Source organism: Stenotrophomonas sp. SMYL11, from assembly GCF_036320005.1.
GTDB classification, from domain to species: Bacteria; Pseudomonadota; Gammaproteobacteria; order Xanthomonadales; family Xanthomonadaceae; genus Stenotrophomonas; species Stenotrophomonas maltophilia_A.
The window spans coordinates 272153-328077 of sequence record NZ_JAWIRS010000003.1 but is presented as its reverse complement, the minus strand read 5'-3'; the positions used below and the strand labels follow the sequence as shown (position 1 = coordinate 328077).

The window sequence follows — 55925 nt, the reverse complement described above, 5'->3', positions numbered from 1 at the left end:
ACCTGCAGCGCACGCTCCAGCTCGTCGATGTCGTGCACTTCCACCAGTACGTCCATACCCAGCGACATCGCCAGTTCGGACAGCGTGGCCAACTGCGTGTCGTCCAGCGCAGCGACGATCAGCAGAATGCAGTCGGCGCCCAGCACGCGCGCCTCGTACACCTGGTAGGCGTCGATCACGAAGTCCTTGCGCAGCACCGGCAGCGTGCAGGCCTCGCGGGCCTGCTGCAGGTAGGCGTCGGCCCCCTGGAAGAAGTCCACATCGGTCAGCACCGACAGGCAGCTGGCGCCGCCGAACTCGTAGCTGACGGCGATGTCGGCCGGGCGGAAATCCGCACGGATCACACCCTTGGAGGGGCTGGCCTTCTTCACCTCGGCAATCACCGCCGGGTCGCCGTTGGCCACCGCCGCCTGCAGCGCGCTCACGAAGCCACGGACCGGCGGGGCACTGGCCAGGGCGGCCTGCAGCGCCTCCAGCGGGCGCTGGGCGCGGCGCTGGGCCACTTCTTCGGCCTTGCGGGCCAGGATCGTCTGCAGGATGTCGCTCATCGTCGTCGGTTCAATGCGGGGGCGGTGAGGACGGCCATTATCGGCCATCAAGAGGGTCAGGCTGAACCGCGCGCTCAGGCAACCAGCGCGCGGGTGGTTTCTACATACTGCTGCAGGCGCTGGCGGGCGCTGCCGTTGGCGATGGCGGCACGCGCGCGGGCCAGGCCATCGCCGATGTCGCTGGCCACGCCGGCCACGTACAGCGCGGCGCCTGCGTTCAGGGCCACGATGTCCAGCGCCGGGCCGGGCTCGTTGTCCAGCACCGCGCGCAGCATCGCGATGGACTGCTCCGGGCCGTCCACGCGCAGGTTGCGGCTGGCCGACATGGCGATGCCGAAGTCTTCCGGGTGGATTTCGTACTCGCGCACCTTGCCGTCGCGCAGCTCGCCCACCAGGGTACCGGCACCCAGCGAGATCTCGTCCATGTTGTCGCGGCCCCAGACCACCATGGCGCGTTCGGTGCCCAGCTCGCGCAGCACGCGCGCCTGGATACCCACCAGATCGGGATGGAACACGCCCATCAGCACCGACGGCGCGCTGGCCGGGTTGGTCAGCGGGCCGAGGATGTTGAAGATGGTGCGCACGCCCATCTCACGGCGTACCGGCGCGACGACCTTCATCGACGGATGATGGATCGGCGCGAACATGAAGCCGATGCCGGTCCGGTCGATCGCAGCGGCCACCTGGGCCGGCTGCAGCTCGATGGCCGCGCCCAATGCTTCCACCGCATCGGCGCTGCCGGACTTGGACGACACGCTGCGGTTGCCATGCTTGGCCACGCGCGCACCGGCCGCGGCGGCGACGAACATCGCGCAGGTGGAGATGTTGAAGGTGTGCGAGCCATCGCCACCGGTGCCGACGATGTCGACCAGGTGGGTGGTATCGGCCACCGGCACCGCCAGCGCGAATTCGCGCATGACCGTGGCGGCCGCAGCGATCTCGTCGATGGTTTCCTTCTTCACCCGCAGTCCGGTGAGGATGGCGGCGGTCATCATCGGCGACACATCGCCGCGCATGATCTGCCGCATCAGGTCGACCATTTCGTCGAAGAAGATTTCGCGGTGCTCGATGGTGCGTTGCAGGGCTTCCTGGGGGGAGAAGCTCATGGGAATGCTCCTAGGATCAGGCCGCCGGACGCTGCAGGAAATTGCGCAGCAGGGCGTGGCCGTGTTCGGTGAGGATGGATTCGGGGTGGAACTGCACGCCTTCCACCGGGAACTGGCGGTGGCGCAGGCCCATGATCTCTTCGATCGAGCCATCCTCGTTCTCGGTCCACGCGGTCACTTCCAGCGCGTCGGGCAGGCTGTTCTTGTCCACCACCAGCGAGTGGTAGCGGGTGGCCTGGTAACCGTCCGGCAGGCCGGCGAACACGCCCTTGCCTTGATGGCGGATCGGCGAAGTCTTGCCATGCATGATGTTGCCGGCACGGATGACCGTGCCGCCGTAGACCTGGCCGATGCCCTGGTGGCCCAGGCACACGCCGAGGATCGGCGTGGTCGGGCCCAGGCGCTGGATCAGCTCCAGCGACACGCCCGCCTCGTTCGGCGTGCACGGGCCGGGCGAGATGACGATGCGCTCGGGCTTCTGCGCGGCGATCTCGTCCACGCTCATCGCATCGTTGCGCACCACCTTCACCTCGGCGCCCAGCGTCTGCAGGTACTGCACGAGGTTGTAGGTGAAGCTGTCGTAGTTGTCGATCATCCACAACATGGTCAGGTTCCGTCGCTTATCAGGAAAATGGCGTACACGTTTTCGGTGTAGGTGATGGGGCCGGCTTCAATGGATTCGCGTTCAGCGGGTGCCGGCGCCGAGGCCGGTGCGTAGCTGCCGGTCACCGAGATCCTGTCCAGATACTCACCATCCTCGCCCAGCTGCGGCCATTGCCCGGCCTGGATGCCATAGGCGAAGTTCGGCGCCACGTCGGAGATGCTGTACAGGCCGCGCACCTTTGTTCCATAGGCCTTGGCCAGCCCCTCCGCGGACTCCCGGGTCTTGGCCGCCGCCTCGCCCTTGAGTTCGCGTCGCAGCGCCACTTCACCGGAGTACGTCGGTGCCATGCTGCTGACCTGTACGTTCTCGTTGGCCTTCAGTGCACCCAGCACGTCCTGCATCTGCTTCACGCTGGCGAAGCTGGCGCGCAGCTGGCGCGCCACGCGGGTGCCGACGAAGACCTGCCGGTTCTGCTCATAGCGCGTGGCGGGGCCGATGCGCAGGTTGTCCGCGCGCACGCTGCCGTCCACCGCCTTGTGCTGCCTGAACAGCGCCAGCGCGCGCGCCACGTTGTCCTGCACGCGGCGGCGCGCCGCATCGGCATCCATGTCGGTCTCTTCGATGTTCAACTGCAGGCCGAAGCGGTCGGGCATCACCGTGCGGGTACCCTGCCCTTTCACCAGCAGATGCGGCTGCGAGGGAATGGTATTGGCCTGCGCCCACGCAGACGGAGCCATCGTGGCCAGCAGCGACGACCACAGCAATGCGCTCAACAGCTTCATGCGGTACTCCTTGTCTTCAGTGGGAACAGCGGAAGGTGCCGCGGCGCGGGCCACGGCACGGGAAGGCTTACAGGCCCTTGGCAGCCTGGGCGACGGCACGGAACAACGCGCGGCCCTTGTTCATCGTCTCGTCCCATTCCTTGTCCGGGTCCGAGTCGTAGACGATGCCAGCGCCAGCCTGCACGTACAGGCGGCCATCCTTGATGACCGCAGTGCGGATCGCGATCGCGGTATCGGCATCACCATGCCAGCCGATGTAACCGATGCTGCCGGCGTAGACGTTGCGCTTGATCGGTTCCAGTTCGCGGATCACTTCCAGCGCGCGGATCTTCGGCGCGCCGCTGACCGTACCGGCCGGGAAGGTGGCGCGCAGCACGTCGGCATAGCTCAGGCCCGGCTGCAGCTGGCCGGTCACTTCGCTGACGATGTGCATGACGTGGCTGTAGCGCTCGATCACGAACTGCTCGCCCACTTCCACGGTGCCGGCCTTGGACACGCGGCCGGCATCGTTGCGGCCCAGGTCGATCAGCATCAGGTGCTCGGCGCGCTCTTTCGGATCGGCCAGCAGTTCGGCTTCCAGTGCCTGGTCCAGCTCGGGCGTGGCGCCGCGTGGGCGGGTGCCGGCGATCGGGCGCACGGTCACTTCTCCATCCTGCAGGCGCACCAGGATTTCCGGCGACGAACCGACCACCTGCAGGTCGCCGACATCCAGGAAATACATGTACGGCGAGGGATTCAGAGCGCGCAGCGCGCGGTACACATCCACCGGGCGCGCCTTGAACGGCACGCTCAGGCGCTGGCTGAGCACCACCTGGAAGATGTCGCCGGCACGGATGTACTCCTTGCTGCGCTGCACCGCATCGACGAAGCCTTCGCGGGTGAAACCGGAAACAAAATCGGACTCGTCCAGCACGTCGCTGTTGAGCGGTGCGGGATAACCAGCGCCCGGCGCGCGCAGCTTGGCGGTCAGTGCATCCAGGCGCGCCTGCGCCTGCTCGAAGGCGCCCTCGGCCCGCGGGTCGGCGTGCACGATCAGGTACAGGCGGCCCTTGAGATTGTCGAACACCGCCAGCTCGTTGGAATCCAGCAGCAGGATGTCCGGCGTACCCAGCTCATCGCGGCCGGCCGGCGGCGCCAGGCGCGGCTCGATGTAGCCGATGCACTCGAAACCGAACCAGCCGACCAGGCCACCGGTGAAGCCCGGCAGGCCTTCCAGCTTCGGCACCGAGTGGGCGCTGCGCAGCGCCTCGACCTCGGCGAACGGGTCGGCCACCTCGCGGGTTTCCACCACCTGGCCGTCTTCGCGCACGGTCAGCGTATGGCCGTGGAAGGCGTACACCCGGCGCGCCGGCAGGCCGATGATCGAGTAACGACCAAAGCGCTCGCCGCCTTCGACGGATTCAAACAGGTAGGTATTGGGGCCGTCGGCGAGCTTCAGATAGACCGAAAGCGGCGTGTCCAGGTCGGACAGCACTTCACGGACGACGGGAATATGGGTGTGGCCTTCAGCGGCCTGCAGCTGAAACTGAGCGTGCGAGTTCAAGACGACTTTCCTTCCGGGACACAGCGTTATGGGGGCGGACGACGGCAACGGGCCACCATCGCCACCAACGGCGTGCGGAAGAAAGGGTATGCGGGGTCGTCAGGCTGGACACCCCTTGACTGTATCGCAGGATTGGCGGGAGGGAAACCCTGTGAACCTGAACCACGGCAAGCACGGGGCCAGCGGCGGGACCAGTGATGGGGACCGCGGCGGCGATCGGCACGGGAACCGGTAGAGTCGACTGTTAGTCGACTGCTCTTCGTCCCGACGGCGTAAAAACCCCGCGCTTCGCGCGCAAGTCGACTAACAGTCGACTCTACCCAACGGCGCTAGCCCTGCCCGCCCAGCAACGGGCAGCCGGCCGGCAGGTGCATCCGCACCCTGCCCGGTACGCACGCGATGCGGAACTGGCGCGCCTGTACCGGTTCGCCGTCCAGGTTGAGCGTCAGCGGGCGCTCGGATTCCACCTGCAGCCATGGCAGCCGCGCGCGCGTGGCCAGCTGTTCGAGTGCAGCCTGGGTGCCGGACTTCAGCATCTGGCCAAGCGTGGCGGTGACTTCACCTTCCAGCTCCGGAAGTACGGTTACATCCAGCAGCCCATCGTCGATCAGTGCCTGCGGGCACAATTGCTGGCCACCACCGGCCTGGCGGCCATTGCCGATGCCGAGCGCGATGAAGTCGCCTTCCCACGCGAAATCCGGGCCCGACAGGCGCGCATGGATCGGCTCGATCCGCCCCAGCTTGGCGATGCCGGTAATCACGTAGGCCAGCCCGCCCAGCATCTTCTTCAAGCCGGCATCGGTCTCCACCGTCACCTGCGTGCCGAAACCACCGCTGGCAAGGTTGGCGCACCACCATTGGGTGCCATCGGCGTCCACGCGCAGCAGATCGATGGCATGCGGCGTGGCCTGCCCGATCAAGGCGAAGGCCGCCTTCGGCTCGGTCGGGATGCCGGCCGCAGTCGCGAAGTCGTTGGCGGTCCCCATCGGGATCAGCGCCAGCGAGGGCAACGCATCTGCCGGCTCCTCACGATGCGCCAGTGTCTCGGCCACCGCGCTGAGCGTGCCGTCGCCACCGGCGGCCACGATCACGTCCACGCCATGATCGATCGCCTCGGCCACGTAGCGTTCGGCGTCACCGTCTTCCCAGGTCACCCGCACTTCCAGCTGCACGCCCTGCCCGCGCCAGTGGCCGACGGCGTCGCGCAACTCATCGTTGCCAGCGGATTTGCCATTGAGGATCAGGCGCCAGCGCGGTGCGGCCATTTGGTGCTTCCAGGACGGGGGCGCACAGGCTAGCAATGCGCTGTTTGTCCGCGGTGAATGTCACGCAGATGTCATTCAGCAACCGGAGAATGGAAGGCCATAGCAGGGACGACGGATGGAGGCAGGATCAGCCTCCCACGCATGCAGCGAGGCCACGCCAGTGATTGGCGTGGCTTTTTTTTTTGCCGGCAGTAGATCCACGCCATGCGTGGATGCACTTCGCCTCAACCGTTGGCGAAATCGTGCAATGCCTGGCCCTGCAGCCGGTACACGGTCCACTCGTCCTGCGGCGTGGCGCCAGCGGCGGTGTAGAACTCGATGGCCGGGGTATTCCAGTCCAGCACCGACCATTCGAAACGGCCGCAGCCTTCGGCCACGGCCTGGCGTGCGATGTACTTCAGCAGCGCCTTGCCGGCGCCGACGCCACGCTTTTCCTGGCTGACGTACAGGTCTTCCAGGTAGATGCCCTTGCGGCCCAGCCAGGTGGAGTAGTTGTAGAAGTACACCGCATAGCCGATGGCCTCGCCGTCGGCTTCGCAGATCAGCGCACGCGCCGTAGCGTCGGCGCCGAACAGGCTTTCGGCAATGCCGATCTCATCGGTCTGCACCGAATGCTCGGCCTTCTCGTAGATGGCCAGTTCGCGGATGAACTGCAGGATCAGGCCGGCATCGGCCACAGTGGCCGGACGGATGTTCAACAGAGCCATGGGCGGAAAAGGGGGACGGAGGGAATCAGGCGAGCTTAATCCCCTCTGCCCCTTTTTTGTCAGCGTGCCGCAGCGACATTCGCGCGCATCTGCGCGATCACGTCCTGGTAGCTGGCCTTGGCGTTGAAGATGGCCGAGCCGGCGACGAAGGTGTCGGCACCGGCCGCAGCGATCTCGCCGATGTTGTCGGCCTTCACGCCGCCGTCGATCTCCAGGCGGATGTCCTTGCCGCTGGCATCGATCATCTTGCGCACCACGCGCAGCTTGTCCAGCGCCGAGGGAATGAAGGCCTGGCCGCCGAAGCCCGGGTTGACCGACATCAGCAGCACCAGATCCAGGTCGTCCAGCACCCAGTCGAGGATGTCCACCGGGGTGGCCGGATTGAGCACGATGCCCGGCTTGCAGCCCAGTGAGCGGATCAGCTGGATGGTGCGGTGCACGTGGCGGCTCGCTTCCGGATGGAAGCTGATGTAGGTGGCACCGGCTTCGGCAAAGTCCGGGATGATGCGGTCCACCGGCTCGACCATCAGGTGCACGTCGATCGGCGCGGTCACGCCGTGCTTGCGCAGCGCCTGGCAGACCATCGGGCCGATGGTCAGGTTCGGCACGTAGTGGTTGTCCATCACGTCGAAGTGGACCCAGTCCGCGCCGGCGGCGAGGACGTTGTCGACTTCCTCGCCGAGGCGGGCGAAGTTGGCGGACAGGATGGAGGGGGCGATGAGGCAGTTGGACATGGCCGGGCCTTGCAACGAGGGGAAAGTGGGTCAGCGCTTGCGCAGGGTCTTGATGCGGTCGTAGGCGGCGTTGATCCGCCGCGACTTCTGCTCGGCCTGCTGCTGCAGCTCGGGGGCGGCGCCGCCGAGCTTGTCGGGGTGGTACTGCGAGATAAGCCTGCGGTAGGCGCGCTCGACCTCGGCATCGGTGGCCTCGGAGGTCAGCCCCAGCTCCCGGTACGGGTTCTCCTTGTTCAGGCGGAACCAGTCCGAATCGAAGGCGTGGCCGATCAACAGGCCGACCACCGCGCCGAACAGCGGATTGGGCCGGAACAGCAGGGCGCCGGCGATGAATCCGAGCAGTTTTCCGTACCAGCGCATGGCGCTCCGGGGTCGACCGACGAAATGGACGCTCATTTTACGTCACAGCGGGCCCGGACGGCTTTACACTAGGCCGCCCGCTGGTCAGCGGGCCCGCCGGGTCCGCTGGGCAGCCGTATCGACAACGCCCCAGGAGTGCCCGTGCCAACCACGCTGTTGCAATCCGATCTCCCCGGCCTGCCCTTGCGCCACCGCGGCAAGGTGCGTGATGTGTTCGATATCCCGCGCGAGCGGCTTCCTGCAGGGACCCCGCCGGGCGACTACCTGCTGATGGTGGCCACCGATCGCCTGTCGGCGTTCGACGTGGTCCTGCCCGACCCGATCCCGGGCAAGGGCGAGATGCTCTGCCAGGTCTCCAACTTCTGGTTCGCCAAGACCGCGCACCTGATGCCCAACCACCTGACCGGCATCGACGTGGCCAGCGTGCTGCCCGAAGGCGTGGACCCGGTCCTGTACGCCAAGCGCGCGGTGGTCACCCGCAAGCTGAAGCCGGTGCCGGTGGAAGCGATCGCCCGCGGCTACCTGATCGGCAGCGGCTGGAAGGACTACCAGCGCACCGGCAAGGTCAGCGGCATCGACCTGCCCGACGGCCTGCGCCAGGCCGAGCAGCTGCCCGAGCCGATCTTCACCCCCTCGACCAAGGCCGCTGTTGGCGACCATGACGAGAACATCGATTTCGATGCGATGGTGAAGCAGGTCGGTGCGGACCTGGCCGAGCGCGTGCGCGACGCCACTCTGCGCATCTACAAGTTCGCCGCCGATTACGCCCGCGAGCGCGGCATCATCCTGGCCGATACCAAGTTCGAGTTCGGTACCGACGCCGATGGCCGCCTGTACATCATGGACGAGATGCTGACGCCGGATTCCTCGCGTTACTGGCCGGCCGACGAGTACGAAGTGGGTACCAGCCCGCCGAGCTACGACAAGCAGTTCGTGCGCGATTACCTGGAGACGCTGGACTGGGGCAAGACCGCCCCGGGCCCGACCATCCCGGCCGAGATCATCGAGCGCACCCGCGCCAAGTACGCCGAGGCGCTGCAGCGCCTGGCCGGGATCAGCGTCGACTGATCCCCTGTGCCCCCGGCCGGTCGCCGGGGGCGTTCTGAATGCGGTAGTGCCGGCCGCTGGCCGGCAACCTCGCGAACTCGGCTATGCTCTGGATTGCCGGCCCGGGGGCGCGCCCCGCGCGGCCCCCCCCCGCCCCCGCCCCCCCCCCGGGGGGGGGGCCCCCCCCCCCCCCCCCCACTACCGTTGTCCGAGGAAGCAACGCAGCATGCAGACCACCACCCAGCTTGCGCGGCCGATCGACCGCTATTTCGCCAGCTACTCCGACGACCACCGCAATGTCATCAACCAGCGCATCCACGTGGTGGCGGTCCCGGCGATCCTGTGGTCGGTGGTGGCCTTGCTGTGGTGCCTGCCGCCGCTGATCACCTGGTTCCAGTACGGCATCTGGTCGGCGTTCGCGATGTTCAGCGCCTGGTGCTTCTACAACAAGCTGTCGCGCCCGCTGGGCATCGGCATGCTCATCCAGTTCTTCGTGTTCGGCTGCCTGTGCCGCCTGCTGGAGGCCGAGATCGGCCTGCACAACCTGTTCTGGCTGGCGGTGGGCGTGTTCGTGGTGGCCTGGATCGCGCAGTTCATCGGTCACAAGTTCGAGGGTCGCAAACCCAGCTTCCTGACCGACCTGACCTACCTGCTGATCGGCCCGGCCTGGGTGATGGCCAAGTTCTACCGCAAGCTCGACTGGCGCTACTGACCTGCCCATGGCCGACGGCGCCCCTCGTTTCCTGAACGGGCGGATTCCGTCACCCACACTCCACGACGGCCCTGCCAGCCTGCGCCGGTGATCCATTCCCTACCTCCCGCCCGTCGACGGCAGCCCCTGTGCGACAGGGCCTGCGGTCTCCCTGCGTGGGCGTAGGGTGTCCCTCTAGGGCAACCGGGGAGTGACTGCAGGAACGCGATGCTGCACCGCAGAAAAAATGAATCAGCGAACGTTACATGCAATTGATCGCTGTTCGATGGGTTTCGGCGACATTTCGCAGCCTGTTATTCTCCCTGACCTGCTCGTGAATCATGGATTCCCTGCATGCTCCCCAGCCTGCCCCTGCTGCTGGCCCTGCCGTTCCTGATGGCAGCGGCTGTTGCGGCCTTCCCCCGTAGTTCGCGCTCGACTGCTGCCTGGCTGGCGGCGCTGGCGCCGTTGGGCGGGCTGGCCATCCTCGGCTGGCTGACCCCGTCGGTGCTCGACGGCCAGCTGGTGCGGACGATGGTCCCTTGGCTGCCGCAGATCGGCCTGGACTTCACCCTGCGTCTGGACGGGCTGGCCTGGATGTTCGCCGGGCTGGTGCTCGGCATCGGCGCGCTGGTGGTGCTGTATGCGCGCTACTACCTGAGCCAGCAGGACAACGCCCACCGCTTCTACTGCTACCTGCTGCTGTTCATGGGCGCCATGCTGGGCATGGTCCTGTCGGGCAACCTGCTGTTGCTGATGATCTTCTGGGAAATGACCAGCATCAGCTCGTTCCTGCTGATCGGCTTCTGGTCGCACCGCCAGGACGCCCGCGAGGGCGCGCGGATGGCGCTGGTGATCACCGGCGGCGGCGGTCTGGCCCTGCTCGGTGGCGTGCTGCTGATCGGCCGCATCGTCGGCAGCTTCGACCTGGACGTGGTGCTGGCCGCCGGCGAGCAGATCCGCGCCAGCGCGCTGTACCCGTACGCCCTGTTCCTGGTGCTGGCCGGCATCTTCACCAAGAGCGCGCAGTTCCCGTTCCACTTCTGGCTGCCGCACGCGATGGCGGCGCCGACCCCGGTCTCGGCCTACCTGCACTCGGCCACCATGGTGAAGGCCGGCGTGTTCCTGCTGGCGCGCCTGCACCCGGCGCTGGCCGGCAGTGACCTGTTCTTCTATACGGTCAGCGGCATCGGCGCGCTGACCCTGCTGATCGGCGCCTGGAACGCGATCTTCCAGCACGACCTGAAAGGCCTGCTGGCGTACTCGACCATTTCCCACCTGGGCCTGATCACCCTGCTGTTCGGCCTGTCCACGCCGATGGCAGTGGTGGCCGGCGTGTTCCACATCCTCAACCACGCCACCTTCAAGGCCTCGCTGTTCATGGCCGCTGGCATCATCGACCACGAGACCGGCACCCGTGACATGCGCAAGCTGGGTGGCCTGCGCAGGCTGATGCCGTTCACCAGCGCGCTGGCGATCATCGCCTCGCTGGCGATGGCCGGCATCCCGCTGCTCAACGGTTTCCTGTCCAAGGAAATGCTGTTCGCCGAAGCGATTACCGCGGGCGGGCCGGGCATCATGCGCGCGGCCGTGTCGATCGCCGCGCTGCTGGCCGGTGTGTTCGGCGTGGCCTACAGCCTGCGCTTCGTGCACGACACCTTCTTCGGCCCCGGCCCGCACGACCTCGACCGCGTGCCGCATGAGCCGCCGCGCTGGATGAAGGTGCCGGTGGAGTTGCTGGTGGTGATCTGCATCGCGGTGGGTGTGGCTCCGGCACTGACCGTGGCGCCGGTGCTGCATGCCGCCGCCGCGTCGATCCTCGGCCCGGCCATGCCCGAGTACAGCCTGGCGGTATGGCACGGCTTCAACCTGCCGCTGGCGATGAGCGCGATGGGCGTGGTCGGGGGCGTGGCGCTGTACTTCGGGCTGCGCAAGCTGATCAACCTGCACGGCGTAACCAACGTCAGCACCGGTCGCAACGTATTCCATGCGCAGCTGGATGCGGTTTCCGCGCTGGCCATGCGCCTGACCAACGGCATCGCCAATGGCAGCCTGCAGCGCATGCTGCTGGGCCTGGTGCTGGTGGCGATCGCGGTCGCCGCAGCGCCGTTCGTGGCTAACCCGGCCTCGCCGAACTGGACCGCGCCGCAGCCGATTCCGCTGCTGGGCTGGGCACTGTGGCTGGTGATGATGTCCTGCGCGGTGGCCACCCTGCGCGTCTACAAGCAGCGCCTGCTGGCGGTGCTGCTGGTCGGTGGCGTCGGCCTGATGGTGGCGCTGACCTTCGTGTTCCTGTCCGCGCCGGACCTGGCCCTGACCCAGCTGCTGGTGGAGATGGTGACCCTGGTGCTGATGCTGCTGGGCATGAACTACCTGCCCGCGCAGTCCGGGCCGGAGCGGCCGCGCTGGCGCAAGCGCCGCGATGCGGTGATCGCGATCATCGCCGGCGCCGGCCTGGGCGCGCTGGCTTATTCCGCCATGACCCTGCCGCCGAACACCATGGCCGGCGAGCTGCTCGCCCGTGCCCTGCCCGAGGCCTATGGCCAGAACGTGGTCAACGTGATCCTGGTCGACTTCCGCGGCTTCGATACCTTCGGCGAGATCACCGTGTTCGGCATCGCCGCACTGGTGGTGCATGCGCTACTGCGTCGCACGCGGATGGCGCCGGAGCAGATCATGCCCGGCCCGCCGATCAAGCTGCCGGTGCCGGCCGACCTGGCGCAGATCATGTTCCCGCTGACCCTGACCGTATCGATCTTCCTGTTCCTGCGCGGCCACAACGCGCCGGGCGGTGGCTTCATCGCCGGCCTGGTGCTGGCGGTGCCGCTGCTGATCCAGTACGTGATCCAGGGCACCGCGTCGGTGGAATCGCGCTTCGGCTTCGACTACATCCGCTGCATCGGCATGGGCCTGCTGATCGCCCTGCTCAGCGGCAGCGCGTCGATGCTGTTCGGCGTGCCGTTCCTGACCAGCGGCCACCTCGACCTGCACCTGCCGCTGATCGGCGACGTGCCGCTGGCGAGTGCGATCGGCTTCGACATCGGCGTCTATCTTGTGGTGTTCGGCGGTGCCATGCTGATGCTGTCGATGATGGGCACGATCAAGCCGTCGCGTACCCGCACTGCCCGCAAGGGTGAGATCGACCTGCAACGCCGCTCGGCACGCACCGGGGAGATGCACTGATGGAACTGGCCCTGGCTACCGCGATCGGCGTGCTGACCGCCATCGGCATCTACCTGCTGCTGCGTGCGCGCAGCTTCGATGTGATCCTCGGCATGACCTTCCTGTCCTACGCCACCAACCTGCTGATCTTCGCCGGTGGCCGCGTGGTGCTGGGCAAGGCGCCAGTGCTGCAGGAAGGCGTGGACAGCCACCTCGGCAACTACACCGATCCCCTGCCACAGGCGCTGGTGCTGACCGCGATCGTGATCGCCTTCGCGATGACCGCGGTCAGCATCGTGCTGGCCATGCGCAGCCGCAGCGATAACCACAGCGACCATGTGGACGCCCACGAGCCGGAGGACGACCTGCAGGATGAGAGCGTGCTGCCGCGCCAGGGCGAGGACCGCGCATGAACCACCTGGTGATCCTGCCCATCCTGATTCCGCTGCTGGGTGCTGCACTGTCGCTGTTCGTCGAACACCGCCGCTATGGCCCCAGGGTGCAGCGCGCGGTGGCCTGGACTGCGCTGTCGGCGCTGGCGCTGGCGGTGGGCCTGCTGTTTGCCGCCACCGCCACTGGTGAGATCAACGTCTACCTGCTCGGCGACTGGCCGTCGCGTCTGGGCATCGCGCTGGTGGCCGACCGGCTGTCGGCGTGGATGCTGCTGACCACCCTGCTACTGGCCATTCCCTGCCTGCTGCATGCCTGCTCGGGCTGGGACCGGCGCGCACCGCACTTCCATGCACTGTTCCAGTTCCAGCTGGCCGGCCTCAATGGCGCGTTCCTGACCGGCGATATCTTCAACCTGTTCGTGTTCTTCGAGGTGATGCTGATCGCCTCCTACGGCCTGCTGCTCAGTGGCGGCCGCGGCCTGCGCATGCGCATCGGCCTGCACTACGTGGTGTTCAACGTCACCGCCTCGACGTTGTTCCTGATCGCACTGGGCCTGCTGTACGCCTCGCTGGGCTCGCTGAACATGGCCGAGCTGTCGCAGCGCATTGCCGAGGTGCCGCCGGCGCAGCTGACCCTGGTGAAGGCCACGATGGGCCTGTTGCTGCTGGTGTTCTGCGCCAAGGCCGCCCTGATGCCGCTGCACCTGTGGTTGCCGGAAGCCTATTCGCGCGCGCCGGCCGCCGTGGCCGCCCTGTTCGCGATCATGACCAAGGTCGGCCTGTATTCGGTGCTGCGCATCCAGATGCTGTGGTTCGGCGACGACGCGGGCGCGATGGCCGGCTACGGCCGCGACTGGCTGCTGTGGGCCGGCGTGGCAACGCTGGTACTTGGCGGCCTCGGTGCGCTGGCCGCGACCCGCCTGCGCGTGCTGATCTCGTATCTGGTGATCGTCTCGGCAGCCACGCTGTTCATCGCCTTCTCGATAGGCACGCCGCAGGTGCTGTCCGCCGGCCTGTACTACCTGCCACACAGCAGCTTCGTCGCCGCCGCACTGTTCCTGATTGCCGACCTGATCCGCCGCCGCCGCGGTGGTGCCAGCGACCGCAAGGAAGTGGTCGCGCCGATGCCGGGCAAGGAAACGCCGGCGGTGCTGTTCCTGATCGGCGCGGTGTCCGTGGCCGGCCTGCCGCCGCTGTCCGGCTTCCTGGCCAAGGCCGCGCTGCTGGCCGGCATGCCGGCGCAGTACACCGCGCCGGTGTGGACGGCGGTGCTGGTGAGCAGCCTGCTGGTGATCATGGGCCTGACCCGTGGCGGCATTCGCCTGTTCTGGCGCGTGCCGCCGGTCGAGGCCGATGCACCGAAGCCGCGCAAGGCACGCCTGCGCCGGGTCGAGCTGTACGCGGCCTGCATCCTGCTGGCCTACGGCATCGGCATGACCCTGGCCGCTGCACCGCTGATGCGCTACACCGACGCCACCGCCGCACAGCTGCTGCACCCCAGCGAGTACGTGCAGCAGTTGCGCGCGACCACGCCGGAGATCCGCCAGCCATGACCGCCCAGCGCTCCCTGTTCCGCCGCGTCATTCCCTCGCCGATGCTCAGCATCATGGTGGTGGCGTTCTGGCTGCTGATGTCCGACAGCTTCACCCTCGGCCAGTTCTTGCTGGGGCTGGTGCTGGGCGTGGTGGTGCCACTGTTCGCCGCGCGCCTGGACCGCGAGTTCGCCCGCATCGGTACCTTGCGCCCGCTGCCCAAGCTGCTGTGCGTCACCCTGTGGGACATCCTGATGTCCAACATCCGCGTCGCCGTGCAGGTGCTGGGTCCGGAGAAGAACATCCACCCCGGTTTCATCTGGTTGCCGCTGGACATCGCCAACATCCACGGCATCGCCGCGCTGACCAGCATGATCACGCTGACCCCGGGCACGGTCTCGGCCGCGCTCAGTGACGACCGCAAGTTCCTGCTGGTGCACGTGCTGCACCTGGAGGACCCACAGGACCTGATCGATACGATCAAGCGCCGTTACGAGGCGCCGTTGATGGAGATCTTCCCATGACCGGTTTTGAAGTCATCCAGACCACCCTGGTGGTGTGCATGCACGTGGTCGGCCTGGCCATGCTGCTGGCCACCTGGCGCCTGCTGCGCGGGCCGACCGTGCCCGACCGCATCCTCGCGCTGGACACCCTGTCGGTGACCGCGATCGCCGAGCTGATGCTGTTCGGCATGTACCTCAACTCGCCGATCTACTTCGAGGCGGCGCTGATCATCGCCATGCTCGGCTTCGGCAGCACCGTGGTGCTGAGCAAGTTCGTGCTGCGCCGGGATATCGTCGAATGATCACCGCGATCCAGATCGGCCTGTCGATCCTGCTGCTGTTCGGTTGCTTCTTCATCCTGGTCGGCGCGCTGGGCCTGGTGAAGCTGTCCACGTTCTTCAAACGTCTGCACGCACCGACCAAGGCCAGCACGCTGGGCGTGGGCTGCGTGCTGGTGTGCTCGGTGTGCTACCACATCTTCCTCGGCCAGGACCCGCAGCCGCGCGAGCTGCTGATCACCGTGTTCCTGTTCATCACCGCACCGATCAGCGCGCACATGATGGCCAAGGCCGCGCTGTCGCTGCTGATGGAAACCCGCCCCAGCCTGCCCGGCAACGAGCCGGTTGCCGAAGAGCAGCTGCCGCCGCCGGAACCCGTGCGGGAAGAAGAAACCACGCAGAACCGGTGAATCCGGTAGAGGCCGACCTTGGTCGGCGCTTTGTTTCCCCGAGTGCCAACCGAGGTTGGCAGCTACCGCATCATCGGCGGGTTGACCGGTAGGTGCCGACCTTGGTCGGCACGGAACCAACCGCATCCACGCGGGGCGTGGATCTACCGACCGGAATGTCCGGTAGAGGCCGACCTTGGTCGGCGCTTTGTTTGCCCGAGTGCCAACCGAGGTTGGCAGCTACCGCATCATCGGCGGGTTGACCGGTGGGTGCCGACCGTTGGTCGGCACGAAGCCAACCGCATCCACGCATGGCGTGGATCTACAACGCCGGGGCACCCACCAGCAGCAGCTCCAGCACGAACCAGCCCGCGAACGCGACCAGCAGGATCGCGCCTTCGCCGCGGCTGATCTTCAGGTCTCCGCGCAGCATGGGGTACAGCACCAGTGCGAAGGCCAGCAGCACGGGCAGTTCCAGGCGCACGAACGACGCAGGCAGCGCCAACGGCTGCAGCACCGCCATCGCACCAATCACCAGCAACAGGTTGACCACGCTGGAACCCAGCACGTGGCCCAGCACCATGTCGCCATGACCACGGCGTGCGGCAGCAATCGCGGTTGCCACCTCCGGCAACGCGGTACCAATCGCGACCGGCAGCAGACCGACCAGCAGCGGCGTCCAACCCAGTGCAGTACCGAAGTCCGCTGCGGCCCCCACCACCAGGCGTGCGCCCCAGTACAGGGCCAGCGCGGCGATCAGCACCCGCAGTACATTCAACGGCAGGCTGGTGCGGCTCAGTGCGGACTCGGCGATGGCCGCCTGCACCTCCGCACTCTCGCTGCGACCACGGCGCAGCAGCAGCACCTGCACCACGATGAAGCCGGCCAGCAGCACGCCGCCCTCCCAGCGCGCCAGGCCACCATCAAGACCGAACAGGATCAGCAGCACCCCGGCCGCCAGCAGCGACCACCACAGCACCGTCTGCAGGCGCGCGCGCAGCAGCAGTGGCGCAGCCATGGCCGCCACGGCTAGGGTCAGGCCCAGGTTGACGATGCTGCTGCCCATCGCGTTTCCCAGCGCCAGCTCCGGCTGACCGACCGCCAGCGCGCGCGCGTTGACCGCCAGTTCCGGCAGCGAAGTGGTCACGCCGAGCAGCAACAGGCCAGCCGTGAACGGACTGGCCCCGAAGCGTTGCGCCAGGCCGGACACGGCCTTGACGATGGAGTCCCCGCCCAGCGCCAGCAGCAGCAGGCCGAGCAGGAACCAGGCAATTGCAATGGCGATCATCGAGCACTCCCCCAGCGGTCGTGGCGCGATTCTACGCTGGCCCAGCGCGCATGGCTGGGCCGTGGATCAAGGATCAGCCACAGCCTTCCACATAATCGACCTGCGGGGTCTGCCCGACCCGCCACGCGCCGACCCGGCCGTCGGCGCCGAGCGCGAAATCGATCACCGCGCCACCCTCCTGCGCCGGCCGCACGCGCAGGTGCTGGGCCTTCTCGTCGTACTTGTCGGGGACGACATCACCGCGCTCGGGATACAGCACCTGCAGCTCGCCCAGGGTCATGCCGACCTTGCCGCCGCCCGGCGCAATGATGGCGGCGCTGCGCACGTCGTAGCGCACCAGCTTGCGGCCTTCGATCATCAGGCGCGGGTCTTCGGCATTCTGCGGTCGCAGGAAATAGCAGCCGTCGTTGCTGTCGTCGGCCGGCAGCGGTTTGCCACTGGCATCGGTGCCCAGCCCCTGCAGGGGCTCCCCGAAACCGCTGCGGACTTCGGCGATGCCGGCGCCCAGCTTCGCGCCGCCGAAGCCGTCCAGGCGCGCGGGACTGTCTTCGCGGCGGTCATTGGCTGGACGGGCTGCCAGATCAGGATCCGTCGACTGCGCGGGCCCGGTCGCCGAGGCGGTTTCCGCCGGGGTATCGCTGCCGCTGCCGGCCGCCCCCTGCTTGTCGGAGCCAGCACTGCAGGCGGTGAGCGAAAGGAGCAACAGACCAGCAAGCGGAAGGTGCTTCATCGGTGCGGTTCCCTGGCACGAAGGTGGCTGCACGCTAGCCCATCCCGTGTGCAGGCGCTGCATTGTCATCGCGGTTTCATCGCCTTCGTTCAGGCTCGGCGAGCACCGACCTGGCCGTCCCTTCCATGCAACCGCGCAAGACCGATCTCGCCCGAACCGCGCTGCAGGCCCACCGCGCGCCGCTGGACATGCGCCAGCGCCGGCTGTTGATCCTGTGCGACGGCCAGCGCACCATTGCCGACCTGACCGGCCTGCTCGGCCAGGACGCACCGGCGATGGTCATCCAGCTTATGCAGGCGGGGTACCTGAGCACTGGCACCTCAACACCGTCACCCGCAGCCGCAGCAGCGCCGGTGCCCACACCACCGGCAGCCGCACCTGCAGCGCTTGCTGCACCCGCGGTCGAACGCCGCCGCTCGCTGGTGGCCGCGCGCATCTATGTGCTGGGCATCCTGGAGATGCAGCGCCACCCGCAGGCGGCAGCACTGTTCCGCGACCTGCAGCAGGCGCGTGCGGAAGACGAGGTGCTGCAGCGGCTGCAATCGGCGATGCAGATGCTGCCCGCGCTGACCTCGGATGGCTATTGCCAGCGCGTGCGGCAACGCCTGCTGGAGGCGCTGCCGCTGGAGCATTGCGACGCCTTCGCCGAAGTGGCCTGAAGAAAAAGGGGACGGAGGGGATTAAGTCGTTTCAAGCACAGAGGCGCGTGCCGACCAAGGTCGGCACCCACCACGCTATCGGGACGACCGGAAGTTGTTGCGCAGGCCGTTCCAGCACTGCTGGTAATCGCCCTGGCGATGGCCGGCGGCCAGCGCCTGTGCGGTCGGGCGGATCACCGCGCGGGTCTCGAACATGAAAGCCATCGTGTCCTTGATCACATCGGCCTTGGACAGATCTGCATTGGAGGCCTTGTCGAAGGTGGGCGCATCCGGGCCGTGCCCGCTCATGCAGTTATGCAGCGACGCGCCACCCGGCACGAAGCCTTCGGCCTTCGCGTCGTAGGCGCCATGGACCAGGCCCATGAACTCGCTGGCGATGTTGCGATGGAACCACGGCGGGCGGAACGTGTTCTGCGCCACCAGCCAGCGCGGCGGGAAGATGGCGAAATCCATGTTGCTGGTGCCCGGCGTGTCGCTGGGCGAGTGCAGCACCAGGAAGATCGACGGGTCCGGATGGTCGTAGCTGATCGACCCGATGGTGTTGAAGCGGCGCAGGTCATAGCGGTACGGCGCGTAGTTGCCGTGCCAGGCCACCACGTCCAGTGGCGAATGGTCGATCGGCGCGCGCCACAGGCGGCCCTCGAACTTGGCGATCAGCTCGAAATCACCGTCCACATCCTCAAACGCCGCGTGCGGGGTTTCGAAGTCGCGCGGGTTGGCCAGGCCGTTGGAGCCGATCGGACCGAGGTCCGGCAGTTTCAGCAGCGCGCCGTAGTTCTCGCAGATGTAGCCGCGGCTCGGGCCATCGGGCAGCTCGACGCGGAAGCGCACGCCGCGCGGGATCACCGCAATCTGCTGCGGCTCGATCTCGATCACGCCCAGCTCGGTCAGCAGGCGCAGCGCGCCCAGCTGCGGCACGATCAGCAGTTCACCATCGGCATCGTAGAAGTAGCGGCCGGCCATGTCGCGGTTGGCAGCATAGAGGTGGATGCCCACGCCGGCATGCGCATCGGGCGAGCCGTTGCCACCCATCGTGTACAGGCCTTCGACGAAGTCGGTCGGCAGCTCCGGCAGCGGCAACGGGCTCCAGCGCAGCTGGTTCGGCGAGGCCGGCTGTGCGCCGAAATCACACTGCAGCTGCGACTGCGCGAACGGAGTGAATTCGCCATGGGTCACCGCCGGGCGGATCCGGTACAGCCAGCTGCGGCGGTTGCTGCCACGCGGCGCGGTGAAGGCGGTGCCGGTCAGTTGTTCGGCGTACAGGCCGTGGGCCACCTTCTGCGGCGAGTTCTGCCCGACCGGCAGCGCGCCGGCGACGGCCTCGGTGGCGAATTCGTTGCCGAAACCGGACTGGTAGCCGCGGGCGGTGAGGGCGGTGGACATGGTGGCTCCTGGAACGCGATGCCGGAACGGAAAGCAGCCGAGCATGGCTCGGCTCTACAGGTGAGCAGCCGCCGGGCGTGGCCCGGCGCTGCCGAAGAACGTTACAGCACGCCGCGGCGGATCTGGTCGCGCTCGATGCTTTCGAACAGCGCGGTGAAGTTGCCTTCGCCGAAGCCTTCGTTGCCCTTGCGCTGGATGATCTCGAAGAAGATCGGGCCGATGCAGTTCTGGGTGAAGATCTGCAGCAGCTTGCGCTGGTGGGTTTCCGGATCGGCATCGATCAGGATCTTGTTCTTGGCCAGGCGCGCCACGTCTTCACCGTGGTTCGGCACGCGCTGGTCGATCACGTCGAAGTAGGTCTCCGGCGTGTCGAGGAAGTCCACGCCCTGCGCGCGCATCGCTTCGACGGTCTCGTAGATGTTCTCGGTGAAGCAGGCGATGTGCTGGATGCCCTCGCCCTTGTACGCGTCCAGGTACTCGTTGATCTGGCTCTTCGGGTCGGACGATTCGTTCAGCGGGATGCGCACGATGCCGTCCGGTGCGGTCATCGCCTTGGACACCAGGCCGGTCTTCAGGCCCTTGATGTCGAAGTAGCGGATCTCGCGGAAGTTGAACAGACGCTCGTAGTAGTCCGACCACTGCTGCATGTTGCCGAAGTACAGGTTGTGGGTCAGGTGGTCGATGAAGGTCAGGCCGAAGCCCACCGGGTGCAGGTCGGCACCGGCGATCGGCTCGTAGTCGCCGTCGAAGATGCTGCCGGCCGCACCGTAGCGGTCCACCAGGTACAGCATGCAGTCGCCGATGCCCTTGATGACCGGGGCGTTGACCGCCTTGCTGTCCGGCTTGAAGGCGACCGCTTCGGCGCCGTTGCCCAGCGCGGTCTGGTAGACCTCCTGGCCCGGCTTCTTGAAGCGGATGGCGAAGCCGCAGGCGCACGGGCCGTGCTTTTCGGCAAAGTCCGAGGCGAACGAATCGGGGTCTTCATTGACCAGGAAGTTGACGTCACCCTGGCGATAGACGGTAATCGGACGCTGCTTGTGCTTGAGCACCGCGCTGAAGCCCATCTTCCGGAAGTACTCGTGCAGCTCCTGGCCACGGCCGGCCGGGGCGGCGAATTCGACGAACTCGAAGCCGTCGATGCCCATCGGGTTCTCGAAGGTGGTGACCTGCATGCCGGGGTTGGGGTGCGAGGCGGTCGGGACTGCGGTATTCATGGCGTGGCTCCGAATCGGTACCGCATCGGTACAAACCAGGTGCGGGCAGGTAGGGACCCGGCGAGAATGCAGGGTCTGGACCTACCCCTTATAGTTACACTTGAAACCACCAGCAAGGTGCACCGCAACATGAGCCCCGCCGATCCCGTTTCGACCCGCCTGCGTTCCTCGCACGTCCTGCTCGACCTGGAACAGTTCCTGCCGTACCGGCTGAGCGTGCTGTCCAACCGGGTCAGCGGCAACATCGCCAAGCTATACGGCGATCGTTACGGTCTGGCGATCCCCGAGTGGCGGGTGATCACCATCCTGGCGCTGTACCCGGGCTCCTCGGCCAGCGAGGTCTCCGACCGCACGGCCATGGACAAGGTGGCGGTCAGCCGCGCCGTGGCCCGCCTGCTGGAGCGTGGCTTCATCAAGCGCGAGACCCACGGCGACGACCGCCGCCGCTCGGTGCTGGCGCTGTCGGCAGCCGGCTTCGAGGTCTACGAGACCATCGCGCCGATGGTGATCGAGATCACCCGCAAACTGATGTCGGTGCTGAGCGAAGAGGAAGAGCAGGTGCTGGAAAAACTGATCCTGCGCCTGGCCGGCGAAGGCCTGGAGCGGATGGGCGAAGGGGTCTGAAAGAAAAAGGGGACGGAGGGGATTAAGTCGCGTCACGCACACATGTGCTGATTGCGGCTTAATCCCCTCCGTCCCCTTTTTTCAGCTCAGATGCTTGCGCCGCGCATGGATCCACGGCACCGCCAGCGCAGCGATGGCACCGCCGGCAAAGCCGAGCGAGGCGGCAACCGTGGCCGCTTCGACCGCACCCGGCAGCGCCAGCGCGGCAGCCACCAGCAACAGCGACGGCAGGCCGACGAAGGTGCCCAGGAAGAAGTGCCAACGCGGTGACCAGGTGTTGAGCTGCAGCAGGCTGACCGGCTGCCAGGCGTCGGATGCGGCATCTTCAGCGATCTTCGCCACCGCCTTGGCGAGGTCCACTTCCGGCAGCGCGCGCCCCTGCCGTGCGGTCGCCAGCAGCTCGGCCACCGCCTCCACCGGCGGAAAACTGGACGGCCAGGCAATCGGCGCCGGCACGCCATAGGCGGTCAGCAGCGGCACGCTCAGCCACGGCGCCACCAGCGGGCGCATGCGGCGGCGGCCATGCATGCACCAGATCTGCGGCTGGCCGTGCGCGGTGACGCTGTACAGCGCCAGTTCGTTGGCCGGTGGATAGCCGAGCATGGTCACCCGCGCGGCCAGGCTGTCCTGGCCCATCGCGCGCAGGAAGCCAGGACGGCTGCGCCCTTCCTGCATCCACGCCAGGCCGAGTGCACCCACCAGATAGGCCTCGGCCACGTCCTTGCTGCCGGCGGTAGCGCGCTCGTCGCTGGCCAGGTACCAGGCCAGCGATTTCGGTTCGGAGACATCGTCCAGGCCCCAGCGGCTGTCGTCCCCCAGCACATGGCGCACCGGCAGGCGTGCGGGCGCGGTTTCGCCGCGTTCGCCCGGCTGCAGGAACGGCAGTACGCCCTGGATGAACGTGGACAGTTCGATTGCGCGCACGCCATGGCCCTGCCATTCCGGCGGCAGCAGCCCGGCCAGCTGGCCGTCGGCGGCCAATGCATCGAGCCGTGATTTCTGCTCGACCAGTTTCTGCACCGCCCCCTTCAGCACCACGTTGTCGGGCAGCGCGATCTGCGGCAGGCGGTGGCGCGGCGGTGCCAGTTCAACGGTGTCCTCGCCGATACCGGCGTCATCCAGCAGCGCCTCCTGCGGCGGCAGGGTCACGCCCTCGCCGGCCCCACCCTCGCCCAGGTCACTGGCAGGTTCGGGCAGTCGTTCGGCGTGGTCGCTGTGCATGGGCGTTCCGGAAGGTTGCATCGACGGGATGTCGACTGAGGTCCTTGCCGGTAACGGCGTACGTACGGTGAAGTTGAGACGCCGATTCAGAGAGTGTGACGGCGCGCGCAGTAGAGCCACGCCATGCGTGGATGTGCCTCAGTGCCGACCAACGGTCGGCCCCCCCGGGGTGGCGGTCAGCGGTCGGCATCCACCGAAGCTGCCGGCCAGCGGCTGGCACTACCCTATTCCGGTTTGTCAGGTGCCCACTGCTTGAGGAACGCGGTCACCCGCGCGGGCTGGAAGGCTTCGCCCTTGCGCAGCTCGCCGGTCGCCTGCGACACCAGCAGTCCGCCATCGGCATCGAGTACCAGCAGGTACGGGTAGTCGCGTTCCATCATCGGGAACTGCGCGAAGAAAGCCGCGTTGGGCTGTTCGTCGCTGGCGTTGACCTTCACCCACACGTAGTGGGCATCGCGGAAGCGGCGCAGGTCGCCGTTGCCTTCCACCACCTCGTCCAGCGCCTGGCAGCGATCGCAGGCGGCGTTGCCGACCTCGAGCAGGATGCGCTTCTTGCCGCGCTGGGCTTCCACCTTGGCGGTGGCCAGATCGTCGACGGGGTCGCGGGCCGGGTCGAACTGCGCGCCTAGCCCGGCGATGGCGGCGATGTCCGCCGCCACCGGGGTGTTGCCCGAGGCCACCGGTTCGCTGGGGTCAGCGACCGGTGGCTCGGTGGGTCGGGTATCCAGAGGCTGCGTGGGCTCGGCGGTAGCAGGCGGTTGCGGTTGGGAACAGGCGCCGATCAGCGCCGCACAGACAACCACCATTGCACCACCGAGCTTGCTGCGCATGCCTTCTACCCTCTCATCATTACTTGACGCCGTGCATCAGCTTGTTGATCAGCGGGGCGACCAGGAACAGCACCACGCCGGAGCCGATCAGGGCCCAGAACCCGAAGGTATACCCCTTCAGGGCCGACTCGACCGTCATGCCGCCTTCACCACTGACCACACCGGCGAAGATGCCCGACAGGTTGTTGCCGATGCCGGTGGACAGGAACCAGCCACCCATGCCGAAGCCGACCAGGCGCACCGGGGCCAGCTTGGTCACCATCGACAGGCCGATCGGCGACAGGCACAGCTCACCCACCGACTGGATGACGTAGACCATGAACAGGGTCCAGAACGGGATCTTGCCGTCCACGACCATCTGCGACAGCGCGTACATCAGCAGGGCAAAGGCGGCGCCGTTGAACAGCAGGCCCAGGCCGAACTTGCGCGGAATGGACGGGTTGGCGCGGCCCATGGCCACCCAGATCCAGGCGATGATCGGCGCCAGGGTAATGATGGCCACCGAGTTGACCGACTGGAACCACGCAGTCGGGAAGGTCCAGTCACCGAACTGGCGGTTGACGATGTTCTCGGCCAGGAAGGTGAATGAGCTGCCGGCCTGTTCGAAGAACATCCAGAACATCACGTTGAAGGCGAAGATGATCAGCATCGCGATCACGCGGTCGCGCTGCACCTTGCCTTCGCGGATGCCCTCGACCAGCAGCAGGATGGCCAGCGCGGTGAACATCGCGCCCAGGATCCAGGCCAGCGCGGTGGCGCCGGTGGCCAGCAGGAAGTACGCAACCGGGATGGCAACCACGGCACCGGCCAGCACCATGATGATGCGGCCGAAACCTTCAGCGCCGGCCGGCGGTGCACCGATGCCCTTCAGGCCGGCGCGACCGATGTAGAACCACACCAGCGAGATCAGCATGCCCACGCCCGAGGCGATGAACACGACCTTGTAGGACGGCATCGCGTCGGTACCGAAGACCTTGCGGGCCAGGTACTCGGTCAGCACCGGGGCGATCATCGCGCCGATGTTGATGCCCATGTAGAAGATGGTGAAGCCCGAATCGCGGCGCTCGTCCTTCAGGCCGTACAGCTTGCCGACCATGGTCGAGATGTTGGGCTTGAACAGGCCGTTGCCGACGATGATGGTCGCAAGGCCGAGCTTGAAGATGTGTTCCTGCGGCAGCGAGATCATGAACAGGCCGGCGGCCATGATGATCGCGCCAGTCAGGATCGATCGCTGGTAGCCCAGTACCCGGTCGGCCACGTAGCCACCGAAGATCGCCGCGGCATACACCAGGGCCAGGTAGGCGCCGTAGATGCGGCTGGCGTCGCCTTCACCGGCAGCGCTGCCGTTGTAGAACTGGGCGACGATGTACAGCACCAAGGCCCAGCGGATGCCATAGAACGCAAAGCGCTCCCAGAACTCGGTCATGAACAGCATCCACAACGGGCGCGGGTGGCCCAGCGTGGTCTTGAAGTCCGGCAGCGCCGGCTCTGGGGTGTTCGCAGTGGCGTTTAGGCTCATGCGGATTTCCTGGTTCGGTGGATGACGAGCACGTCCGGTGTGCAGTTGGAGCAACGCGCGAGGATCACCGACTTCTGGCGTTCACGTCAAATACACGCCGTTTGAGGCAGGTCGCAGCCTGCTCCCTGAACTTGCATCTGAAACGATCCAGCCGTCGGACGGGATCCAAGCTGAATACGGATCAGCCCTGTTCTACCGGGGGCCCGGCCTGCAGGCTGGTGCGCACTTGGAACAGTTCGGGGAAGAAGGTCAGTTCCAGCGCCTTGGCCAGGAAGCCGACGCCGGACGAGCCGCCGGTGCCGCGCTTGAAGCCGATCACGCGCATCACCGTGCGCATGTGTCGGAATCGCCACAGCTGGAAGGCGGTCTCCAGGTCTACCAGGTCCTCGCACAGCGAATACTCGCGCCAGTAGCGGTCGGTGTCCTGGTAGATGCGCTCGAACACCGGCTGCAGTGCGTCGTCGGCCACATGCGGCTGGGTCCAGTCGTGGGATTCGTACACCGCCGGCACGGCATGGCCGAAGCGGGCCAGGTACTTCAGGAATTCCTCGTACAGGCTGGGCGCCTCCAGCACGATGCGCAGCTGCGCCTGCCCGGCCGGGTCGTGCTCGAACACCTGCAGCATCTGCGCGTTCTTGTTGCCCAGCAGGAACTCGATGTAGCGGTACTGCAGCGACTGGAAGCCCGACGACGGGCCCAGCACGTCACGGAAGCCCATGTACTCGGACGGGGTCAGCGTTTCCAGAACCGACCACTGCTCGGTCAGCTGGCGCAGCACCTGCTTGCTGCGCGCCAGCACCTTGCGGCACTGCCAGACTTCATCACGCTGCAGGAAGCCGATTGCGGCACGCAGTTCGTGGCCAAGCAGCTTCAGCCACAGCTCCGAGGTCTGGTGCTGGATGATGAAGAGCATCTCGTCGTGGTGCGGCGGGTTGGACAACGGCTGCTGCGCGCTGAGCAGCTGGTCCAGCCGCAGGTAGCCGCCATAGGTCAGGCGTCCCTGCAGGTCGGTGTGGATGCCGGCTTCGAGATCGCGTTGGTTGTTGTCGACGGACATGGGCGGGACCAGATCGGGGGCGGCAAGGGTAGCGCGTTGCCGCCGCGCTGGCAGCCGCCGGGTCCATACCGGGGCGTGCGGTTGGCCGTGGAGCATCGGCCGATGCCGGGCCTGCGCGTGGAACCGTCCGCGCCGTTGTACTGGCGGTCAGCCAGAGGCGTATTCTGATGCTTTGCAGCAACGACTGAATACGTTGTTGTTATTGGCCCCCCACCCGCCGGCAGGGGTAAAACGGGGAATCGCCGTGTTGCGGCGCAGGAAGGCTATTCCGTACGCGTTCCTTAACATGGCGATTCATATCATTTGTAACTTCTCTGTCGAAGGTGCAGTACGCAATGACGGTTGCCGCTGAATTCAAGATCGAATACCTGCAGTACCTGGACACGGACGGCAAACTCGTCCGCGATGACCTGCCCGCGTCGCTGCGCGACCCCAAGGTCCTGGTACCGCTGTTCAAGCAGATGCTGTTCGTACGTACGTTCGACAGCAAATCCATCGCGCTGCAGCGCACCGGCAAGCTCGGCACCTACGCCGCCTGCCTGGGCCATGAAGCCGCGCACGTGGGTATCGGCGCTGCGATGCAGAAGGACGACGTGTTCGCGCCTTCGTACCGCGAGTATGGCGCGATGTTCATGCGTGGCGTGCGCCCGCACGACGTGCTGATGTACTGGGGCGGCGACGAACGCGGCAACGATTACGGCGGCAACGCGGCCAAGGACTTCCCGTTCTGCGTGCCGATTTCCACCCAGTGCCTGCACGCCGCAGGCGCGGCGCTGAAGTTCAAGCTCAACAAGGAACCGCAGATCGCGGTGGCCGTGTGCGGCGACGGCGGCAGCTCCAAGACCGACTTCTACGCGGCACTGAATTCGGCCGGCGCCTACAAGCTGCCGCTGATCCTGTGCATCGTCAACAACGGCTGGGCCATCTCGGTCCCGCGTTCGGCCCAGACCGGTGCCGAAACGCTGGCACAGAAGGGCCTGGCCGGCGGCCTGCATTGCCTGCAGGTGGACGGCAACGACCTGATCGCGGTACTGGCGGCAATGGAACAGGCACGCGAACGTGCGCTGGCCGGCGACGGCGGCACCGTGCTGGAACTGATGACCTACCGCTTGTCCGACCACACCACCGCCGATGACGCGCGCCGCTACCGCGACGACGCCGAAGTGAAGGATGCCTGGCAGCGCGAGCCGATGCTGCGCCTGCGCAAGTACCTGATCAACGCCGGCGTCTGGAGCGAGGAAGAAGAAACCGCGTGGGTCGCCGAGTGCGGCACGCGCGTGGACGAGGAAGTGAACCTGTACCTCAACACGCCGGTGCAGCCGGTCGAGGCGATGTTCGATTTCCTGTATGCCGATCCGCCGCAGGACCTGCTGGCCCAGCGTGCCCAGGCGATCGCCCTGGAGCAGCGCCATGGATGAGATCAAGAACGGCGCGCCCGGCGCGCACACCAACGCCGCCGACAGCGCCGCCGTCGCGCGCGGAGAACAGAGCATGACCACCACCCCCATCACCCTGATCGAAGCCATCACCCAGGCACTGGCCTGGGAGCTGGAGCACGACCCGTCGGTGCTGGTGCTGGGCGAGGACGTGGGCGTCAACGGCGGCGTGTTCCGCGCCACCGCCGGCCTGCAGCAGCGCTTCGGCTCCGAACGCATCCTCGACACCCCGCTGGATGAAACCACCATCGCCGGCCTGACCATCGGTCTGGCGGCGCAGGGCATGAAGCCGGTGGCCGAGGCCCAGTTCGACGGTTTCATGTACCCGATGGTCGACCATATCGTCTGCCACGCCGCCCGCCTGCGTTACCGCACGCGTGGCCGCCTGCACTGCCCGATGGTGCTGCGCGTGCCGTGGGGCGGTGGCATCCGCGCACCGGAACACCACAGCGAAGCCAACGAAGCGATCTTCACCAACGTGCCGGGCCTGCGCGTGGTCCTGCCGTCCTCGCCGCAGCGTGCCTACGGCCTGTTGCTGGCCGCGATCCGCGAGCCGGATCCGGTCATCTACATGGAGCCCAAGCGCATCTACCGCCAGTACAAGGAAGTGGTCGTCAACGACGGCGAGGCCTTGCCGCTGGACGTCTGCTTCGTGCTGCGCGACGGCACCGACGTGACCCTGGTGACCTGGGGCGCGCAGGTGAAGGAAGCGCTGGAAGCGGCCGACAAGCTGGCCGGTGAAGGCATCAGTGCCGAAGTCATCGACGTGGCCACGCTGCGTCCGCTGGACTTCGCCACCATCGCCGAATCGGTGGCCAAGACTGGCCGCTGCGTGATCGTGCAGGAGGCCCCGAAGACCGCGGGCTTCGGGGCCGAGATCGCCGCGCGCCTGGCCGAGGAATCGATCTACGACCTGCTGGCCCCGGTCGAGCGCGTCACTGGCTACGACACCCACATTCCGCTGTTCCGCCTGGAGATGAAATACCTGCCGAGCGTTGAGCGGATCGTGGCTGCGGCCAAACGCGCGGTGGCGGCCGGCTGACATGCGGGCCCGCCTTCTGGGGGCTTACCGCAGCCAGTATCCCAATCCGCTCCGGTTCCACACCGGCCAGATCGTCGAAGTAGGTGTACGTGACGAGGAATGGCCGGCGTTTGCCTGGGTACGCACCAACGATGGGCGCGCTGGATGGGCGCCCATCGCCTGGTTGCAGCTGCTGGACGAGGGTCGCGCCGAAGCGCTGTGCGACTACGACGCCCGCGAGCTGGATGTGGAAAGCGGCGAGATGGTGAAGCTTCATCACGAACACGGCGGGTGGTGGTGGTCCGAGCGCGCCAATGGCGCGACGGGTTGGCTGCCGGCCCGCGAACTGGAACTGCTGGAAGAGAACTGCAAATGAGCCAGACCAAGAACTTCAACCTGCCCGATCTGGGCGAAGGCCTGCCGGACGCGACCATCGTCGAGTGGTTCGTCAAGGAAGGCGATGTGATCAAGCTGGACGAGCCGCTGGTGTCGATGGAGACCGCCAAGGCCGTGGTGGAAGTGCCCTCGCCGTTCTCCGGCAAGGTGCTGAAGCTGTCCGGCGCTGCCGGCGACATCATCCCGACCGGTTCGGTGCTGGCCAGCTTCGAGCTGGACCCGAACCTGCCGCAGCGCGCCGATGGCCAGGACACCGGCCACAGCCACGGCCATGCGGCACCGGCCGCGGCACCGACCCCGCCGCCGCTTCCCGCTGCTGCCGCACCGGTGGCCGCCGAAGCCGCCAAGCCCGCCGCCGCCGAGCGTGATGACGCCGGTACCGTGGTCGGCGCGATGCAGAGCTCCAATGCCGTGCACGCCGAACAGGCGCTGGCCGTCGGTGGCGTCAAGGCCGTGCCGGCCGTGCGTGCCACCGCGCGCAAGCTGGGCGTGGACCTGTCCCGCGTGCGCGCCACCGGCGCCGATGGCGCGGTGACCATGGCCGACGTCAAGCAGGCAGCTGCGGATGGCAGCGCAAAGATCGGTGCCGCTCCGGCCCCGGCCGCTGCTGCCTATGCCGCGCCGGCCCCGGCGCAGGTGTCTGCCCCGGTGCAGAGCGAAGCGCGCACCCCGCTGTCTGCTGCCGGCAAGCCGATGCGTACCCAGCCGCCGGGCGTGGTCGCCAAGGGCCAGCCGGAACCGCTGAAGGGCGTGCGCCGCAACATGGCGCGCGTGATGGCCGATGCGCACAGCAAGGTCGTGCCGACCACGCTGAACGACGACGCCGACATCCACGCCTGGCTGCCGGGCAACGACGTCACCGCGCGCCTGGTGCGTTCGATCGTGGTTGCCGCGCAGAAGGTGCCGGCGATGAACGCCTGGTTTGACGGCGAAGCGCTGACCCGCACCCTGCACGCGCAGGTGGACATCGGCATTGCCGTGGACACCGACGACGGCCTGTTCGTGCCGGCGCTGCGCAATGCCGACATGCTCGATGCACGCGGCATCCGTGAAGGCGTCAACCGCCTGCGCGAGCAGGTGGAATCGCGTTCGATCGCCGCCTCGGAACTGAGCGGCTACACCATCTCGCTGTCCAACTTCGGCATGTTCGCCGGCCGCTACGCGACCCCGGTCGTGGTGCCGCCGTGCGTGGCCATCGTCGGTGCCGGCCGTGCCCGCCACCAGATGACCCCGGTGATGGGCGGCGTGGAAGCGCACAAGGTGATCCCGCTGTCGGTCACCTTCGACCACCGCGCGGCCACGGGCGGTGAAGCGGCCCGCTTCCTGCGCGCGATGATGGATGACCTGGCGCTGGCCAGCTGATCGGCCACCTGATCGGTAGGTGCCAACCTTGGTTGGCACGTGGAACTGACTGGTGGGTGCCAACCTTGGTTGGCACATGAAGTGGAGAAACGCCGGGCACTGCCCGGCGTTTTTTTGTGCCTGCTCCGTCGTGCCCCATCCACGCATGGACGTGGATCTACTGGGCTCTCCGACGGTCGGGCGAGAGCGCAAGGGAGCATTTTGAGAATAGTTGCATGGATTCCCAAGAGTAGCTCGATAGCATTGAGCCTCTCTGCAGACGTCGAATTTCCATGTTCGAGACACCACCCACACTCGAAGAAATCCGGAACAAGGTTGATGATTTTTTCCGCGCCTCCCCGTTCAGCACACTGCTGCCGAGGGATGAGAATCCATCGAACACGAGTTGGGTTCTGGACATCATCTTCCTGCGTTGGCTCTCCCGAAATAGCGCGTTCCTTGACGCATCGGTCGGCTCTACGGTGGCAGCCGCTCCCTCGCCGGCAGATGCCTTGGCATGCATCGAAGCTGCTTTCCAGGACGAAATCCCTGGCGCGGCGTTCGACCCGGAATTGCTGGAGTTTACCGTTCGCTACTTCTGCAAACGCGCGCCCTATTCCTCGGATTTCTTCTCCCTTTTTCCGCAAAGCGACATGCCTTCACCGGACTCCATGTGGGACAAGCAGGAGCAGGTGTACGCGATTATCGATTCTCGTCTGCAGTCATGGCGCAATGGCGAGCCCATCGTCCGGGCGCTCATCGCCAAGACCGATCGCCAAGGAGACGCCGAACCGGTTACGCCGCTGGACGCTGACGTCTGGATCTCAACGCTGGCAACGCTATCGGATGCTGCGGTCATCCACGAAGGCTGCTGTGCATACGCCGACCACTTCTACCGGCCTCTGACGAAACCACCGTCAGTAGAGGTCGTCCTGGCAGTCATGAGGGAATTTCTTCGCGACCCACCACATGATGCGTCGATCATGACTGCAACGGACACCTTCCTATCGGATATTCCGTTCTCCCGCTACATCAAAGCCTACTCCATCCTCGCACCTGAACTGCTGGACCGTTCTTCAGATGCAGCACTCAATCTGTTCGATTATCCAGGTTGTGAACTGACGCCCCGTCAGATACGGCAGTTCATCAGGGAACTCAGGCGGTGCAATCCCGGTCGCGATGTGGTCGGAGAGCTGGCCCAGCTGGCCATTGAGTGGGATTCGGAAGACGACGAGACATTTTCAATCGTCATCGAAGCAGCACAGAAGCAAGGGTAGGTCCAGGAGCCGGCAAATGCCGGCTCCCTCCCTGAATCAATCGCGCGCGACCATGCCCTCGGCACGGCTGTAGACACGCAGGCGGTGGCCATCAGGGTCGGCACCGACGAAGGTGTGGCCGAACTCCAGTGTCACCGGTGCCTGCAGAATCTGCACGCCGAGCGCGCGCCACGCATCGTGCATCTGCTGCACCGCCTCCGGGTCTGCGACCACCATCGCCAGTTCGGCGGCACCGGCCGGTGCGAACGCCGGCGGCTGCACGTCGTCGCGTTGCCACAGGCCCAGTGCCGCGCCATCGCCGAGCAGGAACAGGGCGAAACCGGGCGACTGCTCGACCGGTGGCTTGCCGAGAATGCCGCTGTAGAACGTGGCGCTGGTGGCGACGTCGCGCACGTACTGCAGCAGGGTGCTGGGCGTGAACATGGGGAAGCTCCGTTGTTGGGAGCGATCATGGTGGGACACGCCTACTGACGGATTCTGTCAGTAGCATCGACTGTTGGTAGAGTCGACTATTGGTAGAGTCGACTGTTAGTCGACTGCTCTTCGTTCCGACGGCGAAAAATCCCGCGCTGCGCGCGATAGTCGACTAACAGTCGACTCTACCCCCCGATCCCCGCTGTTGCTGTGGTTATGAGCGATCCAGCCAGTCCGAGGCGATGCCCTGCGCCTTCTGCCAGCGCCGCAGCAGGGTGGCGCGCGGCACGAGGTAGTGATCCTCCAGCGCACGCACCTGACGGATGCGGTCCAGGCGGAAATGACGGAAATCCTCGCGGCTTTCGCACCACGCCGCCAGCATCGGCACTTCATCGAAGTAGCCCAGCGCGAACGGCCAGACAATGCGCTCGCTGCGCTGGCCGTGCGCATCTTCATAACCGAACTTGAGGCGCTGCTGCGACCCCACAGCCTCACGCACGGCCTGCAGGCGTGCGGCCGGCACCTTGGCCGCAGCACGCGAAGGACCCACGCGCAGGCCGCTGTCACGCAGCGCTTCGCGACGCGCGGCAGGCAATACATGCGCGATGCGCGCCAGGGCATCACGCGCGGCCTCGGCCAACGCGGGTTCGGTTCGGGCCGCAACCCAACGCAGGCCCAGCACCAACGCGTCAATCTCGGCGGGCGGCAGGGTCATCGGCGGCAGGGTATCGCTCGGTGCCAGCTGGTAGCCGACGCCGGCCTCACCACGCAGATCGGCGCCCTGCTCGCGCAGGGTCTCGATATCGCGGTACAGCGTGCGCAGGCTGATGCCGAGCGATTCGGCCAGCACCTGCCCGGGCACCGGCCGTCGATGGCGGCGCAGCAGCTGCAGCAGCTGGGTCAGGCGCAGCGCACGCGACATCAGCCGACCAGTTCGCTGGATGCCACCACGTGCTCGCCCGGTTGCGGAGCCAGCGCGACCTCGACCAGTGCCTTGGCGATCTCGCTGGCCGGATTGATCCGCCACGCCCGTGGCAACACCGGCCCCAGAGCGCCCAGCACCGTCAATGCGAAGTGCTCTCCGCGGCGCACCTCGTTGCGCTCGCCACCAATCAACCCGGGGCGGACCAGGGTCAAGGAGGCGAAGCCCAGCGCGCGCAGGTCACGCTCCAGCTCGCCCTTCACCCGGCTGTAGAAGATCGACGATTGCGAGTTGGCACCGGCTGCGGAATTCAGCACATAGGTCTGCGCACCCTGCGCCTGCGCGAGCCGGGCGAACGCCAGCGGATAGTCATGGTCGATGCGATGGAAGGCCTCGCGGCTGCCGGCCTGGGCGATGGTGCTGCCGAGCGCACAGATGACCGCATCCACGCGTGCCCACTCGGGCGCGGCAGGCAACGCATCGAAGGCCAGCACCGGATTCTCCAGCTTGGCGTGGGCCACAGCCAACGGGCGGCGGGTCGGCGCGATCACGGCGCTGCAGCGCGGGTCGTCCAGCAGCCTGGACAGGGTCAGCCCACCGACCAGCCCGGTCGCCCCCAGCAACATCACGCGCATCTCCACCTCCACTGCGGCATCCTGTCGCCCATCCTAGCCGTTCAAGCCGTCGGCGGCCGCGCCGATATGCTGGAACCAGTCCCTGCCAGCCTCAGGATTTGCTCGATGACCGACCAGCCCGACCACCGCCCTGCCCCCGGTACCGCCCTTGGGCCGCCGGCACGCGTGCGCGCGGTGGTGGATGACGGGCTGGGCGACCGCGTGGTGCTGCAGGGTGGCGGTGGCGTGGCCCTGCAGCAGCTGTTTGCCGGCGCCGACGCGCCGGAACCACTGCTGGCTGCGTTCGCCAACGGCATGTCCACCCTGCCCGGCGAACTGGGCGATATGGGCGACCGCCTGCAGTCGGCACAGGCCAGCGCTGATTGGCCGCGCTACGGGCGCGCGATGCGGCAGCTGATCGACAAGTACATCCGCACCATCGAGCAGCATTCGCCGGACGGGCAGCCGGAAAGCCTGCGCCTGTCCGAGCAGCTGCGCCTGCTGCTGGGCGGCGCCGTGGTGGCCCTGCTGCAGCACGACCCGGATCTGCGCGAGCAGGCACAAGCGCTGGCCACGCGCCTGCGCCAGTGGCAGCCGGGTACCGCGTTGGAACCGATCGAACAGGGCGTGCGCGAACTCGGCCACCAGGTCGGCGTGCGCGCCGAGAGCTGGCAGGAGCAGCAGGCGCTGCTGTTGGAGCTGTTCGCGCTGCTGCTGGAAAACGTGAGCGAGCTGCTGGATGACCGCAGCTGGCTGCAGGGCCAGATCGCCGCGGTGCGCCAGTTGCTGGATGGTCCGCTGGAAGCTGAGGCGGTCGAGCGCACCCGCGCCGAGCTGCGCGAAGTGATCTACAAGCAGGGACTGCTGCGCCAGGGCATCGACGATTCGAAGGCGGCGATGCGCGGGTTGATGGGCGAGTTCATCGAGCGCATGGACGGCATGGCCACCAGCACCGGTGAGTACCACGACCGCATCGGCAGCTACGCATTGCAACTGCGCGAGGCACGCAGCATCGCCGACCTCAACCAGCTGCTGCAGGACGTGATGCGCGATACCGGCAAGGTGCAGCAGCAGGCCGCGCAGGCGCGCGATCACCTGGCCAACGCACGGCAGGAAGTGGAACGCGCCGAGCAACGCATTGCCGAGCTGGAGCAGGAACTGCGTGCCGCTGGTGACCTGGCGCGTATCGATCCGCTGACCCAGGCGCTGAACCGACGCGGCCTGGACGAACTGCTGCAACGCGAGCTGGCCCGCGCAGCACGCAACAACTCACCGCTGGGTGTGGCGGTGATCGACCTGGATGATTTCCACCTGACCAACGATGCGCACGGGCATGCGGGTGGCGATGCGCTGCTGCAGCACCTGGTGGCCGTGTGCAAGCTGCTGCTGCGCGCCACCGACGGCATCGCACGGCTGGGCGGCGACGAGTTCGTGCTGGTGCTGCCGGAGACCCAGGGTGCCGACAGCATGGCCACCGTGCAACGCCTGCAGCGTTCACTGGCGCACCGCGTGCTGACCGTGCAGGACCAGCGCGTGCCGGTGCATTTCAGCGCCGGGCTGGCGCAATGGCAGCCTGGCGACGATACCGAAACCCTGCTGCGCCGTGCCGATGACGCGCTGTATGCAGCCAAGCGCCAGGGCAAGAACCGGGTACAGGCGGGGTAGTTCTCCGGTACACCGGAAACCGCTTCGGCAGGTGCCAACCTTGGTTGGCACACGTGGATACAAAGCGCCGACCAAGGTCGGCCTCTACCAATGCAAAGGACAGCGCTTCGGTAGGTGCCAACCTTGGTTGGCACACGCCGGAACAAAGCGCCGACCAAGGTCGGCCTCTACCAATGCAAAGAACAGCGCTTCGGTAGGTGCCAACCTTGGTTGGCACACGTGGATACAAAGCGCCGACCAAGGTCGGCCTCTACCAATGCAAAGGACAACGCTTCGGTAGGTGCCAACCTTGGTTGGCACGCGTGGATACAAAGCGCCGACCAAGGTCGGCCTCTACCAGCGCAAAGGACAGCGCTTCGGTAGGTGCCAACCTTGGTTGGCACACGTGGATACAAAGCGCCGGCCAAGGTCGGCCTCTACCAATGCAAAGGACAACGCTTCGGTAGGTGCCAACCTTGGTTGGCACACGCCGGAACAAAGCGCCGACCAAGGTCGGCCTCTACCGGGCAATGGGCCGCCGCTTACTTCCCGCGCAGCTTCTGGAACCCGGTCACCGCTGCCAGCACGATGGCGCCGGCGATGATGCCCACCACCATGTTGGCCACGGCGCTGATCAGCCAACCCCACTGCCCCTCACCGCCCAGCGCCTGCACCGCGTGGTGCAGCGCCGGCACGTTGTGCACCAGGATGCCGCCGCCCACCAGGAACATGGCAATGGTGCCGGCCACCGACAGAAACTTCATCAGCCACGGCGCCGAGGCCACCAGGCCGCGACCAAAGGCGGCAATGGCGCCGCCCTTGCGCGACAGGTACAGGCCAACGTCATCAAGCTTCACGATGCCCGCGACCAGCCCATAGACGAAGACCGTCATCGCCAGTGCAACCACGGCCAGCGTGGCCACCTGGTTGGTGAACGGTGCGGTGGCGACCACGCCCAGGGTCAGCACGATGATCTCGGCCGAGAGGATGAAGTCGGTGCGGACCGCGCCCTTCACCTTGTCCTTCTCCCACGCCACCATATCCACCTCGGCATCCGCCAGCGCCTTGCGCCGCTCGGCCTGATGCTCGGCGTCGTCCTCGGCCGAGTGCAGGAAGCGATGCGCCAGCTTCTCCACACCCTCGAAGCAGAGGAAGGCGCCGCCGATCATCATCAGCGGCACGATCAGCGGCACGTTCCAGCCACGGCTGTGCAGCCAGGCCTCCAGCGCGCTGATCGCCAGTGCCGCTGGCACCAGGATCACCTTGTTGACCAGCGAGCCCTTGGCCACCGCCCACACCACCGGCAGTTCGCGGTTGGCGTTGACCCCGGTCACCTGCTGCGCGTTCAGCGCCAGGTCGTCGCCCAGCACGCCGGCGGTTTTCTTCGCCGCGACCTTGGTCAGCACCGAGACGTCGTCGAGCAGGGAGGCGATATCGTCGAGCAGGGCAAACAGGCTGGCACCGGCCATGGGAAGTCCAGAGAGGGAATGAGCGGATTCTGACCGATCCCGGGGCCGCTGCGGAAGCAGTCGGATTCACCGCGTGCCTACCGCCCCCCGGCGACACTGCGGAATCCGGACATTGCCGGCCAGCGGCCGGCACTACCGTCTTTGCCGCATGGGAGTTCCGCTTGAGCAATCCGCCCACCGCCAATGGCAATCCCCCGCTGGTCAAAGGCATGAACCGGCGCAGCCAGATCCTGCGCCTGCTCATGCGCTACCGCCATTCGGGCGTGTTCTCGGGCATGAACCTGGACGCCGCCAGCCACCAGGCCGACGTCCCTGCCGATGGCAACCCGGAACAGTTCGTCAGCGACCTGGAAGCGCTGGGACCGACCTTCGTCAAACTGGGCCAGATGCTGTCCACCCGCCCGGACATGGTTCCGGTGGAGTTCGCCACCGCGCTGGAGCGCATGCAGGAAAAGGTGGCCGAGATCCCGGTCGAGCGCATCCATGCCATCGTCGAGCAGGAACTGGGCGCGCCGGTGAACAAGCTGTTCGCCGCGTTCGATCCTGAGCCGCTGGGCTGTGCCTCAATCGCGCAGGTACATCGCGCGGTGCTGCACGATGGCCGCCAGGTGGCGGTGAAGGTGCAGAAACCCGAGGTCGCCGCGCAGTTGCGCTCGGACCTGGAGGCACTGCGCAGCTTCGCGCTGGCCGCGGACCATCTGACCCAGGTCGGCCGTCGGGTGCGCCTGCGCGACTGGCTCAACGAGTTCGCCAAGACCCTGATGCAGGAGCTGGACTACCACGCCGAGGCGGAGAACCTGGCCCGTTTCGGCCGGCACCTGAAGCCGTTCCGCCGCCTGTGGATTCCGCAGCCGCTGTGGGACTACAGCAGCCAGCGCGTGCTGACCATGGAACTGGCCACCGGCGTGCGCGTGGATGCGATTCCCGATGTGCGCCGCACCGAGCAGTCGATGGATCCACTGGCAGCGGCGCTGATCCGCGGCTACCTGGACCAGATCTTCGTGCATGGCGAGATCCATGCCGACCCGCACCCCGGCAACCTGCGGGTGATGCCCGATGGCCGGCTGGCGATCTTCGACCTGGGCATGGTCGCGCACATGCCGCCGCGCCTGCGCGAGCGCTTGCTGAAGATCCTGTTCGCTGCGGTCGATGGCCGCGGCGAAGAAGTGGCCGACGACCTGATCAGCATCAGCACGCGGCTGGAGGCGTTCGATGAAGAGCGCTACCTGCGCGAGACCGGCCAGTTGATTGCGCGCTATGCGGCCAGCGGCAGTTTCTCCGAAGGCCGCGTGGTGCTGGACATGGTGCGCATCGCCACCGCTTGCGGCCTGCGCACACCACCGGAGCTGAGCCTGCTCGGCAAAGCGCTGCTCAACCTGGAAACCGTGTGCCGGTTGCTTGCACCCGAGCTGGAAACCCGCCGCATCGTCGAGCGCCAGCTGCAGCACGTGATGCGTGCACGCCTGAAGAAATCGCTGTCTGCCGCCAACCTCGCCAGCGAGGCGATGGAGCTGCAGCAGCTGCTGCGCGATGGGCCGCGCAAGCTGTCGGACATCATGGCGCTGCTGGCCGAGAACCGCCTGCAGATGAAGGTAACCGGACTGGAAGAGTCGCGGTTGATGGAGAACCTGCAGAAGATCGCCAACCGCGTGGCGGCCGGCATCATCAGCGCGGCATTGATCATGGCTGCGGCGATGATGATGAAGATCGACACCGGCTGGCACCTGTTCGGCTACCCGCTCATTGCGCTGATTCTGCTGTTCATCGGCGTAGTGCTCGGCCTTTGCATCGTGACCAGTGCATTGCTGTTCGACCGTCGTGCTCGGGCACGCGAAGAACGCGGGCATCGCTAGCGCATCAGCGAAAACCACCGTATTCATGCGGTTTTTAATGCAATCCAACGAAGCCCTTCACGCTCGTTTTACCTTCTGAGCGCGATTGCGCGCGTGTACTTTCAACAAACATTTCAGTCAGGTTCGTGCATGCACTATCGGGTCATCGGCCTGTCATATGCATGTGCTTGTGGCAGCGCTGGTCGGATGGACACGCGTCGGTACGACGTCCATCACCACCACCCCGTCACTGCCGAAGCTGCCTATGCTCTGGATACTGCTGCTGTCGTTGTTGCTGCTGTGCTGGTTGTTCCTCGCGTCCGACAAATGGGTGTGGTGGAAGGCTGGTGCATTCTCGCTGCTGCTACTCATGCTCAGCGCGTGGTGGCTGATCGACAAGCTGTCCGGTGATGGGCTTAATGCCGCCACCCTGTACCACCTGGGCGCCGACATGGAAGGCGCCGGTGTCTCCGATTTCAAGGGCTATATCGCCGGCTTCATCGTACTGGCGCTGGTCTCGCTGCTACCCCTGTTCGCCACGCGGGTGAAGCGTTGGCGCCGGCCCGGCCACGGTGGCGCATTGTTTGCCGGTTTCGCGGCCGTATGGGTAGTAACGATCATGATCAGCCCGCTGGCCCGCGACGGCCAGCGTCTCTACCAGCAGCTGCGCCCGGTCGACTTCGCCCGCATCGCCCCCGAGTACCAGGTGCCGACACAGCCGCTGCAACGCCCGCGCAACATCGTCTGGATCTACGGCGAGAGCCTGGAGCGTACCTACCTGGACGAGGCCGTGTTTCCCGGTCTGATGCCCAACCTCAACCGTCTGGCGTCCGAGTCACTGGACGTGCGCAACCTGGCCTCGGCCGAGGGCAGCGGCTGGACCATCGCCGGCCTGGTGTCGTCGATGTGCGGTGTGCCGCTGACCACTTCGCAGGGCGATGAGAACAGCATGGACCGCATGGGCAGCTTCCTGCCCAAGGCCGTGTGCCTGGGCGATTACCTGAAGCAGCAGGGCTACACCAACCATTACCTGGGTGGCGCCAACGGCCAGTTCGCCGGCAAGGGCCAGTTCCTGGCCAGCCACGGCTTCGACGAAGTGCATGACCTGGCGTGGTTCAAGCAGCAGAAGAAGATCGGCCGCATCCACTACTCGGCGTGGGGCGTGCACGATGACGTGCTGCTGGATACCGCCTACCAGCGCTTCGAGCAGCTCTCGCGCGCCGGTTCGCCGTTCATGCTGACCACGTTGACCATGGATACCCATCACCCGGCGGGCCACCTGCCGGTGGCGTGCAAGGGTGAGCGCTACCAGAGCCAGTACGGCAACATCAACATGCTCAACGCGCTCAAGTGCAGCGACCGGCTGATCTCGCAGCTGGTGCAGCGCATCCAGGCCAGCCCGTACGGCAAGGACACGCTGATCGTCATCGCCTCCGACCACCTGGCGATGCCCAACGATCTGACCCACATTCTGACCCGGCAGAAGCGCGAGAACCTGCTGCTGTTCCTGGGAGATGGCATTGCCCCGCAGCAGCTCAGCGCCGACGCCGGCACCACCCTGGATTCGGGTGCGACCCTGCTCAGCCTGCTGGACCCGAACCTGAAGACGATGGGCTTTGGCCGTTCGCTGATCGACAGCCAGCGCGCGCCGAGCGCGAGCGCAGCCACCCAGCGCGATGGTGGTCGTGACTATCCGCAGTACCTCGCCTTCGCGCGGTCGCTGTGGCTGGGCGAACCGACCCGCGAACTGAAGATCGATGGCGATGACCAGGTGGTGGTCGGCCTGCAGCACGTGCAGCCACCGGTGTTGCTGGAGTACGACAAGGACTGGGGTTTGAAGTCGGTGTATCTGGAGAACACCTCGCGCCAGTTCGATGATGCCGACCCGGACAACACCCTGGCCTACGTCGACCGCTGCACCGCGTTCGAGGATGGCTCGGCCGACGGCGACTGGTGCGCCCTGCTGGTCAACCGTGACAACGGCATCAAGCTGTACCGCGACAACGACCTGCGCGGTGGCATCGCGGTGGATGCACCGCTGGATGCGTTCCAGGGCCCGCGCCCGAGCGTGCGCCAGGCGCACATGATCACCCAGAAGGGTCGCCGTACCCGTGCCGGCCAGTACATGCTGCAGCTGGTGGCGAGCACGCGCCCGGACCGCGGCTTCTGGATCGAGGCGGTGTCCTCGCAACGCAAGGTGGTACTGGCGCAGCAGTGGGTGCAGCCCGATGCCAACGGCAAGATCAACGTGTCGTTCGGGCTGGACCACGAAGTGGACGATCTGGAGATCCGCGCGTGGTTGAACCACGCGGAGAAGCTGGCGGTGGACACGTTCGCACTGGTGCCATCCCGCAGCCGACCACGAGGATAGGGTTCTTTGCAGGGCTGCGCCCTGCACCCGCTACGAGCCGGAGCAAAGGCAACAGCAACGGCAACGGCGTGCATTCCGTGGTTTGGTGGGGCGGTGTGGGGTGGCAGGACACGCCGTAAACCCATCCATGGGGGCTCGATGGCGCCATCCATGGCGCCAACGGTCCTGCCACCCCACACCGCCCCACTTCTGACAGATTCCTAGCGTCTGGTAGATCCACGCCATGCGTGGATGAATCTCCATCGAAATCGAATATTTCGACAGTTGATCGAAGAACATCCACGCATGGCGTGGATCTACGTGTCGACCAAGGTCGACACCCACCAAGAGCACGCCATGCCATTCCGACAGATCGCGGAAATCTGTCGAAGGCGGGGGGGGGGGGGGGGGGGGGGGGGGGGGGGGGGGGGGGCCGCGCCCCCCCCCCCCCCCCCCCCCCCCCCGCCCCCCCCCCCCCCCCCCCCCCCCCCCCCCCCCCCCCACCCCGCCATCCCACAGGAAACCAGCTTTTGCCGTTGCCGTTGCTGTTGCCTTTGCTCCGGCTCGTAGCGGGTGCAGGGCGCAGCCCTGCAAATTACCCCCTACTCCTGCGGATCGCGGGTGATGTGGATGTCGGTCGGGGTCGACAGCGGGATGTTCCGCTCCGCCAGGATCTGCAACAGGCTGAAGTACAGATCGCTGCGGGTTCCGTACACCTGCCGCGGGCTGGCCACGTACGCGAAACTGTTGATGGTGATCTGGCCGCCGGCAATGCTGTCGATGTAGACCGTTGGCTCCGGCTGCTTCAGCACGTTGGTGTGTGCGGTGTACGCATCCAGCAGCGCCTGGCGCAGGTTGCCGACATCGGTGCTGGGCGGCACCGCGAACTGGATCTGGATGCGGCCCTGGTTGTTGCCCATCGTCATGTTGCGGATGGTCTTGGTGATCAGCTCGGAGTTGGGCACGATCAGGGTCGACTTGTCGCCGACCTGGATCTCGGTCGAACGCACGTTGATGCGGCGGATGTCGCCTTCCTGGTCACCCAGCTTCACCCAGTCGCCGATCTTCACCGGACGCTCGGCCAGCAGGATCAGGCCCGATACGAAGTTCTGGATGATCGCCTGCAGGCCGAAACCGATACCCACTGACAATGCACTGACCAGCAGCGCAAGGTTCTTCAGGTTCAGGCCCATCGCGGTCAGCGCCCACAGTCCCACCAGGATGATGCCGACGTAGCCGGCAATCGTGCTGATCGAGTTGCGGGCGCCGAGATCCAGCTCGGTCTTGGGCAGATAGGTGTCGGTCAGCCAGCGCTGCAACAGCTGGGTCAGCCCCATACCCACCAGCAGCACCAGCACGCCGGTGACGATACGGCCGGGTTGTAGCGTCAGGTCCTTGTTGATCTCGATGCCGTTGGCCAGCGAGGCTATGCGTTCGACGATCGTGCCGACGTTGCCGAACGGTGCGGCCAGGGCCAGCAGCGCGACCAGCACCACCAGCGTACGCAACATCGCAGACAGCAGAACACCCGCCTGCTCCAGCCTCGACACGCTCAGGCCAGTGCTGAGCAGGATGGTCTGGCCGACCTTGCTGTCCGCGTTGAGCAGCCACGTGCTGAAGTCATCGACGAACTTGAACAACAGCATCGCGGCCATCACCACAATGCTGCCGCCGATCAGCTGCTGGTTCACGAACTTGGCGAAATTCACGTAGCCCAGCAGGGTGGCGATGATCGCAGCCACCACCGCGATGTTGCCCGCCACGCGCGCCAGCACCAGCCAGCTGCTGCGCCGCACCGGCGTGCTCGCCGTCAGCCCGTCGGCCTGTGCCTCCAGCTTGGCCTCGGCCTCGGCGGTCTGCCGTCGGTGCAGGCGCGCCAGCGTCACCAGCATCGCCATGATCAGACCCAGGTAGGTCAGCGCGATCACTCCGTCCAGCGCCACGGTGGTCACATCGCTGGTGCGCGTGGCCTGATCGAGGGCGACCAGCACCGTACTCAACCAGGCCAGCGCTGCGGCGCCCCACGCATATTTGCGCAGCTTCAGCGCGGCGGTGTCATCCAGGTTCAACAACCGCCACGACGGGCGATTGGGCACCAGCAGGCAGGCGCTGAGCGCGGCGATGAACGCAGCGGCGAAGGTCGCCTGCTGCACGCCGTCGGCCACGTTCTGCAGGCGCGGGGCGATCGCATCGACGGCGTTGAGCGAGGCAATGAACACCACCACCGCATAGCCGGGCAGCAGCGTGCCCACCAGCAGCAGCCACATGGCCAGGCCGGAACGGCGCAGGCGACCGTCCGGCGCGCGCTCGGACTCCGCAAAGCGCCGGCCCAGCCTGCGCAGCCACAGCCGCAGCGGGAACATCATCACCAGCGCGGCCACCAGGCCCAGCAACGGCGTGCCCCAGCCATTGGCCCGGACGCCAGCGACAAACGTATCGCGCCCCTGCTCGGCCAACGGCGCGACGCGTGCGATATCGATCGGCAGGCGTTCGGCAACCTTGCTCCACAGTGCCGGAGACAACGGCGAGGCGACCTTCTTCCCCATGTCTTCGGCGCGTTGCGCAGTGCGCTGCTGGTCGATGTCGGCTGCCAGCTGCTGGGCACGCACGGCACTGGTCTTGGCCTGCGCTACGGACGCGGCCAGGCCGTCGCGCTGCTTGTTGATGGTGCGCCGTTGTGCCGCCAGTTCGGGCGGCTCGGTGGTGCCCTCGGCAGGCGTGCCCAGCTGCGCCAGCTGTTCGTTGAGTCGATCCAGCTGCGGCTGCAGCGCCTTTTCCAGCGCCTCGGCATCGCGCCGTGCCTGCGAGGCATTCTCGGACAGCATCGCCAGCGTCTCGATGGCGGCCGCATCACCCCGCTTGCGGTCGACCTCCTTCAGCTTCGCATCGATATCCGCCAGCTGCTGCTTGGGCGTGGGGTCCTCATCCTGTGCCAGCACCGGCGCGGACAGCAGGAAGACGCTGCACAGCAGCAGGACCAGCCAAGGGCCCCGTGCACGGATCGATCGCAGGAAAGAAGACAAGCCAGCCACACCGGTTCGCGCGGACCACCGCGCCTGCGCGCGACTATACGGCAGAGCCGGTCAAGGGCGGATGGACGGCCCCGGCAGCGTCGAGCATCAGTACTTCAGGCGCAGCTCTTCCACCGTGGGCTGCTGCAGCGCGTACCAGTCCTGGAACTCTTCCTCGGTGATCTCATCGGGCGCATACACCGCCACCGGGTGCCAGTCGTGGTCGGTGGGCAGCGGCTGGCGCGGGCCGGCACGCAGGCTGTAGGCCACGCCTTCGTAGTCGACCAGGTCATCGACCTGCGGCCACTGTTCGCGCGCGAACGCGGATTCACTCTTCAACAGAATCACCTGGTACATCGGCACCTCCACTTCGGTTGGATCAGGAGAACACGGCGCTGGTGGCAGGATACCGCCGCACCGGTGACAACAGGCACATCGCAGCGGCGACGGAACGTTCTGGACACGGTCATCGCCCCGGCTTCACCCGCCCATGGCAAGGCCATCGGCATCGTGGAGTCCCTCCCCTGCCACGACCGCCGATGACTGACCACCCGCCGCTGAAGACCGTCGCCGACCTCAAGCTGCCCCGCTACCTGGGCACCTGGTACGAGATCGCGCGCCTGCCGATGCGCCATGAACCGGAAGGCTGCACCGACGTGTCGGCGCACTACACCCTGCTCGACAACGGCAACGTCGGCGTCACCAACCGCTGCCGTATGGACGGCGAGGTCGAGGAAGCCACCGGCGAGGCCTGCGCCGTCGACAACGACAGCGCGCGCCTGGAGGTGAGCTTCCTGCCCAAGGGCCTGCGCTGGTTGCCGTTCGCCAAGGGCGACTACTGGGTGATCCAGGTCGCACCGGACTACAGCGTGTCGCTGGTCGGCAGCCCGGACCGCAAGTACCTGTGGCTGCTGGCCCGCGAGCCACAGCTGGACGCCACCGTGCAGGACCATTATCTGGCCGCAGCGCGCCTGCAGGGCTTCGATCTGTCCGAACTGATCCAGACCCCGCATACCGGCCAGCCCACGGCCTGATCTACGGGCAATGGTGGACGCCAACCGACTCCGCCAATGCCGTTATCCCCCATCGCGACATTCATCAGCAGCAGGCAAACTTCTGGTTTAACCAGTCCCCGAGAGACATGGAAGAGCAGCCATGGAATATCATTTGACAGAGGGACAGCTCAATGGCCCGGCTGAAATGTCGGCCATTGCTGGTCTGTCAGCCCGCGTGGGAGTGGCACTTCCCGAGAGTTACCTTGAATTCCTTAGGGCGCACAACGGTGGCGAAGGATTTGTTGGCGACAACTACATTGTCTTCTGGGAAGCAGAAGAAGTCATCGACTTCAATCGTGAGTATGAGGTTGAATCATACGCGCCGGGCATATTCCTGTTCGCTTCGGACGGCGGCGGGGAGGGCTATGGATTCGACACACTGGACACAGCAATGCCGGTAGTGCGGATTCCATTCATTGGCATGGAACGTCAGTACGCCATCCCTGTAGCGAGTGACCTTCCCGACCTGTTCGCTCGATTGCTTGTAGATCAGCCTGCGGACGAGCATGAAATCGATCCGGCGAATTGACCCATGGACCTCAAGAGTGGCTACCCGTGGTGGGCGGTACGCAATGGATTGATCCAGGCGTTTCCGCCAATGGAAAAGGACCTGCGCTGCGATGTGCTGGTGGTCGGCGGCGGCATCACCGGTGCGCTGATCGCCGACGAACTGTCCCGGCATGGCCACGACGTGGCAGTGATCGAACAGCGCGACATCGGCTGGGGCAGCACCGCTGCCAGCACCGCCCTGCTGCAGTACGAGATCGATACCCATCTGCTGGAACTGGCCCAACGCTATGGCCAGGACGCCGCCGCGCTGGCCTACCGCGCCTGTGCCGAGGCCATTCCGGCGCTGGGCGAGGTCGCTCGCGGCCTGAAAGACGTTGATTTCCAGCGCATGGACAGCCTCTATCTGGCCAGCCGCCACCGCGACGTGCCGCGCCTGATGGCCGAGGGCGATGCCCGTCGCGGCATCGGCCTGGATGCCCGCTGGCTGGGCCCGGAGGCACTGCGGGAACGTTTCGACGTTGAGACCGGCGGCGCCCTGCTGACCCGGCAGGCGGCCCGGGTTGATCCGTATCGGCTGACCTATGCGCTACTGCAGCGCCTGCGTCGGCGCGGCGGCCATGTGCATGACCGCACCGTACTGCACAGCCTCGATGCTACCGCGCGCGGGGTGGCCGCCCGTACCGAAGCCGGTGCCACCATCCGCGCACGCCACGTGGTGCTGGCCATGGGCTATGCCAACCAACGCTGGCTCAAGCAACGGGTCGCACGCAACCGCAGCAGCTACGCCTTCATCACCGATCCCATCGATGCGGACGTGCTCGGCCGGCTGCGCACCACGATGGTCTGGGAGAGCGCCCGCCCCTACCTGTACCTGCGCGCCACCGGCGACTGTCGCCTGCTGGTCGGCGGGCTGGACGACGCCATCGACATTCCCGCCCGCCGCGACAGGCGCCTAGAGCGCAAGGCCGACAAGCTGATGAAACAGCTGCAGCACTGGTTCCCACGGCTGGACCCGGTACCAGCGTTTTCCTGGGCCGGGACCTTCGCCGAGACCGCCGACGGCCTGCCGTTCTTCGGCCCGCACGATCAGTGGGGCCCGCGGGTGCATTTCGCCATGGCCTACGGCGGCAACGGCATCACCTATTCAATGATCGGCGCGCAGCTGCTGCGGGCCGGGATCGAGCGGCGCAGGCATCCGCTCACGGGGCTGTTCGGGTTCGGGCGGCTGTGACCTGCAGCCAGGCATGGCCTGGCTCTACCCCAATCCGGCGCCGACAGGCATCATTCAAGCAACCCCTGCTAGCGTCGGCCTGTACTGCCGCGTGTTGCGTGGTCACCTGTCCGCTGGAGCGCCGTCATGATCCGCCCCCTGACCCTGCTGCTGTGCCTGGCCCTGCCGGGAACCGTACTGGCCCAGTCCGCCGCCGGCGCCACCGCGCCGCAGGCCGCCGGCCTGGACCTGACGCTGCCGCAGGCGCCGATGCGCTACCTCAACGACCCGGCCCTGCAGCAGGACCCGCCGGGCACGTATTACGGTGACAAGAGCGGCCCGCGCGTGCACGACGACGCGAAGATCGCCGACGTCACCGACGACAAGGTCAAGGTGTCCGGCAGCTTCACAACCGGCATCGGCTACTCCAAGAACGGTGGCAACAGCCACTACAACGCCGCCACGCTGAACCTGAGCAAGAACTACACCACCGATGAGGGCAAGACCCACGGGGTCAACGTCAACATCCACGTGAGCGAAGGCAAGGGCCCGGGCTTCTTCGGTCCGTACGGCGGCTACTACGGCCGCGGCCCGGGCTACTGGGATTACCCGCCGCCGTTTGGCTGGTAAGCGCCGCGTCGGGCCTGGGCCACCAAGGTCGGCCGCTACCGCTGCGTACGCTTGGTAGGTGTCGACCTTGGTCGACACGCTTTCTCCTCGTGTGCCGGCCAGCGGCCGGCACTTACCGGCACGCGAATCAATCCAGCCAGCCATCGCGCTCGCTGTGCAGGATGCGGCCGTCATAACCGCTCAGGCGCACGTCCACTTTCTGGTTGCGGGCATTCCGGGCTTCCAGCGACCAGGTCGCGCCATCGCGTTCCAGCGAATGGATCTCGCGCAGGCCATGCGCCTGCGCCCGTGCCAGCACCTGCTCGGTGGTCAACAGCGCGCGGCCGCTGTGCTCGTCGAAGATCTCGCCGGTCTTGGGGTCTACGTAGACCTCGCTGAAGCGGCCATCGGCGCGGCTCACGTCGGCCTCCCACAGGCCATCATCGCGTTCGATCTCGTGGATCTGGGTGTAGCCGGCCTTGCGCAGGGTCTGTTCGACCTGGGCCATGCCCAGCGGCGCAGCCTGTACGGCCGGTGCGATGGCCAGTAGAGCAACAGTGGCGAGGGTGAGCGACTTCAACATGGGGGTTCTCCTGTTCGTGTTCGTGGCCGGACCATCCCGGCAACGCCACAATGCACCCCGTGGTTAACAGCTCCTTAGCCGGCACTGTTAGCCAACTGTTAGTCAGCCCCGGCACACTCACCCCTGTTCCTACAGCCCGCCCTGCGCCCCGATGCTCTCCACCCTGCCCCTGCTGCTGGCCCTGGCCAGCGCCCCGACCGCCGCCGCGCCGGCACAGGACCCGGCGCAGCAGGTCGCGCGCCGAGCCGTGCAGCAGGGCCGCTACGTGCCGTTGGAAAGCGTGGTGCGCGATGCACTCAAGCGCTTTCCGGGCCAGCTGCTGGAAGTGGAGCTGGACGACGGCGTCTACGAAGTGGAGATCCTGCGCGGCGACGGCGTGGTAGTGGAGCTGGACTATGATGCGCGCAGCGGAAAGCTGCTGAAGACGGAGCTCGACGACTGATGCGCATCCTGTTGGCCGAAGACGATGCCGCGCTGGCACAGCGCCTGGTGCCCCTGCTGGAGCAGGCCGGCTACGTGGTGCACGTGGTCGCCGACGGCCGCCAGGCCGAGGAGATCGGCCAGATCGAAGATCTGCAGGCCGCCATCGTCGATCTGGGCCTGCCCGGGCTGGACGGACTGAGCGTGATCGAGCGCTGGCGCGGCAACGGCCGCGGCTTTCCGGTGCTGGTACTGACCGCACGCGGGCGCTGGCACGACAAGCTGGCTGGGTTCGATGCCGGTGCCGATGACTATCTCACCAAACCGTTCCAGGCCGACGAACTGGTGCTGCGCCTGCGCGCCCTGATCCGTCGCAGCCACGGCCACGCCAGCCCGCGCCTGCACTGCGGCCCGCTGCAGCTGGACGTCAACGCCGGCCGCTTTGAACTGGATGGGCAGGCGCTGTCGCTGAGCCCGCAGGAGTTCCGCCTGCTCAGTTACTTCATCCACCACAGCGGCCAGGTGATCGGCCGCGACCGCCTGGGCGAACAGGTGTTCGATGGCGGCCACGATCCGGACTCGAACGCACTGGACGTGCTGCTCGGGCGGGTGCGCCGCAAGCTTGGCATCGATCTGATCCAGACCGTGCGCGGCCAGGGCTGGCGGCTGGCCGCGCCGTGAGCCGGCAACCCTCGCTGCGACGACGCCTGCTGCTGGCTGGCGGTGCCGGCCTGCTGCTGGTCTCGCTGCTGGCCAGCGCGCTGCTGGGCGAACTGTTCAAGCGCAGCGCGCGTGATCGGCTGGACCACGAACTGCAGCAGGACATGCTGACCCTGGTCGCGCAGATGGAAGTCACCCCCGACCACCAGCTGCAGCTGCGCCAGGAACCTAACGATGCGCGCTTCCAGCGGGTGTTCTCCGGTGCGTACTGGCAGATCGCCGGTGCCGACGGCGAGGTGCTGCTGCAGTCACGCTCGTTGTGGGATGAAACGCTTCCCGTCACGGCCATTGGCCCGGCCACGCGCAACCTGACCGGCCCCCTGCAGCAATCGCTGCGCGCACGCATGCAGCAGGTGCGCCTGCCACGCGCCAACGAACCGTTCGTGGCTGTGGTTGCCACCGATCGCAGCGCGCTGGATGCGGATGTGGCCGCGTTCCGCCAGCGTACTGCCATCGCGCTGGGTGTGTTGGTCGCGGCGTGGCTGGCGGTGCTGGCCAGCCAGGTGCACTTCGGATTGCGTCCATTGCATCGCCTCGGTGCACAGCTGGAACGGGTGCGGCGCGGCGACGCGCAGCGCATCGATACACAGGGGCTGGGTGCGGAGGTCGCACCGCTGGGCGAGGAGCTCAACGCACTGCTGGAGCATCAGCAGCGCATGGTCGCGCGCGCACGCACCAGTGCACAGGATCTGGCGCATGCGCTGAAAACCCCGCTGAGCGTGCTGGCCACTGAGGCCGACGGCGACGGCGCGGACTGGCGTGCCACCGTGCGCGAGCAGAGTGCGCGTATGCAGGCCAGTGTCGACCGTTACCTGGCCGCAGGGTTGGCCGCCGACCATCGCCAGCGCACCGACGTGGCGGCGGTCGCACAGGCAATGTGCCGGCTGATGGCACGCGTGCATGGCGAACGTGGCATCACGTTCACGGCGGCTGGTATCGATCCGGCGCTGCAGTTCGCCGGTGCCAGTGCGGACCTGGAGGAGATGCTGGGCAATCTGCTGGACAACGCCGGCAAGTGGGCCAAGCAGCAGGTGGACGTCACTGCAGACACCAGCGAAGGGCAGTTGCGCATTGAGGTACGCGACGACGGCCCCGGGCTGGCTGCAGACGCGCTGGAACAGGTCACCCACCGTGGCGTGCGCCTGGATGAGCGCGAGGGCAGCAGTGGGCTGGGGTTGGCGATCGTAGGTGATATCGCCGCCAGTTATGGCGGACGCGTGGCGCTGGAGAATGCGCAGCCCGGCCTGCGTGCAACGTTGTGGTTGCCGGTGGGGTAAAGCAACGCTACCGGTTCACGTGCACCCGGTAGGTGTCGCCCTTGGTCGACACGCACCCAGCATCAACGGTGATGCATCCACCAGCAATCAATCGCGTCCAGCACGATGTGGATGATCAAACCGATACCGAACAACCGCGTTTTCTTCGGCACGCACAGCCCGGCATAGACCGCGATGGCCGGTGCGGTGTGCAGCGGGTGGAACCCGATGCTGCAGCGGTTCGGTGCGTAGATCGGATCGGCCAGCAGATGGTCCAGGTCGATGATCCAGCCCAGCAGCATCAGCAACCATGCCGAGGCGAAGCGCTTGCGCCAGAACAGCCATGCCAGCAGGGCTGGCACGGCGGCATGCAGGAACAGGTGGAAGATCGCGCGGGCGCTCATCGGGGCCGGTAGCGCCGGGCCATGCCCGGCGTTCCCGTTGACCTCAGACCAGCGGTTCGTCGGACAGGTAGGTGTAACCGGTCAGGCCGGCTTCCAGCGCTTCGGACAGCTCCTGCGCACGTTCCGGCGACAGCTGCGCCTCGGCCACGCGCTGCGCATAGGTGGCGCGCAGTTCGTCCAGGCGGTAACCCACGTAATCCAGCATCACGTCGGTGGTGTCACCACGGCGCTGCTGGGTGATGGCGTAGCCATCGGCATCGGCCAGCACTTCCACCGCATCGGTATCGCCGAACAGGTTGTGGATGTCGCCCAGGATCTCCTGGTAGGCGCCGACCATGAAGAAGCCGATGCGATAGCTCTCGCCCGGCTTCATCTTGTGCAGCGGCAGCGAGCTGTCCAGGCTCTCGTTCTCGACATAGGTTTCCACCATGCCGTCCGAGTCGCAGGTCATGTCGGCGATGATGCCGCGGCGGTCCGGGGTTTCGTCCAGGCGCTCGATCGGCACGATCGGGAACACCTGGTCGATCGCCCACACGTCCGGGATCGATTCGAACACGCTGAAGTTGACGAAATACTTGTCGACCAGGCGCTCGTTCAGTTCGTCCAGCACCGGGCGATGGCTCTTCTCGTCATAGCTCAGGCGCGCACGCACGCCGTGGGCGATGGCGTAGAACAGATCGTCGATGCGCGCACGCTGCGGCAGGTCGATCTGGCCCAGCGCATAGCTGGCCAGGCCTTCGGCGTGGAAGTGCTGTGCTTCCTGGAACAGCTCCACCGCCGGGCGCACGTCCAGCTCGTCGTGGATCTCGCGCAGGTGGCGGATCGCCGCCGGCTCGTCGTCGTGCTGGTCCGGCACGCGGCCTTCCTGCGCTTCTTCCACTTCCGAGACATTGGCGATCAGCACCGCGTGGTGCGCGGTCATCGCGCGGCCGCACTCGGTGACGATGCGCGGCGGGGTCAGGCCGAACTCTTCGCAGGCATTGGCCAGCGGCTGCACGATGTTGCTGGCATAGGAATGCAGGCCGTAGTTGATCGAGCAGAAGCTGCGCGAACGGGTGCCTTCATAGTCCACGCCCAGACCACCGCCCACGTCGACGTGGGTGATCTTCGCGCCCAGGCGCGACAGCTCCACGAAGTAGCGGGTGGCTTCGCGCATGCCATTGGCGATGTCGCGCACGTTGGAGATCTGCGAGCCCATGTGGAAGTGCAGCAGGTTCAGGCAGTCGGCGTACTCGGTGTCACGCAGCGACTTCCACAGGTCCAGCAGCTGGCGCGGCGACAGGCCGAACTTGGCCTTGTCGCCACCGCTGTTCTGCCACTTGCCGGCGCCCAGCGAGGCCAGGCGCATGCGCACGCCCAGGCCCGGCTTCACGTCCAGCGCCTTGGACTCTTCCAGCACCAGCTTCAGCTCGGACGGCTTCTCGATGACGATGAAGGTCTGCAGGCCCAGCTTGCGGCCGATCAGGGCCAGGCGGATGTACTCGCGGTCCTTGTAACCGTTGCACACGATCAGGCCACCCGGGCGCGACAGCGCCAGCACGGCCATCAGCTCGGGCTTGCTGCCCGCTTCCAGGCCGAAGCCCTCGCCGTGGTGACTGGCCAGGGTGCCGGCCACGCCGCGGGTCTGGTTGACCTTGATCGGGTACACGGCGGTGTAGCCGCCACTGTATTCCCAGTCCTGCTGGGCCTGGCCGAAGGCCGCCTGCAGCTTGCCCAGGCGCTGGCCGAGGATGTCCGGGAAGCGCACCAGCAGCGGCAGCTTGGCACCGGCCGCGCGCGCCGCGTCGACCACCTTGGGCAGCGACACCACCGGGCCGTCCGCCCCGGTCGGTCTCACCACCATGTGCCCGGCCTGATCCACGTCGAAGTAACCGTCCGCCCAATGCGGGATCGAGTAGGTCTTGCGGGCTTGGTCGAGGGACCAATCGGTCATTTCAGTCGGCCTTGTTGGCAATAAAAGGGGGGGCATGATAACGCCTATATGCCCACAGGTTCGTTATCATGCGCGCCCGCGCCCGTGACAGGTTTCAACCTGAACGGGCCGATCCGTCCGGATGTGGCATCTGTGCCACGCGGCCCCGCCCGCCAGCCCGGCTCCACCCCTCCGAACAGGACTGTTTTCCCATGACTGACAGCAACAACTGGTACATCGAACACTTCGAGCGCACCGGCTCGGCCATCGGCTACCGCATCACCGGCAAGCTGGACGAGGTGCAGTCGCCGTTCCAGAAGATCGAGATCTTCCAGACCACCGACTGGGGCAACCTGATGACCATCGACGGGGCCATCATGCTGACCAGCAAGGACAACTTCTTCTACCACGAGATGATCAGCCACCCGGTGCTGTTCACCCACGCCGCGCCCAAGCGCGTGGTGATCATCGGCGGCGGCGACTGCGGCACCCTGCGCGAAGTGCTCAAGCACACCGGCGTGGAGAGCGTGACCCAGTGCGATATCGACGAGCAGGTCACCGTGATGGCGCGCAAGCACTTCCCGGAACTGTGCGATTCCAACGACGACGCCCGCGCCGAACTGCTGTTCGACGACGGCGTGGCCTACATGGCCAACTGCCCGGCCGGCAGCGTGGACGTGGTGATCGTCGATTCGACCGACCCGGTCGGCCCGGGCGAAGGCCTGTTCAACAAGGCCTTCTACGAGAGCTGCTTCAAGGCCCTGAAGGACGACGGCATCCTGGTGCAGCAGTCCGAGTCGCCGCTGATGCAGCTGGACCTGATCAACGAAATGCGCACCGAGATGGGCAAGGCCGGCTTCGGTTCGTTCAAGACCCTGCCGTTCCCGCAGCCGTGCTACCCCACCGGCTGGTGGAGCGTGACCATGGCGCGCAAGGGCGACAGCAGCTTCGACTTCCGCCAGGCCGACTCGGCCGCCAAGACCTTCAACACCCTGTACTACACCGCCGCGCTGCACACCGGCGTGCTGGTGACCCCGCCGTTCGTGCAGGCGGCGCTGAAGGGTTGATCGGAAAGCGTGCCAACCAAGGTTGGCACCTACCAAAGCAAAAACCCGCGCTGGCGACAGCGCGGGTTTTTTCATGTTCCGGTAGTGCCGGCCGCTGGCCGGCAACCGCATGTAACGATCAAAGCGCCCAGATACCGGCGATCACCGCCACCACCAGGCCCCACTTGATCAGCTGGTAGGCCACCACGCTGCGCTCGCGCAGTGCCTTGGCCTTCAGGCGCACCTTGTAGACACTGCCGAACGCCTTGTTGACGCCACCGGTCGGGTCACCCGGCAGGTTCGGCGATGCACCACCGGCCAGCAGCGTGGCCGCCACCGCGCGGTTGAACAGCCCCGGCAGGCCGAAGCGCAGCGGGCGGGCGATGTCGCAGAACAGGATCACGCGGTCATCGGGCGTCTCGTTGTGCGCGTGGTGGATGTAGGTCTCGTCGAACATCATCCACTCGCCGTCGCGCCAGCTCTTCTTGATGCCGTCCACTTCGATGTAGCAGCCGTCGTTGTTGGGCGTGGCCAGGCCCAGGTGCAGGCGCAGCGAACCGGCGAACGGGTCGCGGTGCGGGCGCAGTTCACTGCCCGACGGCAGCTGCGCGAACATCGCCGCGCGCACATCCGGCAGCGACTCCAGCAGCGCCGTGGTCTTGGGGCACATCGCCTTCGCCGACGGGTGCGACGGGCCATACCACTTCAGGTAGAAGCGCTTCCAGCCACGGCGGAAGAACGAATTGAAGCCGGCATCGTTGAACGTGCTGGAGGCCGCGATCTTCTGCGCATCGCGCAGCGCCAGCGCCTCGTCGCGGATCATCTGCCAGTTCTGGCGCAGCGGCTCCAGCTGCGGGAACTCCTTGGCCGGGTCCAGGAACGGCGTGGTCGGCACCTTCGAGAACATGTACATGACCACGTTGATCGGGGCCATGAAACTGGAGTGGTCCAGCAGCTGGCGCGACCAGCGCGCGCGCACCTTGCCACGGAAGTGGATGTACAGCACGCAGGCCACGAACAGCGCTGCAATGACGATTTTGATGATCAAAGCACTTTCCTCCAGCCGCGGCCGGAACGGGAAACGGGGCGACGCACGGCCAGGCGGCCAGCACCGGTGGGGACCGCGGCAGGGGACGGGGACGTGCCAGGAAGGGGCGGCCGCCGATGTCGCGAATTAACAGCTTATGGTCGGCAGGCCGTGCGTCGGGGTCAAGCCGGACGTGCGTGACGTTCAGCGGGGCGCGGATGAACGACGCGATGCAACGCCCAACCTATTGATTCTGAAAGAACCTACGACAAAGTGAGACGGAATTGTCCGATTGGGCGCGACGAACTGTTCCAGCCACGGCCCCGACATTTCTCCGACAAATCGTGGAATAGCGAACTGGCGAGTACTAAAATTAACGAAAACTTAGTAACTCCCTGTAACACCGGTTCGCTTGACGCTTTGCGCCACCCACCGGGTCGTCCGAGACCCCGACATGCATCTTCCTGCCCTGCCCCCCTCCTCCTGCGGCGAAGACGCCGCCACCCCGCTGCTGCTCAAGCGCGGCGAACGCTTCCTGGCCCCCGACGTCTACCGCACCTGCCTGGACGGGCGCGAGGCGGTCATCAAGGACTATTCCCGCTATCGCGGCACTCCCGTTTCGCTGATCGCGCGGCTGATGGTGCGCCGTGAAGCACGCATTCTGCAGCGCCTGGGCGGCTGGAAGCATGCTCCCGCGCTGCTCGGCACCCTGGGTGGCCTGGCACTGGGCATGGAGTTCATTCCCGGCCAGACGCTCAGCACCGCGCAGGTGGTCGGCACTGAAGTGTTCGAGCAGCTGCAGCACGCGCTCAGCCGTCTGCATGCCGCTGGCATCACCCACAACGACCTGCATGGCACCAACGTGGTGGTCAGTGGCGGCGTGCCGGTACTGCTGGACTTCACCTCCGCCTGGCGCGCCCCGCGCTGGCTACGCCGCAACCCGCTGAGCCGGCAGTTGCGCCGCAGCGACATGAAGAACCTGCTGAAGATCCGCCAGCGCGTGACCGGCCAGGCCCCGAGTGCCGCGCAGGCCGCACTGGTGGCCGACCCGGGTTGGGTCGCCGCCGTGCGCCAGGGCTGGAAGCGGTTCTATAAGTGGGCGAAGCGGCGGTAGGGGTCGAGCTTGCTCGACCGCTTTTCTGTAGGGCCGAGCCGATGCTTGGCTGCCGTTTCGTAGAGTCGAGCTTGCTCGACTGAAGCGCAGAGCAGTCGAGCAAGCTCGACTCTACAAAGAGCAAGCCGAGCATCGGCTCGTCTCTACAACATCCCGCCGAACGG

General features: G+C 66.6%; 53 protein-coding genes and 1 pseudogene (1 of these 54 cut by a window edge). 27 read left to right on the top strand and 27 right to left on the bottom strand.

Annotated features, from left to right (window positions below; translation table 11 throughout):
- The 9 genes from trpC to V3B46_RS08305 form a co-directional block, all read right to left on the bottom strand.
- Positions 1-548: the 5' portion of an indole-3-glycerol phosphate synthase TrpC gene (gene trpC / locus V3B46_RS08345; RefSeq protein WP_329891654.1), read on the bottom strand. The gene continues 247 nt to the left of window position 1, outside the view; the window shows 548 of its 795 coding nt (coding positions 1-548); the start codon lies at positions 546-548; its stop codon lies beyond the left edge, outside the window.
- Between the two features lie 74 nt (positions 549-622).
- Positions 623-1654 carry an anthranilate phosphoribosyltransferase gene (gene trpD / locus V3B46_RS08340; RefSeq protein WP_329891653.1) on the bottom strand — a complete coding sequence of 344 codons (1032 nt, stop codon included), beginning with the start codon at positions 1652-1654 and terminating at the stop codon, positions 623-625.
- A gap of 16 nt (positions 1655-1670) precedes the next feature.
- Entirely contained in the window at positions 1671-2258 is a 588-nt protein-coding gene (locus tag V3B46_RS08335; RefSeq protein WP_089237370.1) for an anthranilate synthase component II, read from the bottom strand.
- 2 nt (positions 2259-2260) lie between these two features.
- Positions 2261-3040, bottom strand: a complete 780-nt coding sequence (locus V3B46_RS08330) for an SIMPL domain-containing protein (protein ID WP_329891652.1) — start codon at positions 3038-3040, stop codon at positions 2261-2263.
- 67 nt (positions 3041-3107) lie between these two features.
- The gene (trpE, locus tag V3B46_RS08325; protein ID WP_329891651.1) at positions 3108-4583 is read right to left on the bottom strand and encodes an anthranilate synthase component I; all 1476 of its coding nucleotides are present in this window, start codon (positions 4581-4583) and stop codon (positions 3108-3110) included.
- Between the two features lie 329 nt (positions 4584-4912).
- Positions 4913-5848, bottom strand: coding sequence for a lipid kinase YegS (yegS, locus tag V3B46_RS08320; RefSeq protein ID WP_329891650.1), 936 nt, complete (start codon positions 5846-5848; stop codon positions 4913-4915).
- 224 nt (positions 5849-6072) lie between these two features.
- Positions 6073-6555, bottom strand: a complete 483-nt coding sequence (locus V3B46_RS08315) for a GNAT family N-acetyltransferase (protein ID WP_154264649.1) — start codon at positions 6553-6555, stop codon at positions 6073-6075.
- A 59-nt stretch (positions 6556-6614) separates the two neighbouring features.
- Positions 6615-7289: a ribulose-phosphate 3-epimerase gene (rpe, locus tag V3B46_RS08310; protein ID WP_154264650.1), complete on the bottom strand. Its 675-nt coding sequence runs from the start codon at positions 7287-7289 to the stop codon at positions 6615-6617.
- 30 nt (positions 7290-7319) lie between these two features.
- Positions 7320-7649, bottom strand: coding sequence for a J domain-containing protein (locus tag V3B46_RS08305; protein ID WP_014038745.1), 330 nt, complete (start codon positions 7647-7649; stop codon positions 7320-7322).
- Between the two features lie 141 nt (positions 7650-7790).
- Here V3B46_RS08305 and V3B46_RS08300 point away from each other — a divergent pair, with 141 nt between their 5' ends.
- The 8 genes from V3B46_RS08300 to V3B46_RS08265 all read left to right on the top strand — a co-directional run bounded on the left by V3B46_RS08300 (position 7791) and on the right by V3B46_RS08265 (position 15664).
- Positions 7791-8717 carry a phosphoribosylaminoimidazolesuccinocarboxamide synthase gene (locus tag V3B46_RS08300; RefSeq protein ID WP_164171697.1) on the top strand — a complete coding sequence of 309 codons (927 nt, stop codon included), beginning with the start codon at positions 7791-7793 and terminating at the stop codon, positions 8715-8717.
- A 205-nt stretch (positions 8718-8922) separates the two neighbouring features.
- Positions 8923-9408: an Mpo1 family 2-hydroxy fatty acid dioxygenase gene (locus V3B46_RS08295; protein WP_154264652.1), complete on the top strand. Its 486-nt coding sequence runs from the start codon at positions 8923-8925 to the stop codon at positions 9406-9408.
- 333 nt (positions 9409-9741) lie between these two features.
- Complete coding sequence (locus V3B46_RS08290) at positions 9742-12570, top strand: monovalent cation/H+ antiporter subunit A (protein WP_329891649.1); 2829 nt, start codon at positions 9742-9744, stop codon at positions 12568-12570.
- On the top strand, positions 12570-12962 hold the full coding sequence (locus tag V3B46_RS08285) for a Na+/H+ antiporter subunit C (RefSeq protein WP_154264654.1): 393 nt from the start codon (positions 12570-12572) through the stop codon (positions 12960-12962). The genes V3B46_RS08290 and V3B46_RS08285 overlap by 1 nt, the downstream gene beginning before the upstream one ends.
- Positions 12959-14494, top strand: coding sequence for a monovalent cation/H+ antiporter subunit D (locus V3B46_RS08280; RefSeq protein WP_329891648.1), 1536 nt, complete (start codon positions 12959-12961; stop codon positions 14492-14494). Before V3B46_RS08285 ends, V3B46_RS08280 begins: the two co-directional genes overlap by 4 nt.
- Positions 14491-14997 (top strand): Na+/H+ antiporter subunit E, encoded by a 507-nt coding sequence (locus tag V3B46_RS08275; RefSeq protein ID WP_154264656.1) that lies wholly within the window; start codon positions 14491-14493, stop codon positions 14995-14997. The genes V3B46_RS08280 and V3B46_RS08275 overlap by 4 nt, the downstream gene beginning before the upstream one ends.
- Entirely contained in the window at positions 14994-15278 is a 285-nt protein-coding gene (locus tag V3B46_RS08270) for a K+/H+ antiporter subunit F (RefSeq protein ID WP_005411334.1), read from the top strand. The genes V3B46_RS08275 and V3B46_RS08270 overlap by 4 nt, the downstream gene beginning before the upstream one ends.
- Positions 15275-15664 (top strand): Na+/H+ antiporter subunit G, encoded by a 390-nt coding sequence (locus tag V3B46_RS08265; protein ID WP_329891647.1) that lies wholly within the window; start codon positions 15275-15277, stop codon positions 15662-15664. The genes V3B46_RS08270 and V3B46_RS08265 overlap by 4 nt, the downstream gene beginning before the upstream one ends.
- A gap of 301 nt (positions 15665-15965) precedes the next feature.
- On the opposite strand, the gene V3B46_RS08260 is transcribed toward V3B46_RS08265, so the two are convergent.
- Positions 15966-16931, bottom strand: coding sequence for a sodium:calcium antiporter (locus V3B46_RS08260; RefSeq protein WP_329891646.1), 966 nt, complete (start codon positions 16929-16931; stop codon positions 15966-15968).
- A gap of 73 nt (positions 16932-17004) precedes the next feature.
- Positions 17005-17661: a hypothetical protein gene (locus tag V3B46_RS08255; RefSeq protein ID WP_154264659.1), complete on the bottom strand. Its 657-nt coding sequence runs from the start codon at positions 17659-17661 to the stop codon at positions 17005-17007.
- A 125-nt stretch (positions 17662-17786) separates the two neighbouring features.
- Here V3B46_RS08255 and V3B46_RS08250 point away from each other — a divergent pair, with 125 nt between their 5' ends.
- A complete protein-coding gene (locus V3B46_RS08250; RefSeq protein ID WP_329891645.1) occupies positions 17787-18320 on the top strand; it encodes a hypothetical protein in 534 nt (177 codons plus the stop codon).
- A 75-nt stretch (positions 18321-18395) separates the two neighbouring features.
- Here the strand turns inward: V3B46_RS08250 and hmgA are convergent, their stop codons facing one another.
- Both hmgA and hppD read right to left on the bottom strand, forming a co-directional pair.
- A complete protein-coding gene (hmgA, locus tag V3B46_RS08245; protein WP_329891644.1) occupies positions 18396-19703 on the bottom strand; it encodes a homogentisate 1,2-dioxygenase in 1308 nt (435 codons plus the stop codon).
- Between the two features lie 101 nt (positions 19704-19804).
- Positions 19805-20917, bottom strand: a complete 1113-nt coding sequence (gene hppD / locus V3B46_RS08240; protein ID WP_195763227.1) for a 4-hydroxyphenylpyruvate dioxygenase — start codon at positions 20915-20917, stop codon at positions 19805-19807.
- Positions 20918-20983: 66 nt separating this feature from the next.
- On the opposite strand from hppD, the gene V3B46_RS08235 reads away from it, so the two are divergent.
- On the top strand, positions 20984-21541 hold the full coding sequence (locus tag V3B46_RS08235) for a MarR family winged helix-turn-helix transcriptional regulator (protein ID WP_005411341.1): 558 nt from the start codon (positions 20984-20986) through the stop codon (positions 21539-21541).
- Positions 21542-21622: 81 nt separating this feature from the next.
- Here V3B46_RS08235 and V3B46_RS08230 read toward each other — a convergent pair whose 3' ends face one another.
- From V3B46_RS08230 to V3B46_RS08215, 4 genes are all read right to left on the bottom strand, one after another.
- Positions 21623-22762, bottom strand: a complete 1140-nt coding sequence (locus tag V3B46_RS08230; protein ID WP_329891643.1) for a hypothetical protein — start codon at positions 22760-22762, stop codon at positions 21623-21625.
- Between the two features lie 224 nt (positions 22763-22986).
- Positions 22987-23592, bottom strand: coding sequence for a thioredoxin family protein (locus V3B46_RS08225; RefSeq protein ID WP_329891642.1), 606 nt, complete (start codon positions 23590-23592; stop codon positions 22987-22989).
- A 19-nt stretch (positions 23593-23611) separates the two neighbouring features.
- The gene (locus V3B46_RS08220) at positions 23612-25111 is read right to left on the bottom strand and encodes a peptide MFS transporter (RefSeq protein ID WP_106469360.1); all 1500 of its coding nucleotides are present in this window, start codon (positions 25109-25111) and stop codon (positions 23612-23614) included.
- Positions 25112-25292: 181 nt separating this feature from the next.
- Positions 25293-26168, bottom strand: coding sequence for a tryptophan 2,3-dioxygenase (locus V3B46_RS08215; RefSeq protein WP_154264665.1), 876 nt, complete (start codon positions 26166-26168; stop codon positions 25293-25295).
- A 335-nt stretch (positions 26169-26503) separates the two neighbouring features.
- Between V3B46_RS08215 and pdhA the strand changes: the two genes are divergently transcribed.
- From pdhA to V3B46_RS08190, 5 genes are all read left to right on the top strand, one after another.
- Positions 26504-27586 (top strand): pyruvate dehydrogenase (acetyl-transferring) E1 component subunit alpha, encoded by a 1083-nt coding sequence (gene pdhA, locus V3B46_RS08210; RefSeq protein WP_329891641.1) that lies wholly within the window; start codon positions 26504-26506, stop codon positions 27584-27586.
- Positions 27579-28646, top strand: coding sequence for an alpha-ketoacid dehydrogenase subunit beta (locus V3B46_RS08205; RefSeq protein WP_006474353.1), 1068 nt, complete (start codon positions 27579-27581; stop codon positions 28644-28646). Before pdhA ends, V3B46_RS08205 begins: the two co-directional genes overlap by 8 nt.
- A 1-nt stretch (position 28647) precedes the next feature.
- The gene (locus tag V3B46_RS08200) at positions 28648-29001 is read left to right on the top strand and encodes an SH3 domain-containing protein (RefSeq protein WP_005411349.1); all 354 of its coding nucleotides are present in this window, start codon (positions 28648-28650) and stop codon (positions 28999-29001) included.
- Positions 28998-30383 carry a dihydrolipoamide acetyltransferase family protein gene (locus V3B46_RS08195; protein ID WP_032127143.1) on the top strand — a complete coding sequence of 462 codons (1386 nt, stop codon included), beginning with the start codon at positions 28998-29000 and terminating at the stop codon, positions 30381-30383. The genes V3B46_RS08200 and V3B46_RS08195 overlap by 4 nt, the downstream gene beginning before the upstream one ends.
- Before the next feature lie 272 nt (positions 30384-30655).
- Entirely contained in the window at positions 30656-31639 is a 984-nt protein-coding gene (locus V3B46_RS08190) for a hypothetical protein (protein ID WP_329891640.1), read from the top strand.
- Positions 31640-31675: 36 nt separating this feature from the next.
- On the opposite strand, the gene V3B46_RS08185 is transcribed toward V3B46_RS08190, so the two are convergent.
- The 3 genes from V3B46_RS08185 to V3B46_RS08175 form a co-directional block, all read right to left on the bottom strand.
- Positions 31676-32062, bottom strand: a complete 387-nt coding sequence (locus V3B46_RS08185) for a VOC family protein (protein ID WP_329891639.1) — start codon at positions 32060-32062, stop codon at positions 31676-31678.
- A gap of 205 nt (positions 32063-32267) precedes the next feature.
- Entirely contained in the window at positions 32268-32975 is a 708-nt protein-coding gene (locus V3B46_RS08180) for a helix-turn-helix transcriptional regulator (RefSeq protein WP_329891638.1), read from the bottom strand.
- Positions 32975-33610 (bottom strand): Rossmann-fold NAD(P)-binding domain-containing protein, encoded by a 636-nt coding sequence (locus tag V3B46_RS08175; RefSeq protein WP_329891637.1) that lies wholly within the window; start codon positions 33608-33610, stop codon positions 32975-32977. Before V3B46_RS08175 ends, V3B46_RS08180 begins: the two co-directional genes overlap by 1 nt.
- A 105-nt stretch (positions 33611-33715) precedes the next feature.
- Here V3B46_RS08175 and V3B46_RS08170 point away from each other — a divergent pair, with 105 nt between their 5' ends.
- On the top strand, positions 33716-35254 hold the full coding sequence (locus tag V3B46_RS08170) for a diguanylate cyclase domain-containing protein (RefSeq protein ID WP_329891636.1): 1539 nt from the start codon (positions 33716-33718) through the stop codon (positions 35252-35254).
- A 521-nt stretch (positions 35255-35775) separates the two neighbouring features.
- Here V3B46_RS08170 and V3B46_RS08165 read toward each other — a convergent pair.
- Complete coding sequence (locus V3B46_RS08165) at positions 35776-36702, bottom strand: DUF808 domain-containing protein (RefSeq protein WP_154264673.1); 927 nt, start codon at positions 36700-36702, stop codon at positions 35776-35778.
- 206 nt (positions 36703-36908) lie between these two features.
- Here V3B46_RS08165 and V3B46_RS08160 point away from each other — a divergent pair.
- Both V3B46_RS08160 and V3B46_RS08155 read left to right on the top strand, forming a co-directional pair.
- Positions 36909-38555, top strand: a pseudogene (locus tag V3B46_RS08160) (ABC1 kinase family protein); the annotation flags it as partial.
- A 244-nt stretch (positions 38556-38799) separates the two neighbouring features.
- Complete coding sequence (locus V3B46_RS08155) at positions 38800-40905, top strand: phosphoglycerol transferase I (protein WP_329891634.1); 2106 nt, start codon at positions 38800-38802, stop codon at positions 40903-40905.
- Positions 40906-41486: 581 nt separating this feature from the next.
- On the opposite strand, the gene V3B46_RS08150 is transcribed toward V3B46_RS08155, so the two are convergent.
- Positions 41487-43916 (bottom strand): DUF3772 domain-containing protein, encoded by a 2430-nt coding sequence (locus tag V3B46_RS08150; protein ID WP_329891633.1) that lies wholly within the window; start codon positions 43914-43916, stop codon positions 41487-41489.
- Positions 43917-44003: 87 nt separating this feature from the next.
- Positions 44004-44252 carry a hypothetical protein gene (locus V3B46_RS08145; RefSeq protein ID WP_006399378.1) on the bottom strand — a complete coding sequence of 83 codons (249 nt, stop codon included), beginning with the start codon at positions 44250-44252 and terminating at the stop codon, positions 44004-44006.
- Between the two features lie 182 nt (positions 44253-44434).
- Between V3B46_RS08145 and V3B46_RS08140 the strand changes: the two genes are divergently transcribed.
- The 4 genes from V3B46_RS08140 to V3B46_RS08125 all read left to right on the top strand — a co-directional run bounded on the left by V3B46_RS08140 (position 44435) and on the right by V3B46_RS08125 (position 47300).
- Entirely contained in the window at positions 44435-44929 is a 495-nt protein-coding gene (locus V3B46_RS08140) for a lipocalin family protein (RefSeq protein ID WP_329891632.1), read from the top strand.
- Between the two features lie 121 nt (positions 44930-45050).
- Positions 45051-45479: an SMI1/KNR4 family protein gene (locus tag V3B46_RS08135; protein WP_329891631.1), complete on the top strand. Its 429-nt coding sequence runs from the start codon at positions 45051-45053 to the stop codon at positions 45477-45479.
- 3 nt (positions 45480-45482) lie between these two features.
- A complete protein-coding gene (locus V3B46_RS08130; RefSeq protein ID WP_329891630.1) occupies positions 45483-46691 on the top strand; it encodes an NAD(P)/FAD-dependent oxidoreductase in 1209 nt (402 codons plus the stop codon).
- Between the two features lie 126 nt (positions 46692-46817).
- Complete coding sequence (locus V3B46_RS08125) at positions 46818-47300, top strand: hypothetical protein (RefSeq protein WP_005411364.1); 483 nt, start codon at positions 46818-46820, stop codon at positions 47298-47300.
- A 127-nt stretch (positions 47301-47427) separates the two neighbouring features.
- Here V3B46_RS08125 and V3B46_RS08120 read toward each other — a convergent pair whose 3' ends face one another.
- Positions 47428-47862: a PepSY domain-containing protein gene (locus tag V3B46_RS08120; protein ID WP_012512344.1), complete on the bottom strand. Its 435-nt coding sequence runs from the start codon at positions 47860-47862 to the stop codon at positions 47428-47430.
- Between the two features lie 151 nt (positions 47863-48013).
- On the opposite strand from V3B46_RS08120, the gene V3B46_RS08115 reads away from it, so the two are divergent.
- The 3 genes from V3B46_RS08115 to V3B46_RS08105 are packed head-to-tail and all read left to right on the top strand — an operon-like array spanning position 48014 to position 50279.
- Positions 48014-48304 (top strand): PepSY domain-containing protein, encoded by a 291-nt coding sequence (locus V3B46_RS08115; protein WP_005411366.1) that lies wholly within the window; start codon positions 48014-48016, stop codon positions 48302-48304.
- Entirely contained in the window at positions 48304-48963 is a 660-nt protein-coding gene (locus V3B46_RS08110) for a response regulator transcription factor (RefSeq protein WP_154264680.1), read from the top strand. The genes V3B46_RS08115 and V3B46_RS08110 overlap by 1 nt, the downstream gene beginning before the upstream one ends.
- Positions 48960-50279, top strand: coding sequence for a sensor histidine kinase (locus V3B46_RS08105; RefSeq protein ID WP_329891629.1), 1320 nt, complete (start codon positions 48960-48962; stop codon positions 50277-50279). The genes V3B46_RS08110 and V3B46_RS08105 overlap by 4 nt, the downstream gene beginning before the upstream one ends.
- 62 nt (positions 50280-50341) lie before the next feature.
- Here V3B46_RS08105 and V3B46_RS08100 read toward each other — a convergent pair whose 3' ends face one another.
- Both V3B46_RS08100 and speA read right to left on the bottom strand, forming a co-directional pair.
- Entirely contained in the window at positions 50342-50662 is a 321-nt protein-coding gene (locus V3B46_RS08100; protein ID WP_005411369.1) for a DUF6122 family protein, read from the bottom strand.
- Between the two features lie 43 nt (positions 50663-50705).
- On the bottom strand, positions 50706-52595 hold the full coding sequence (speA, locus tag V3B46_RS08095; protein ID WP_012512349.1) for an arginine decarboxylase: 1890 nt from the start codon (positions 52593-52595) through the stop codon (positions 50706-50708).
- 191 nt (positions 52596-52786) lie between these two features.
- On the opposite strand from speA, the gene speE reads away from it, so the two are divergent.
- The gene (gene speE, locus V3B46_RS08090) at positions 52787-53641 is read left to right on the top strand and encodes a polyamine aminopropyltransferase (RefSeq protein ID WP_049400802.1); all 855 of its coding nucleotides are present in this window, start codon (positions 52787-52789) and stop codon (positions 53639-53641) included.
- Between the two features lie 118 nt (positions 53642-53759).
- On the opposite strand, the gene V3B46_RS08085 is transcribed toward speE, so the two are convergent.
- The gene (locus tag V3B46_RS08085) at positions 53760-54665 is read right to left on the bottom strand and encodes an aspartyl/asparaginyl beta-hydroxylase domain-containing protein (RefSeq protein WP_024957655.1); all 906 of its coding nucleotides are present in this window, start codon (positions 54663-54665) and stop codon (positions 53760-53762) included.
- A 436-nt stretch (positions 54666-55101) separates the two neighbouring features.
- Between V3B46_RS08085 and V3B46_RS08080 the strand changes: the two genes are divergently transcribed.
- Positions 55102-55761, top strand: coding sequence for an RIO1 family regulatory kinase/ATPase domain-containing protein (locus tag V3B46_RS08080; RefSeq protein WP_329891628.1), 660 nt, complete (start codon positions 55102-55104; stop codon positions 55759-55761).
- Positions 55762-55925: the final 164 nt, after the last annotated feature.

Coding starts and splice junctions, on each gene's coding strand:
- V3B46_RS08130 (WP_329891630.1), top strand. CDS start 45,483: ATGGACCTCAAGAGTGGCTACCCGTGGTGGGCGGTACGCAATGGATTG.
- speE (WP_049400802.1), top strand. CDS start 52,787: ATGACTGACAGCAACAACTGGTACATCGAACACTTCGAGCGCACCGGC.
- V3B46_RS08125 (WP_005411364.1), top strand. CDS start 46,818: ATGATCCGCCCCCTGACCCTGCTGCTGTGCCTGGCCCTGCCGGGAACC.
- V3B46_RS08235 (WP_005411341.1), top strand. CDS start 20,984: ATGCAGGGTCTGGACCTACCCCTTATAGTTACACTTGAAACCACCAGC.
- V3B46_RS08175 (WP_329891637.1), bottom strand. CDS start 33,610: ATGCGCGTGATGTTGCTGGGGGCGACCGGGCTGGTCGGTGGGCTGACC.
- V3B46_RS08080 (WP_329891628.1), top strand. CDS start 55,102: ATGCATCTTCCTGCCCTGCCCCCCTCCTCCTGCGGCGAAGACGCCGCC.
- V3B46_RS08290 (WP_329891649.1), top strand. CDS start 9,742: ATGCTCCCCAGCCTGCCCCTGCTGCTGGCCCTGCCGTTCCTGATGGCA.
- V3B46_RS08135 (WP_329891631.1), top strand. CDS start 45,051: ATGGAATATCATTTGACAGAGGGACAGCTCAATGGCCCGGCTGAAATG.
- hmgA (WP_329891644.1), bottom strand. CDS start 19,703: ATGTCCACCGCCCTCACCGCCCGCGGCTACCAGTCCGGTTTCGGCAAC.
- V3B46_RS08225 (WP_329891642.1), bottom strand. CDS start 23,592: ATGCGCAGCAAGCTCGGTGGTGCAATGGTGGTTGTCTGTGCGGCGCTG.
- rpe (WP_154264650.1), bottom strand. CDS start 7,289: ATGTCCAACTGCCTCATCGCCCCCTCCATCCTGTCCGCCAACTTCGCC.
- V3B46_RS08115 (WP_005411366.1), top strand. CDS start 48,014: ATGCTCTCCACCCTGCCCCTGCTGCTGGCCCTGGCCAGCGCCCCGACC.
- V3B46_RS08110 (WP_154264680.1), top strand. CDS start 48,304: ATGCGCATCCTGTTGGCCGAAGACGATGCCGCGCTGGCACAGCGCCTG.
- speA (WP_012512349.1), bottom strand. CDS start 52,595: ATGACCGATTGGTCCCTCGACCAAGCCCGCAAGACCTACTCGATCCCG.
- V3B46_RS08120 (WP_012512344.1), bottom strand. CDS start 47,862: ATGTTGAAGTCGCTCACCCTCGCCACTGTTGCTCTACTGGCCATCGCA.
- V3B46_RS08155 (WP_329891634.1), top strand. CDS start 38,800: ATGCTCTGGATACTGCTGCTGTCGTTGTTGCTGCTGTGCTGGTTGTTC.
- V3B46_RS08145 (WP_006399378.1), bottom strand. CDS start 44,252: ATGTACCAGGTGATTCTGTTGAAGAGTGAATCCGCGTTCGCGCGCGAA.
- pdhA (WP_329891641.1), top strand. CDS start 26,504: ATGACGGTTGCCGCTGAATTCAAGATCGAATACCTGCAGTACCTGGAC.
- V3B46_RS08295 (WP_154264652.1), top strand. CDS start 8,923: ATGCAGACCACCACCCAGCTTGCGCGGCCGATCGACCGCTATTTCGCC.
- V3B46_RS08185 (WP_329891639.1), bottom strand. CDS start 32,062: ATGTTCACGCCCAGCACCCTGCTGCAGTACGTGCGCGACGTCGCCACC.
- V3B46_RS08165 (WP_154264673.1), bottom strand. CDS start 36,702: ATGGCCGGTGCCAGCCTGTTTGCCCTGCTCGACGATATCGCCTCCCTG.
- V3B46_RS08100 (WP_005411369.1), bottom strand. CDS start 50,662: ATGAGCGCCCGCGCGATCTTCCACCTGTTCCTGCATGCCGCCGTGCCA.
- V3B46_RS08205 (WP_006474353.1), top strand. CDS start 27,579: ATGGATGAGATCAAGAACGGCGCGCCCGGCGCGCACACCAACGCCGCC.
- V3B46_RS08190 (WP_329891640.1), top strand. CDS start 30,656: ATGTTCGAGACACCACCCACACTCGAAGAAATCCGGAACAAGGTTGAT.
- V3B46_RS08285 (WP_154264654.1), top strand. CDS start 12,570: ATGGAACTGGCCCTGGCTACCGCGATCGGCGTGCTGACCGCCATCGGC.
- V3B46_RS08260 (WP_329891646.1), bottom strand. CDS start 16,931: ATGATCGCCATTGCAATTGCCTGGTTCCTGCTCGGCCTGCTGCTGCTG.
- trpD (WP_329891653.1), bottom strand. CDS start 1,654: ATGAGCTTCTCCCCCCAGGAAGCCCTGCAACGCACCATCGAGCACCGC.
- V3B46_RS08230 (WP_329891643.1), bottom strand. CDS start 22,762: ATGCACAGCGACCACGCCGAACGACTGCCCGAACCTGCCAGTGACCTG.
- yegS (WP_329891650.1), bottom strand. CDS start 5,848: ATGGCCGCACCGCGCTGGCGCCTGATCCTCAATGGCAAATCCGCTGGC.
- V3B46_RS08335 (WP_089237370.1), bottom strand. CDS start 2,258: ATGTTGTGGATGATCGACAACTACGACAGCTTCACCTACAACCTCGTG.
- V3B46_RS08195 (WP_032127143.1), top strand. CDS start 28,998: ATGAGCCAGACCAAGAACTTCAACCTGCCCGATCTGGGCGAAGGCCTG.
- V3B46_RS08220 (WP_106469360.1), bottom strand. CDS start 25,111: ATGAGCCTAAACGCCACTGCGAACACCCCAGAGCCGGCGCTGCCGGAC.
- V3B46_RS08255 (WP_154264659.1), bottom strand. CDS start 17,661: ATGAAGCACCTTCCGCTTGCTGGTCTGTTGCTCCTTTCGCTCACCGCC.
- V3B46_RS08265 (WP_329891647.1), top strand. CDS start 15,275: ATGATCACCGCGATCCAGATCGGCCTGTCGATCCTGCTGCTGTTCGGT.
- V3B46_RS08275 (WP_154264656.1), top strand. CDS start 14,491: ATGACCGCCCAGCGCTCCCTGTTCCGCCGCGTCATTCCCTCGCCGATG.
- V3B46_RS08330 (WP_329891652.1), bottom strand. CDS start 3,040: ATGAAGCTGTTGAGCGCATTGCTGTGGTCGTCGCTGCTGGCCACGATG.
- V3B46_RS08200 (WP_005411349.1), top strand. CDS start 28,648: ATGCGGGCCCGCCTTCTGGGGGCTTACCGCAGCCAGTATCCCAATCCG.
- V3B46_RS08315 (WP_154264649.1), bottom strand. CDS start 6,555: ATGGCTCTGTTGAACATCCGTCCGGCCACTGTGGCCGATGCCGGCCTG.
- V3B46_RS08140 (WP_329891632.1), top strand. CDS start 44,435: ATGACTGACCACCCGCCGCTGAAGACCGTCGCCGACCTCAAGCTGCCC.
- V3B46_RS08270 (WP_005411334.1), top strand. CDS start 14,994: ATGACCGGTTTTGAAGTCATCCAGACCACCCTGGTGGTGTGCATGCAC.
- V3B46_RS08280 (WP_329891648.1), top strand. CDS start 12,959: ATGAACCACCTGGTGATCCTGCCCATCCTGATTCCGCTGCTGGGTGCT.
- V3B46_RS08250 (WP_329891645.1), top strand. CDS start 17,787: ATGCAACCGCGCAAGACCGATCTCGCCCGAACCGCGCTGCAGGCCCAC.
- V3B46_RS08305 (WP_014038745.1), bottom strand. CDS start 7,649: ATGCGCTGGTACGGAAAACTGCTCGGATTCATCGCCGGCGCCCTGCTG.
- hppD (WP_195763227.1), bottom strand. CDS start 20,917: ATGAATACCGCAGTCCCGACCGCCTCGCACCCCAACCCCGGCATGCAG.
- V3B46_RS08170 (WP_329891636.1), top strand. CDS start 33,716: ATGACCGACCAGCCCGACCACCGCCCTGCCCCCGGTACCGCCCTTGGG.
- V3B46_RS08215 (WP_154264665.1), bottom strand. CDS start 26,168: ATGTCCGTCGACAACAACCAACGCGATCTCGAAGCCGGCATCCACACC.
- V3B46_RS08180 (WP_329891638.1), bottom strand. CDS start 32,975: ATGTCGCGTGCGCTGCGCCTGACCCAGCTGCTGCAGCTGCTGCGCCGC.